Source organism: Mesorhizobium sp. M0816 (assembly GCF_040320005.1).
Classification (GTDB): Bacteria; Pseudomonadota; Alphaproteobacteria; order Rhizobiales; family Rhizobiaceae; genus Mesorhizobium.
In genome coordinates, this window is record NZ_JAMYOT010000019.1 from 1 (window position 1) to 56,646 (window position 56,646).

Sequence of the window (56,646 nt, forward strand, 5' to 3'; positions counted from 1 at the left end):
GCCAACTTCTGACGGGCGTCGAGGGCGGATTTCAGTACTCACGCAAATTCCATGATCACCGCGTCGACGGCAAGGCTGTCGCCGGGCTTGGCGTTGAGCTTCGAGACGATGAGATCGCGCTCGGCGCGCAGCACGTTTTCCATCTTCATCGCCTCGACCACGGCAAGCGTCTCGCCGGCCTTGACCTCCTGCCCCTCGGCAACGGCGATCGATACGACGAGGCCGGGCATCGGGCAAAGCAGCATCTTCGAGGTATCCGGCGCCACTTTTTCCGGCATCAGCCTTTCGAGCTCGGCGGTGCGCGGCAGCATGGCGCGGGCTGTCACCGACATGCCTTTCCAGGCGATGCGGAACCCGTTCAGCACCGGCCTGACTTGCGCCGCGACCTTGCGGCCGCCGACCGTGCCGCGCCAGATGAGATCGCCCGGCCGCCAGTCGGAGGTCACCGTCAGTGGCTCGCCGCCGTCGATCGACAGGTCAAGCTCGATCGGAATGGAAATCATGCCTTCGACGATGGCGACCGAAAGATAGTCCCGGCCGATCTTCACCACCCAATCGCGTTTCAAGGCACCCGAATGCGGCGCCAGCCGCCCGCCCAGCCGGTCGAGCCGGTCGCGGCGCAGCAGTTCCACCGCGGTGGCAATCGCGGCCAGCACCCCTTTCTCCTCGGCGTCTGGCACGATCGGCGCGAAGCCGTCGGGGTATTCTTCGGCGATGAAGCCGGTCGATATCAGACCTTCCCGCCAGCGCCGATGCTGCATCAGCGCCGCCAGGAACGGTATGTTGTGCTCGATGCCGTCGACGACAAAACTGTCCAGCGCTTCCGACATCGCGTCGATCGCCGCCAGCCGTGTCGGCGCCCAGGTGCACAGCTTGGCGACCATCGGGTCGTAGAACATCGAGATTTCCGAGCCTTCGGTAACGCCGGTATCGTTGCGGATGACGATTTCGCCGAATTTTCCCTCTTCCGGCGGCCGGTATTTCGTCAGCCTGCCGATCGACGGCAGAAAGTTGCGATACGGATCTTCGGCATAGAGGCGGCTTTCCACCGCCCAGCCGTTCAGCTTGACGTCGCTCTGCTTGATGGCGAGCTTTTCGCCGGCCGCCACGCGGATCATCTGCTCGACCAGGTCGATCCCGGTGACGAACTCCGTCACCGGATGCTCGACCTGCAGCCGCGTGTTCATTTCCAGGAAATAGAAGTTCTTGTCGCTGTCGACGATGAACTCGACCGTGCCGGCGCTCTGGTAGTCGACGGCCTTGGCCAGCGCCACCGACTGCTCGCCCATGGCTTTGCGGGTCTTGGCGTCGAGGAACGGCGACGGCGCCTCCTCCACGACCTTCTGGTTGCGGCGCTGGATCGAGCATTCGCGCTCGCCGAGATAGAGCGTGTTGCCATGCGCGTCGGCGAGCACCTGGATTTCGATATGGCGCGGATCGACGATGAATTTTTCGATGAAGACGCGGTCATCGCCGAACGAGCTTTTGGCCTCCGACCGCGCCCGGTCGAAGCCGTCGCGCACCTCTGCCTTGCTCCAGGCGATGCGCATGCCCTTGCCGCCGCCGCCGGCCGAAGCCTTGATCATCACGGGATAGCCGATTTCGCCGGCTATTCTTTCGGCATGGGCGGCGCTTTCGACGACGCCGAGCCAGCCGGGCACCGTCGACACCTTGGCCGCGTTGGCGAACTTCTTCGATTCGATCTTGTCGCCCATCGCCTTGATGGCCTTGGGCTTCGGGCCGATGAAGACGATGCCTTCCTGCTCCAGCGCTTCGCAGAAGGATGCCCGCTCGGACAGGAAACCGTAGCCGGGATGCACGGCCTCTGCTCCTGTCGCCTTGCAGGCGGCGATGATCTTTTCCGCGACCAGATAACTTTGCGCAGCCGGCGAAGGCCCGATATGCACCGCCTCGTCGGCCATTTCGACATGCACGGCGTCGCGGTCGGCGTGGGAATAGACCGCGACGGTGGCGATGCCCATCTTGCGCGCCGTCTTGATCACGCGGCAGGCGATCTCGCCACGGTTGGCGACCAGGATCTTTGTGAACATGCAGGCCTCGTCCCTCGGCTGCCCTTCTTTTACGGGCTTCCCGTTTTATGGGCTTCAGGGGGCCGGTCAAGGCAAAGTCGGAGCCTATCCCGCATGCAAATCGGCGGGCGCTGACGAAAATCCGGGGTCAGAACGTCGCTTCGTGCATAGCGCAGAGCTGAATGGTAAGTTAAATCTAACCTGGATTGCAGACTGCCTTGGGAGGATTGCCTGATGAAAACGCGCGCCGCTGTCGCCGTCGCCGCCGGAAAGCCGCTGCAGATCATGGAGGTCGACCTCGAAGGCCCTCGCGATGGCGAGGTGCTGGTCGAGATCAAGGCAACCGGCATCTGCCACACCGACGAGTTCACGCTGTCGGGCGCCGACCCGGAAGGCCTGTTTCCGGCGATCCTCGGCCATGAGGGCGCCGGCATCGTCGTCGACGTCGGCAAGGGCGTCACCTCGGTCAGGAAGGGTGACCATGTCATCCCGCTCTATACGCCGGAATGCCGGCAGTGCCCGTCCTGCCTGTCGCGCAAGACCAATCTGTGCACCGCCATCCGCGCCACGCAGGGACAGGGCTTGATGCCCGACGGCACCTCGCGCTTCTCGATCGGCAAGGACAAGCTGTTCCACTATATGGGCTGCTCGACCTTCTCCAACTTCACCGTGCTGCCCGAGATCGCGGTGGCCAAGGTCAATGCCGACGCCCCGTTCGACAAGATCTGCTACATCGGCTGCGGCGTCACCACCGGCATCGGCGCGGTGATCAACACGGCCAAGGTCGAGCAAGGCGCGACGGCGGTCGTGTTCGGCCTCGGCGGCATCGGCCTCAACGTCATCCAGGGCCTGCGCCTTGCCGGCGCCGACATAATCATCGGCGTCGACCTGAACAACGACAAGAAGGAATGGGGCGAGAAATTCGGCATGACGCATTTCGTCAATCCGAAGGAGATCGACGGCGATGTCGTGGCTCATCTCGTCAACATGACCAAGCGCGGCGCCGACCAGATCGGCGGCGCCGACTACACGTTCGACTGCACCGGCAACACCAAAGTCATGCGGCAGGCGCTAGAATCGTCGCATCGCGGCTGGGGCAAGTCGGTCATCATCGGCGTTGCCGGCGCCGGCCAGGAGATCTCGACGCGGCCGTTCCAACTGGTCACCGGCCGCACCTGGATGGGCACCGCCTTCGGCGGCGCGCGCGGCCGCACCGACGTGCCGAAGATCGTCGACTGGTACATGGCCGGCAAGATCGAGATCGATCCGATGATCACCCACACGCTGAAGCTCGAGGACATCAACAAGGGCTTTGACCTGATGCATGAAGGCAAGTCGATCAGGAGCGTGGTGGTTTACTGAGGAGGAGAAAGCCGCCGGCTAACCAGCCAGCGGCCGAAAAATGCAGATGTTCAACACGGGAGGAGACAAAAATGCCGGAAAAACTGCATCCTAAAATCGACAATGGACTGCCACGGGAAAAGGCCGACTTTGCCGGCGGCACGCTGGTCTGCGCCTGCACCAGCAACCCGGTCAAGGTGAAGGTCAAGGGCCAGATCGCCCATAACCATGCCTGCGGCTGCACCAAATGCTGGAAGCCGGAAGGCGCGCTGTTCTCGGTCGTGGCGGTTGCCGGTACAAACGACGTGACGGTGACCGAAAACGGCGACAAGCTGAAGATCGTCGATCCGGGCGCGCTGATCCTGCGCCATGCCTGCACCGGCTGCGGCGTCCACATGCACGGCCCGGTCGAGCGCGACCACGCTTTCAAGGGGCTGTCCTTCATCCATCCCGAACGCTTCCAGGAAGACGGCTGGGCGCCGCCGGGCTTCACCGCCTTTGTCTCTTCGATCATCGAGTCCGGTGTCGATCCAAGCCGTATGGACGGCATAAGGTCACAGCTGAAGTCGATCGGGCTCGAACCTTATGATTGCCTCAATCCCGGGCTGATGGACTATATCGCCACCTGGACGGCCAAGAGATCCGGCGCGTTGCCGGCCTAGTAGCCGCTCGACTATCATCGATCGAGCCGGGCGACGCCGCCCGGCTCTTTCACATTTGGAACAACGATGCCCGCACCTGCTATTCTCGTCGATGCCGACGCTTGCCCGGTGAAGGCCGAGGTCGAAAAAGTCGCCGAGCGGCACGGCATCGTCGTCACCTTCGTCTCCAATGGCGGCTTGCGTCCGTCGCGCGATCCGATGATCCGCAATGTCGTCGTCTCCAAGGGCGCCGATGCCGCCGACGACTGGATCGTCGAAAATGCCCGGTCCAACGATATCGTGGTGACCGCCGATATCCCGCTTGCCGCGCGCGCGGTGGCGCTTGGCGCCCACGTACTTGGTCCGACCGGACGCCCGTTTACGCCCGAAACGATCGGCATGGCGGTGGCAATGCGCGATCTCAAGCAGCATCTGCGCGAGACCGGCGAAAGCAAGGGCTACAATTCGAGCTTCGCGCCGCAGGATCGCTCGCGGTTCCTAGGCGAGCTTGACCGCATCCTACGGCGAGCGCTGAAATCCGCGTCAGCGGACTGAAGGCCATGGCGACTGGTACCCCGACCAAAATGCCCATGCGACGCCACACGCCGTTCGCGGTGTCGGCTTGCATCGGCGTGGCAGCCTTTGGCGCCGCGCTGGTCTGGCGTGCGCCGCTTGCCTATTCGATCGGCGCCAATGTGTTCTTTGCCGCCTATCTCGTTCTTGTCATCGCCCATATGCCGCGGCTTACCGGCAGCTATCTGCGCAAGAATGCAGGCGACACGGACCTGCCGGTACTGGCCATCTTCGCGGTCACGCTGATTGTCGTCGCTATTGCCATCATTTCGTTGTTTCAATTGATCAACAGGGAGAAGAGCGCGGACACCGTCGAGCTTACGGTGGCGCTGCTGTCTATCCCGCTTGGCTGGTTGACCATCCATGCGATGGCCGCACTTCACTACGCGCATATCTACTGGTTGGATGGCGATGCGATGGATGGCGACACAAAAAAGAAAATTCCGGTCGGCGGCCTCGACTTCCCGGGCGGCAAGCGGCCGGAAGGCTCGGATTTCCTCTATTTCGCCACGGTGATCGGCATGACGGCGCAAACCGCCGACACCAACATCACGACCTCGCAAATGCGCCGTGTCGTGCTTGTGCACTCGATCCTGTCGTTCTTCTTCAACACGGTCATCGTGGCAGCCGCGGTCAACCTCGCCGTCAGCCTCGGCAGTCCGTAATAAATCCGTGATCGGGTGAAACATCGCTTAGGCTGGCGACGTATTGGGAGGAGAAGAGATCTGACGAGGCCATGCGGAACCACTTGGCAGGGAGGCACGGAAAATATGGAATCAGTTGCCAAAGGCGAAGCCAGCACCGAGGCAGATAACGCTGCTTCGACGGATGCGACGCTGATCTATCGCCAGTCGCGCTGGACGCGGCTGACGCATTGGCTGTGGGCGATCGCGCTGTTCTTCATGCTGCTTTCCGGCCTGCAGATCTTCAACGCCCGCCCGCAGCTCTATATCGGCAAGGAGTCGGGTTTTGGCTACAACAACACCGTCTTCGCCATTGGCGCCGAGAATACGGCGACTGGCCCGCGCGGCTATACCGAAATCTTCGGCAAGCGTTTCGATACCACTGGCGTGCTCGGCTGGTCGGGTCCGGCCGGCCAGGAGACCTCACGTGCCTTCCCGTCCTGGGCGACGATCCCTTCCTATTACGATCTCGGCACCGCGCGCGTCGTTCATTTCTTCTTTGCCTGGGTGCTGACCACCACGCTGCTGGTCTGGCTGGTCGCCAGCCTGATCAACGGCCATTTGCGCCGCGATCTTGCCCCGCGCCTCGATGATTTCAGGCGCTTGCCGCGAGACATTGTCGAGCACGCCAAGCTCAGGTTCCATCACACGCGCGACTACAACACGCTGCAGAAGATGGCCTATGGCGGCGTGCTGTTCGTGCTGCTGCCGCTGATGATCATCACCGGCCTTGCCATGTCGCCGAGCATGGATTCGGTGCTGCCGTTCCTGAATGATCTGCTCGGCGGCCGGCAGACGGCGCGCACCATTCATTTCACGGTGATGCTGCTGCTCGTCGCCTTCTTCATTATCCACATCCTGATGATCCTGGCCGCCGGCCCGATTAACGAGCTGCGCTCCATCATCACCGGGTGGTACCGAACCGACCCGCCGGCGCATGGCGACAATGCGCCAGAGAGGAGTGCCTGACATGGCGAAATTCGAGATCAGCCCCAAGCTACAGATAAGCCGAAGAAAGTTCCTGACCTCGGCCAGCCTCGGCCTTTCCGGCATCATGCTGTCGGGCTGCGACGCCTTCGACAGCCAGCTTGGCGTCGGCGACAGCCTGCGCAGCTTCCTCGAAAGCGCCAATGGCCTGACCTGGCGGGCGCAGCGACTGCTTGCCGGCGCTGATGCGCTGGCGCCGGAGTTCGCCGAGGCCGACATTCGCCAGCCGCAGCGGCCGAACGGTGTCACCGCACCGGACGACGATTTCTACAAGGGCCTGCTCGCCAGCGATTTCGCCGACTGGCGGCTGGAGGTTTCAGGCCTCGTCGAAAAACCGCTGTCGCTGAGCCGCGAGCAGCTGATGAACATGCCGAGCCGCACCCAGATCACCCGCCACGACTGCGTCGAAGGCTGGAGCTGCATTGCCAAATGGACCGGCACGCCGCTGTCGCTGGTGCTCGACCAGGCAGTGGTCAAGCCGCAGGCGCGCTACGTCATGTTCCACTGCCTCGATACGATCGACCGCAGCCTGGCCGGCGACATCAAATATTACGGCTCGATCGACCTGGTCGATGCCCGTCATCCGCAGACGATCCTTGCCTATGGCCTCAACGGCAAGCCGTTGCCGGTCGAGAACGGCGCGCCGCTGCGCGTCCGCGTCGAGCGCCAGCTCGGCTACAAGATGCCGAAATACCTCTACAAGATCGAGCTGGTCGACGGCTTCGCCAATATCGGCGGCGGCAGAGGCGGCTATTGGGAGGACAATGGCTACGACTGGTACGGCGGCATCTGACCGAAACCTGACCTAAGCTTCATCTAACTGTCGTCGTCGCTGTCGTCGCCGTCGCTGCGCAGGGCCGGATTCAGGTCAGGATTGTCGTCAGGGGTGACAAGCTTGCCCAGCCCATGCGGTCCCTGGTAGTTGCCGTGGGTATCGAAGTTGGGGTTGCCCTGATTGTCGAATTGCGGCGTCGGATCGATCAATTGGTCGTAACGGCGCGGGCGCGGCTTCGGATAGTAATTATCGGAATGATGGCGATGCGAATTGCCGTTGTCGAGAATGGCGCCTACCACGCCGCCGACGATAATGGCTGCGGCGACGTCGCCAGCAGAGGGATTGCGGTTGGGGCCGGCGACTGCGAATTCGGCCGAGCAACCATTGTCGACCCAGATGCCGCCGCCGTCATAGCCCCAGCTTCTACCGTATACGCAACGCGCCTTCGACAGCCTGGAGGTCAACTGCACGCCGCGGCGCGTATCGACCCCGCAATAGGAATAGCGGTAATCGGCGCTGGAGCAGACCACGCGTTTTGCCCCCGCAGCCTGCGCTGCCGCCGGCAGCAGCGAAAGCTTCGCCGGATTGCCCAGGATGCAAACCAGGAACATCATCGAACCGGTAACCGTCATCCGTGTCGACATCGCAACTCTCCATCAGGGTCCGCTATCGACAGAATGGCACCTCTGTGTAAATCTGACAACCGGACGGGCTCAGCGAGGTTATATTAATGCGCGCTAAGATGATCGCCACAACTATACTTGCCCTTTCTGCCTGGTTGGCTTTGTCGCTGCTGCCAGCCCGGGCGGACGACAGCCTCAAGCGCATCATCGACCAGAAGACACTGACGATCGGCGTGGCGCTCAACCCGCCATGGATCCTCAAGAAGGCCGACGGGAAGTTCGCCGGCTATGATGTCGACCTGACCAGTGCGCTGGCGTCTGATCTCGGCGTCGACCTGAAGCTGGTCGAGGTGCCCTGGAACGACCTCAAGACAAGACTGCTCAAGGGTGATTTCGACATGATCGCGGCGGGCTACGCCAGCACGCCGGAACGCGCACGCGAGGTGGTGTTCTCCAACCAGACCGGTACCGCCGATATCCGTATGGTTGCGACGATCGCCAGCCTTGGGAAAAGGCCGGGAAAGGCAGTGGCGGCGCCGGGATACAAGATCGCCGTGCTGTCCAATTCCACCGATGAAGCCGCCGCGAAGGAAGCTTTTCCCAAGGCGACCATCCTGTCTTTCGACAATACCTCAGATGTTTTCGCCGCGATCATCGGCGGCGACGCACAGGCAATGGTCGCGACATCGCCGACGCCGCAGATGGCCGCCAGGCTCTATGACGCGAAGTTGACGATGGTGGGCGGCCCGCTGTTGCGGACGCCGGAAGCGTTTGCGATGCGCCCGGACGATGTCCGCCTCATCCAATACGTCAACAACTGGATCGGCGCGCGCACCGCCGACGGCACCATAGGCGGCGTGCGCCGCTACTGGTTCGGCAGCTTCAAATGGATGTTGCGCTTCGAGACAGCTAAGTCCGAGCCCGCCAAGCAATAGGGTCGCGACCTGTTATGCAACCTTGTCGATCAGCGGCTTCAGCGCCGGGTGGATTTCCGGCGAGGCGTGCTTGATCAGCGTCAGCAGCGCGCGCTCGTTCTCCTGCAGCGGCCGGTCGCCTATGTGTTCAGCGAGCCATTTGGCCTCGCCGGCATCGACCGTCTCGGCGCGGCGGGCCAGTGCCTCGGCTGCCTTGTTCCTCGATTCCCATTCGGCCTCGACGTCGCCCGGTGAGAGATAGGCCTCCATAATGCCGGACAGGCCACCCGACACCATGCGGCTGAAGAACCCGCCGATCTCCGGATCGGCCTGTTCGAAAAAAGCATCCCGGCGCAGCGCCACGTCGCGCACCGGCGGTTCGTAGCCGGCCGAACACATGACGAAATTGGCGATCGCCTTGACGAACAGATCGTTCCAGGACGGATCGTTGTCGCCCGCCGCTGTCCGCTCGTTGATCTCGAACAGCACCTCGGCCTCGGCGCGGCTGATGGCGATGTTGCCATCGCCGCCGTAGGCGTAAAGGATGCGGCGCAACAGCTCGACCTCAGCCTTGGCAATCGACCCAGGGATAAGCCTGCCGCCGGTCATCAGCGGCCCCTTGCCGTCCACAACCGCATGAGCGACCTGCTCCAGCGCATAGCTGGAAAGCTTGCTCGGCGATGATTTGGCAACTTCCAGCACATGCACCAGCAGCTCGAGTTCGGTCTGGCTGTCGACCATGCCGTCGCGCGAAATCGTCCGGATCAGCCAGTCGGCATTGTCCTGCGAAACATAGCCCGCCGGCTTTTCCTGGTGGACGATGAAATCGGTGACGGCCTCGACGAAAAACTCGAGCCATTCCGCGCATTTGTCCCTCGCCGTCGCGTCGAGCGCAAACAGCGCCTCGGCCTCGCCGCGCGTTACTACGCCGTCGCCGAACACTTCGCCGCGCAGCATGACCACGTCTTCCGCCGTGATCCGATTTTTCGAGGTCAGCCCGGCCACCGGCGCGCTCATGATCAATTCGCCCATTGTCTTCCCCGCCCGCTGCCGGTAATTGCCGGCCCTTATGCGGTATATCGACAAGGTCTTGAGAAACCGGCAAGCGGCGTGGTTAGCGAAGGCTTGCCTGTAAAGAAGGCCCGCGGAAGACTTGCCAGTAAAAATGTCGCCGGCAGGTGACAAGGTGTCGTCCACGGGCTATGGATGACGAGTCGAGGGCTCTTGACCGAGTCCTACCTGTTTGCGGGAGAGAGCAGCGAGAGCTGCCGCCGAAGGGGAAATCGCCCGAAATCTCTCAGGCAAAAGAACCGTAGACGGGAAAGACACTCTGGAAAGTCGGGGCTTGCCCCCGCGCCGAAGGTGTAAGCGCTGCCGACAGAGTTACGGGGCGCGAGTCTCTCAGGCTTCAGACAGAGGGGCACGGACTGGTCGCCATTCGCGGCCGCTTGCGTGCGACTCTGGAGATGACATGACGGGCGACGACACCAAACACCTTCCCCTCGAAGATCTGCACATGGCAGCCGGTGCGCGTTTCGGCGCCTTCGCCGGCTGGTCGATGCCGCTGACCTATCCGGCCGGCGTGATGAAGGAGCACCTGCACAGCCGCGAGCATGCCGGCCTGTTCGACATCTCGCACATGAAGCTGTTCGAAATCAGCGGCCTGGGCGCAGCACCGCTTCTGAACCGCGCCTGCCCGTTCGATGCCGGCGCGCTTGAGATTTCCCAGTCCAAATACACGTTCTTCCTCAATGAGGCGGCCGGCATTCTGGACGATCTGATCGTAACCAGGCTCGGCGCCGAGCGCTTCATGATGGTCGCCAATGCCGGCAACGCCGCCGCCGACGAAAAGCATCTGCGCGCACTGGCCAAAAATTTCGGTGCAGAGGGCGATTTCGATGTAAAAGTGGATGCGCTCGACCGCGTCTTCTTGGCCATACAGGGCCCCGAGGCGTGGGCTGCCCTTTCCCGCGCCGGCATCGAGACCGGTTCGCTGGTGTTCATGCACGGCATCGAACCGCGCGAAAAATGGTTCATGAGCCGGTCCGGCTATACCGGCGAAGACGGCTTCGAGATCGGCCTGCCGGAAGCGGATGCAAGAAACCTCGTCGCCAGGCTGCTCGAGGACGAGCGGGTGATGTGGGTCGGCCTTGCCGCCCGCGACAGCCTGCGGCTCGAAGCCGGACTGTGCCTGCACGGGCTGGACATCACGCCGGAGATCGATCCGGCCAGCGCCGGGCTGATGTGGGCCATCCCCAAGGAGGTTCGCGCCTCTGGCGCCTTCATCGGCGCCGATGCGCTGCGCGCCATCCTGGAGCGCGGTCCGGCGCAAAAACGTGTCGGCCTGAAGCCGGAAGGCCGCCAGCCGGTGCGCGCCGGTGCTGCCCTTTTCGATGCTGACGGCAACCCTGCCGGCCATGTCACCTCAGGCGGCTTCGGCCCCTCGGCCGGTCATCCGGTCGCCATGGGCTACGTCCAGACGCCGCTTGCCAAATCCGGCGCAAAACTGTTCGCCGATGTCCGCGGGACGAAAATCCCGGTCGACATCCACCTCTTGCCCTTCACGCCCCATCGCTATCGCAAAGGATGATTTCAATGGCAAAGACCTATTTCACCGAAGATCACGAATGGCTGCGCGTCGAGGGCGGCATCGCCACGGTCGGCATCACCGATTACGCGCAGCAGCAGCTCGGCGATCTCGTCTTCGTCGAACTGCCGGAGCCGGGGAGGAAGCTGGCCAAGGGCGACACCGCCGTGGTGGTCGAATCGGTCAAGGCCGCATCGGATGTCTACGCGCCCGTCGACGGCGAGATCACCGAGGCCAACACCTCGCTGTCATCGGATCCTTCACTCGTCAATTCGGCAGCAACCAGCGACGGGTGGTTGTGGAAGATGAAGCTGGCCAATGAAAGCCAGCTCGACGGACTCCTCGATGAAGCCGCTTACAAAGCCCATATTGGTTGATAGCAGGACCAGGAAGATGACCGCAGCACCCTACCCCTTCTCGGCTCGCCATATCGGCCCGGGCCTCCATGACGTCAGAGCCATGCTGGCGACGATCGGCGTTCCTTCGGTCGAGACCCTGATCAGTCAGGCAGTGCCGAAGTCGATCCGGCTCGACCGGCCGCTGGCCCTGCCCGCCCCCGCAAGCGAAGCGGAAGCGCTGACCGAGCTCGCGGCGACGATGGCAAAGAACACGGTGCTGAAGAGCTTCATCGGTGCCGGGTATCATGGCGTCCACGTGCCGCCGGTGATCCAGCGCAACCTGTTCGAGAACCCGGCCTGGTATACGGCTTACACGCCTTACCAAGCCGAGATCAGCCAGGGCCGGCTGGAAATGCTGTTCAACTTCCAGACGCTGGTGACAGAACTGACCGGCCTGCCGGTGGCGTCGGCCTCGCTGCTCGACGAGGCGACGGCGGTGGCCGAAGCTGTCGGCATTGCGCTGCGCCATCATCGCGACAAGCGCACCAAGGTGGCACTGGCCGGCACGCCGCACCCACAGACGCTGGACGTCGTGCGCACCCGCGCCGAGCCGCTCGGCATCGAGGTCGACGGCGAGGTGATCGACGACAACACCGCCGCCCTGCTGGTCTCCTGGCCCGATACATTCGGCGTCTACGGCGACCACAAGGTAGCGATCGACAGGGCCCGTGCTGCCGGCGCGCTGGTCGTCTTCATCGCCGACCCGCTTGGCCTGACGCTGACCGATGCGCCGGCCAGGCTTGGCGCCGACATCGCCGTCGGCCCGATGCAGCGTTTTGGCGTGCCGATGGGCTTTGGCGGGCCGCACGCCGCCTATTGCGCCGTCTCCGACAGGCTGACGCGGCTGATGCCCGGCCGGCTCGTTGGCCAGTCGACGGATAGCAAGGGCCGTCCCGGTTATCGCCTCGCTTTGCAGACACGCGAGCAGCATATCCGCCGCGACAAGGCGACGTCCAACATCTGCACCGCACAGGCGCTGCTCGCCAATATGGCGACGGCCTACGCGATCTGGCATGGCCCTGCCGGGCTGCAGGCGATTGCCGGCCGCGTCCACACGCTGGCCAACCGCCTGGCTGCCGGCCTCAAGGCAGCGGGCGTTTCGGTGCTCGGCGACAGCCGCTTCGACACTGTGACCGTGGAAGTGAAGGGCAGAGCCGGCGCGATTGCCGCCGCCGCAGAAAAGACCAGCCGACTGCTGCGCGTCATCGACGCCGACCATGTCGGCATCAGCTTCGACGAGACCTCCACCGAAGCCGATCTGGAGGCGATCGCAGCACTTTTCGGCGCCAAGGCCGGCGTTGCCGCCAGCAGTTCCATGCCAGGAAAACCGCGCGGCAACGAGTTTCTCACCCAGCCCGTCTTCCGCGAAAACCACTCGGAAACCGACATGATGCGCTTCCTGCGCCGGCTGTCCGACAAGGACCTGGCGCTTGACCGCGCCATGATCCCGCTCGGTTCCTGCACCATGAAGCTCAACGCCGCCGCCGAAATGATGCCGGTGAGCTGGCCTGATGTCGCCAACCTGCATCCCTTCGCCCCGGCTGACCATTCGACAGGCTATCGCGCCATGATCGACGAGCTGGAAGGCTGGCTGGCGGAGATCACCGGCTTCGACGCGGTGACCCTGCAGCCCAACGCCGGCAGCCAGGGCGAATATGCCGGCCTGCTCGCCATTCGCGGCTACCACCGCTCACGCGGCGAAGGCCATCGCACCGTCTGCCTGATTCCGTCCTCGGCGCATGGCACCAATCCGGCAAGCGCGGCCATGGCCGGCATGAGCGTTGTCGTCGTGCGCTGCACCGAGGACGGCAATATCGACATGGAAGACCTGCAGGCCAAGGCGGCCGAGCATGCGCACAATCTCGCGGCGCTGATGTTCACCTACCCTTCGACGCATGGCGTCTTCGAGGAAGGCGCGCGCGATCTCTGTGCGCTGGTCCACAGCCATGGCGGCCAGGTCTATTTCGACGGCGCCAACCTCAACGCGCTGGTCGGCCTCGCCCGTCCCGGCGATATCGGCGCCGATGTCTGCCACATGAACCTGCACAAGACCTTCTGCATCCCGCATGGCGGCGGCGGCCCCGGTGTCGGCCCGATCGGCGTCAAGGCGCACCTGAAGCCATATCTGCCCGGCCACATCACCGAAGGCTCGGCCCATGCCGTGGCGGCGGCACCGTTCGGCAGTGCCTCCATCCTGCCGATCACCTGGATGTATATCCGCATGATGGGCGCTTCCGGCCTGAAGCAGGCGACCGAGACGGCGATCATCTCCGCCAACTATGTGGCGACGCGGCTCGGCGAGCATTTCCCCCTGCTTTACAAAGGGCGCAACGGACGCGTTGCGCATGAATGCATCCTCGACACCCGCGTGCTCAAAGACAGCGCCGGCATCAGCGTCGACGATATCGCCAAGCGGCTGATCGACTATGGTTTCCATGCACCGACCATGTCGTTCCCGGTGGCCGGCACACTGATGGTGGAGCCGACCGAGTCCGAGCCCAAGCGCGAGCTGGATCGCTTCTGCGAGGCGATGATCGCCATAGCCGGCGAGGCAGCCAAGGTGGCGAAGGGCGAATGGCCGTTGGGCGACAATCCTCTAGTCAATGCGCCGCACACCGCCGCCGAGGCGTTGGCCGGCCAGTGGACCCATCCCTATTCGCGCCTGGAGGCGGCCTACCCCGCCGGCGATGCCGACACGGCGGCAAAATACTGGCCGCCGGTGTCACGCATCGACAATGTCGCCGGCGACCGCAACCTTGTCTGCTCCTGCCCGCCGCTGTCGGAATATCTGGGTGCGGCGGAATAGATCATGATCCCGAAAAGTGGAATCCGGTTTTCGGACAAGATCATGGGTCTAACAAGAAGATAGAAACCTCAATCAGGCAGAACGCAAGGCCGGCCCGTCGGCCTTGCTCGCCCGGTCCCGGACGACGACGCGATTTCGCCCGGCGCGCTTTGCCGCATAGAGTGCTGCGTCGGCTTCGGCCAGCACATCGTCGAGACCGGTGCCGTTTGTTCCGCCAAAGCCGATGCCGCCGCTGACTGTGCTTCGCAACGGACCGAGTTGGGTGGCCACGACTTCCGTGCCGAAGGCGACGCTGATCTTGCTCGCAATGTCATAGGCCTTCTCTTCCGTCATCCGCGACATGACGAGCACGAATTCCTCGCCGCCCAACCGGAAGGCGTCGACGCCGGTCCGGGCGTATTTCCTGATGACGGCGGCAAAGCGGCACAGAACCTGGTCGCCGACCGGGTGACCAAATACGTCGTTCGTCCTCTTGAAATGGTCAAGGTCGAACATGGCAACGGACATGAACGGACCGAAGACCCGCTCGCCGTAGAGTGCCGTCAACGCCCGCCGATTCATCAGCCCGGTCAATGGATCGGTCATCGTCTCGGCCTTCAATTCGATCTGCGCCTGCAAATGGTGCAGGGAGAGCGTCAATGCGCCGAGCCCGGTCATGCAGGCGACGGCCACGACGGAATTCACCCGCTCGGCCCAATTGTCGGGCGCAACACCCAGCACCCATTGGCCCGTGACCAGCAGGACCGCGCCGCAAAGTCCGAACGACAGCGCACAGACGCCGCTCAGGAACGAGACGACCAGCAATATCCGGCGATCGTGACCACCCTCAATCCAGAACATCGCTCCGATGAGCGAGAGCAGCGCCGTTACCGTTGCGTAGGTGACAATAAAGCCGACACCATCAAATCCGAGATACGTCGCGCCTGTGCAAACAGCCATCGCAACCAAGGTCGGCAAGATGGCGCGCCTGTAGTCGCCTATGCCGAGATATTGCATGGCCGACAGGCAGATAATCAGGAAACCGAGGCTGAGAAGCGCAAGCACGATCTGGCAAAGCCAGGGGCTTGGATCTCTTGCGTAATGCCAAAACAACACGACATGTGCGACGAGCACGAGAATGCCGCAGGCCACCGTCAGCACAAAGCGTGCCTGTGGCGCGCTGAACCAGATCGCAAACATGGTGATGCTAAGGCACGTGCCCGACAGCGCCGCCGCGAGCAGAAGCGAACTGTAATCCAACATGCTTAAGCGACAGCCTCTTGAGGGTTCCACTGCATTCTAGGTCAGCGACAGTTCGCGGATATCGTTTTTCAGCCAACCTTGCGGCGTAACCTTCGGACAAGGTTTACAAAGCGTCGATGCCCCAAGCTTCGACCCCATTTCCGCCGCTTGGCTGTCGAATGGTTTTGCAGTAAGAGGCTCTATCCTCGAACGTAACAGGAACCTCCGTCGCCTGCCCGCGAAAAGCGTGGCAGTATCGGGTGGTGATTCGCAGCATCGGAATCCAGGATCGGCATGGACGACAATAACGATCTTTTCGCCAAATTGGACAAGCAGCCGCAGCCGGCTCGCGCCGCCGCGCGACCGGCCGATCCGCTTGTGCAGGCGGCGAAGCGGCCGGCGCCCCGCGACGCCAGCGAGAGCTACAGTGCCGCCGATATCGAAGTGCTGGAGGGGCTGGAGCCGGTGCGCCGCCGCCCGGGCATGTACATTGGCGGCACCGACGACAAGGCGATGCACCATCTGTTTGCCGAGGTCATCGACAATTCGATGGACGAGGCGGTCGCCGGCCATGCGACCTTCATCGATGTCGAGCTTTCCGCAGACGGATACCTGTCCGTAACCGACAACGGCCGCGGCATTCCGGTCGATCCGCACCCGAAATTCAAGAAGCCGGCGCTTGAACTCATCATGACGACGCTGCATTCAGGCGGCAAGTTCGACAGCAAGGTTTACGAGACGTCCGGCGGCCTGCACGGTGTAGGCGTTTCCGTGGTCAACGCGCTGTCCGACCATCTCGAGGTCGAGGTCGCGATTGGGCGCAAGCTGTATCGCCAGCGCTTCTCGCGAGGCGTTCCGGTGACCGGCCTGGAGCAGCTCGGCGAGGTGCACAACCGCCGCGGCACGAAGATCCGCTTCCATCCAGACGAGCAGATTTTCGGCAAGGGTGCTGCTTTCGAGCCGGCGCGGCTCTACCGCATGGCGCGGTCAAAGGCCTATCTGTTCGGCGGTGTCGAAATCCGCTGGACCTGCGATCCGTCGCTGATCAAGGAAAAGGACACGACGCCGGCCAAGGCAGAATTCCATTTTCCGGGCGGCCTCAAGGATTATCTGAAAGCCTCGCTCGGCGACGAATTCCAGGTGACCCGTGAAATGTTTGCCGGCAAGAGCGAGAAGCAGGGCGGCCACGGTTCGCTCGAATGGGCGGTGACCTGGTTCGGCGGCGACGGTTTTATCAATTCCTATTGCAATACCATCCCGACCGCGGAGGGCGGCACGCATGAGGCCGGGTTCCGCAACGTGCTGACGCGCGGCTTGCGCGCCTACGCCGACCTGGTCGGCAACAAGCGCGCCTCGATCGTCACTTCCGAGGATGTGATGATCTCGGCGGCGGGCATGCTGTCGGTGTTCATCCGCGAACCGGAATTCGTCGGCCAGACCAAGGACAGGCTGGCGACGATCGAGGCGATCCGCATCGTCGAAAGCGCCATCCGCGACCCGTTCGACCACTGGCTGGCCGACAATCCGCAGGAAGCTTCGAAACTGCTCGAATGGGTGATCGCGCGCGCCGACGAGCGGGTGCGCCGCCGCCAGGAAAAGGAAGTGTCGCGCAAGAGCGCGGTGCGCAAGCTGCGCCTGCCCGGCAAGCTCGCCGACTGCACGCAGAATGCCGCCGCCGGTGCCGAGCTGTTCATCGTCGAGGGCGATTCGGCCGGCGGTTCGGCAAAGCAGGCGCGCGACCGCGCCAGCCAGGCGGTGCTGCCCCTGCGCGGCAAGATCCTCAACGTCGCCAGCGCCGGCAGCGACAAGCTTGCCGCCAACCAGCAGATATCCGACCTCATCCAGGCGCTTGGCTGCGGCACGCGCTCGAGATATCGCGACGAGGACCTGCGTTACGACCGGGTCATCATCATGACCGATGCCGACGTCGACGGCGCCCATATCGCCTCGCTGCTGATCACCTTTTTCTACCAGGAGATGCCAAGCCTGGTCCGCGGCGGCCATCTCTATCTGGCGGTGCCGCCGCTTTATTCGATTCGGCAAGGCGGCAAGGTCGCCTATGCCCGCAACGACGCGCACAAGGACGAACTCCTGCGCACCGAATTCACCGGGCGCGGCAAGGTCGAAATCGGCCGCTTCAAGGGGCTGGGCGAAATGATGGCCGCCCAGCTCAAGGAAACCACCATGGACCCGAAAAAGCGCACGCTGCTCAGGGTCGACGTTATCGATGCCGAGGCGGCGACCAAGGATGCGGTCGACGCATTGATGGGGACCAAGCCCGAGGCCCGTTTCCGGTTCATCCAGGAACGCGCGGAATTCGCCGAGACGGAAGTGCTGGATATCTGAGCTCCCGCCGCTAGCTTGGCCTTCTGAGCTGGAGACGAGCACTTGACCTGGGCGCGGCTGAAGGACGATATCGGCACGCGGATCGCTGGCCTGACGCGGCCGACGCGCTCGGACTGGATCTTTGCCCTGCGCACCGTTTCGGCCGGCCTCATCGCGATTTTGGCCGCCTATGCGCTGAAGCTCGACCACCCGCAATGGGCGATGATGACGGTGTTCATCGTCGCACAGCCGGTCGCCGGCATGGTGCTGGCGAAGGGGTTTTATCGTCTCCTCGGCACGCTTGCCGGCGCGCTGGCGGCGATCGGCATTACCACTGTTTTCGATGCCAACCCGTGGTTGCTGGTTGCAGTTCTTGCCGTCTGGATCGGCATCTGCTCGCTGGTCTCGTCGCTGCTACGCAATCCGGAAGCCTATGGCGCGGCGCTTGCCGGCTACACCGCGATGATCATCGGCCTGCCGGCTTTCGGCCAGCCGCACCTCGTCATCGATCTCGCCGTGGCGCGCTGCGCGGAAATCGTGCTTGGTATCGTCTGCGCTGCGCTGACCAGCCGGCTGATCCTGCCGAAACTGGCCGCCGACGCCATCATCTCAAGACTGAAACGCAGCATTCTCGACCTGGCGGCCTATGCGGACGGCGCTTTTTCCGGCGGCGATGCGGAAAAGCTTGCCGGGCTGCACCGCAAGCTGATCGGCGACGTCCAAACGCTCGGCGAGATGCGCACCTACGCAAGGCTGGAGGGGCCGAGCCTCGCCACCCGCGCCTATCCGGTCCGGCGTACCATCGGCCAGCTTCTGTCGGCCCTGTCAGCGGCGCGTGCGCTGCATGCCCACGCCGCGCCGAAGAATGCAGCCCTCATCCCCGTTCGCGCCGAGTTGCAGGCTGTTGTCGGCGAACTGGTAGCCAAGCCGGGCGCGCTGGACGATATGGCGCCCTGGGTGGTGCGGCTCGACGCAATCGCCGGCAAGGCGCGACAGATGCCTGACATCGCGGCCGGGCAAGACATTGACTGGGCTGGCACTGTCACCCGCCTAGCCATTGCCGCCGACTTCGCCGAGGCAATGCAGCAAGTGCTGCGCGGCCTGGATGCACTCCGCTCTCCCCCGTCTCGTGCCAGTCGCGAACGGCGGCAGCCGGCGCTGGTGGTGCACCGCGATTACCGTGCGGCATCGCGCAATGCCGTGCGCGCAGCTATCGCCACGCTCCTGGTCGCCGGCTTCTGGCTGGCGACGAAATGGTCGGACGCGACGGGCACGGTCATTCTGGTCGCCGTTGTCTCCAGCCTGTTCGCCGCGCGCGCCGATCCGATCCGGTCGGCATGGAACTTCTTCGAGGGCACGTTGCTCGCCCTGCCGTTCGCGTTTGTGGTCGGGCAGATAGCACTTCCAGCGCTGCCGGGCTTTGGCTGGTTCGCGGTTTTCGTCGTCCCGATCCTGGTGCCAGCGGCACTGGGCATGGCCAATCCGCGCTATGTCGGCGTGGCAACGGCCTTTGCGATCAATTTCCTCGCCTTCCTCAGCCCACATCAGGTCATGACCTACGATCCGGAGCCGTTCCTCGCCAATTCGGCAGCGGTCCTTGTCGGCATTCTTCTGGCGATCGGCGTCTTCGCCGTCGTGCTGCCCGCCGACCCCTGGGTTACAGTCAACCGCATCCTGCAAACAATGCGCGAAGATCTTGCACGCCTTTGCCTGCACGACCGCCTGCCGCGGCGATCGGCCTTCGAAAGCCTTGCCTACGACCGGATCAACCAGTTGATGCCACTGCTGCAGAACGCCGGCAAGAAAGGCGACGCGGTTCTCGGCGACGGCATAGCTGCGGTTACCGTCGGCCTCGAAATCCTGCGGCTGCGCAACGCGCAGCAAAGTTCCGCGATCCCGCCTGAAACAGCACTTTCCATCACCAATTTCCTGCGCGGGCTGGCACGCGAACTGCTGTTCAGGCGGCCCGGCGAGCCGCAGACGGCGACCGTCGCGGTCGCCAGGCAGTATGCAGCTGGCATCGCGGAGCGCAGCGTCGCAGCCGAAATGCTGCAGACCGCCGCCTCGCTGCGCATCATCGCCGCCGCGATTGAGGATTTTCCGGACTTTTTCGCGAAAGACCGGGTTTAGGCAGCAGCGATCGCCAGCGCGTGCCCGCGTGCGTTCTCGCGCAGCGCGTCGAGATGGATCGATTTGACCAGCCCGGCGAGATCGCCTTCCGCGGACTGTCCGCCCAATTCCTTCAGCATCAGCCAACTGACTTCCTGGACGCCGGCGAGGCGTTTGCCATTGGCGACCTCGCGCCAGACCTTCAGCGCGCGCAGGATGATGGCGTGGGTGGCGGCGGCAAGCCCGGCGCTGCGGAACAGTGCCTGCAACGCTATGTCATGCCCGCCGGCCAGCAGTGCTCTCACCCGTTGTTCGGACTGTTGGCTGAGCGCGACCAGCGCCGAACCAAAGAAGTCGACCTTGCCGTGCGCAATGGTGCGGACGACGAAGCTTGCGGTCAGGTCGCCGCGCAGGCGCAGATGTTCGACAAGTGCGGTATGTTCCTCTGTCCGCGTGCCTTCGATCAGCGTCAGCGAAGCCTTGATGCAAGCATCGCGCGTGACGCGCTCGGCCCTGGCGGCGCCCATCAGCGCCAGCACCAGCGGCGACCCCTTGAGCATCTCCCCGAGCTTGACCAGCAGCATATGCCGGCAGTCGGCGGGCAGCCGGGTGTCGGCGATCAGCGCCTCGCGCACCAGAGGCAGATGGCCGTGCCGCTCGGCCATGCGGCGAAAGCTGACGGATGCGATGTCGGCGCCGCTGTTGGCGAGCAGCGTGGTGCAAGCCTCCGGCTCACCGATCTCGGCGATCGCCGCCGCAACCGACATCGAGACACGCGGCCGGTCGGCGATCACCTTCTGCGTCGCTTTCTGGCCGCCGGCAACCCGATCGATCAGGTCGGCATCGGTGAGCAGCGGCGAGCGCGCCAGCACCAAGGCTGCGACTTCCGGCTGGTCCGAGGCCAGCGCGCTGACGATCTGCGGCGGCGCATGATGGCTCATGGAAAGCGCGTCGGCGATCGCCAGCCGCACCTTCGACGATACGTCATCGAGCAGCAACGTCAGCGCCGCCTCGGCAGCGCAGCGGTCCTCGAAAGGCAGCTCCGAGTCGACATAGGCGCGAGCCAGCGCGCTTGCCGCCGCAGCACGCTCCGACACCTTCGCCGTATGGATCCATTTCAGGAAATGCGAAACGACCATGTCGCCTGCTTACGCCCCTTGCCAGAACGCTTCTGACCCTGGTGGAGACCGTAGGCACAAATGGTTTACGAACGGTTCACCATGTTCGTTAACTGGCTTGCGAGCCCGGTATGCAACGCCTATCAACCCTTAAGCAGCGGAGGAGATCGACAATGGCCGGACTTTACCTTGAGGAGTTCGTTGTCGGCCATGTGTTCAAGCACACGCTGCGCAAGACCGTGACCGAAAGCGACAACATGCTGTTTTCGGTGATGACGCTGAACCCGCAACCGCTGCACATCGATTTCGACTTCGCGGCGAAGAGCGAATGGGGCAAACCGCTGGTCAATTCGCTGTTCACGCTGGGCTTGATGATCGGCATCTCGGTCAATGACATCACCGTCGGCACCACCATCGCCAATCTCGGCATGAAGGAGACAGTGTTTCCGCACCCCGTCTTCCATGGCGACACCATTCGCGTCGAGACCACGGTGGTTTCGGTGCGCGATTCCAGGTCGAAACCGGACCGCGGTATCGTCGAGTTCGAGCACCGCGCCTATAACCAGAACGACGTGCTGGTTGCCAAATGCACGAGGCAAGCCATGATGATGAAAAAGGCATAGCCGATGCGTTCTCTGCTCTTCGTTCCCGGCGATTCGGAAAAGAAGCTGGAGAAGGGCTTTGGCGTAGGCGCCGACGTGGTCATCATCGACCTCGAGGATTCGATTGCCGCGCAGAACAAAGGTCTGGCGCGCGACACAGCGGCGCGTTTTATCGCCGCGCACAGGCACCGGACCAGCTCCGCGATCTATGTTCGCGTCAACGATCTTTCGACCGGACTGACCGACGACGATCTGGCGGCGCTCGTGCCGGTGAAACCAGACGGCATCATGCTGCCTAAGTCGAACAGCGGACTGGATGTCCAGCATCTCTCGGCCAAGCTCAGGGTGCACGAAGCCGAAGGCGGCCTGCCGGATGGCGCGATAAGGATCCTGCCGATCATCACCGAAACCGCAGCCGGCGTAATGGCCGCTGCAACCTACGCCAAGGCAAGCGCGCGGCTTGCCGGCCTCACTTGGGGCGCGGAAGATCTGTCGGCGGCAATCGGCGCACGCGCGACGCGCGACGGGAACGGCCGCTACACGGATGTGTTCCGCTTCGCCCGCACCATGACCATGCTTGCCGCAAGTGCCGCGGAAGTCGCGGCAATCGACACCGTCTTTCCGGATTTTCGCGACATGGCCGGCTTCGAGGCCGAATGCGCCGAGGCCGAGCGCGACGGTTTCACCGGCAAGATGGCGATCCATCCGGCGCAGGTGCCGGTCATCAACGCCGCCTTCACGCCTTCGGCGCAAGCGGTGAAAAGCGCCCTGGCGATCGTCGAGGCGTTCGAGGCGGCAGGAAATCCCGGCGTCGTTGGCATGGATGGCAAGATGTACGACCGGCCGCATCTCAAGCTCGCAGAGCGGCTCCTGGCGCGAGCCAAGGCATCGGAGCTTGATCCTTAGGGGTCTGTTCCGCGCCGAAATTATCCCACCCACGGCCCTGAATAGTCGGCATAGAGCTTTGCCGGATCGGGCCGCGGTCGTTCCGGTGCTGGCCCCTGGTAGGAGCCGATATGGACGAAGCCGACGACCCGCTCATGCGGCGCCAGGCCGAGGATCGCCCTGCCCTCGGGCACGTCGGAATACCAGTTGCTGATCATGTTGGTGCCGTAGCCCAGCGCATTGGCGGCAAGCATCAGGTTCATCGCCGCCATGCCGCCGGACAGGAACATCTCCCATTGCGGGATCTTTGGATTTTCCCTGGGGATAGAAATCACGCCGATGACCAGCGGTGCCCGCGAAAAGCGCGCCAATTCCTGGTTGCGCCGGCCTTCCGGCAGCGGCCCTTCGCGCTGTTCGGCAAGTTCTGCCAGCTTCTTGCCGATCTCGATGCGGGCCTCGCCGCGATAAAGGATGAAACGCCAAGGCTCCAGCCGGCCATGGTCCGGCACCCGCGAGGCGGCGGCGATCATCGTCGCGATCTCCGCATCGCCCGGTGCCGGTTCCTTCAAATCCGGGATCGGCGCGGAATTTCGGGTCAGCAGAAGATCGATGATCGGCGACGCCATGGGCGCAAGTCTCCTGGAATTTGAGCTGAAGCGCACCATCGGGACATCGGGCGGCTTGGGCATTGGCGCGGCGCGCCGGACAAAGAGCCCTGTAGCAGAAGCCGACCGGACTCTTAAGCCTTGAAATTGCCACCGCCTTGGGCTTCAACGCAAGGCATGTTTGAGGGGACATTGCGTCTTTTCCTGATATGGCTCGCTGCCGCACTGTTGATGGTGCCGGTTTCGCTTGCCGTCGCCCAGGATGTGGACGGCCTCGGCGAGCTGAAGCTTCCCGGAATTTCGGGCTATGCGCCTCCGAAAAGCGAGACATCGCTGGCATTGGGCAGCAGCGGGGCGATCACGCTGTCGGCGCAATTGACCGACAAGGGCGCCGACATCACGCGCGGCATAGTCTGGCGCGTCTTCAAGCCCGAATCGGCCAGCGACGGCAAGCTGCCGATGGTCGCCTCCGCTCATGGCGGCACCGCCATATTCCAGCTCGAGCCGGGTTCGTATCTGGTCCACGCCTCCTACGGGCGGGCCGGCGCCACCAAGCGCATCACCGTCGGCAAGGAAGCCAAGCGCGAGAGCCTCGTGCTCGATGCCGGTGGCCTCAAGCTCGATGCCGTGCTGTCCGGCGGGGTACGCATACCGCCGAAGAAGCTGCGCTTCTCGATCTATGAGAGCCACGCCGCGGCCGATGGCGATCGCGCCCTGATCATACCCGATGTCGAGCCGAACAGCGTCGTGCGGCTCAATGCCGGCACCTACCACGTCGTGTCGACCTATGGCGCGGTGAACGCGGTCATCCGCTCCGACATCCGCGTCGAGGCCGGCAAGCTGACCGAAGCGACCGTCGAGCACCGTGCCGCCGAGATGACCATGAAGCTGGTGCGCGAACCAGGCGGCGAGGCGATCGCCGACACCTCCTGGTCCCTGCTCAACGAATCCGGCGATCCGATCAAGGAAACCGTCGGCGCCTTTGCCTCGATGGTGCTGGCCGAGGGCGACTACACCATCATCGCCAAGAACCGCGACCGCATCTACCAGAAGGATTTTACGGTGGTGGCTGGGCACAACCAGGACATCGAGGTTCTGGCCACCGAGGCTTCGGCCATCGATTCCGAGGAAGGCGCCGACTGAGGCGCGCCCCTCTAGGCTGCTTTGCGCATGCGTCGCGCCAGCGCATCGCCGACGCGCACGTCGATCGATTTGCCAGATAGGCGCGCGGCGTGACAGGCATATGAAAATGGCGGTGGATCGCTCCACCGCCATTCGTTGCTGGTCGGCTGGTTCAGGCCGCGCGGCGCTTGCGGTCGGGTGTCACCGCCTCATCGGCAAGCAGCTTCACGGCGGCTGCGAGGCCGAGTGATTCCTGGTCGCGCGACCCGAGACGACGGATATTGACCGTTTCTTCCTCGGCCTCGCGCTTGCCGCAGACGAGGATGACCGGGACCTTGGCCAGCGAATGCTCGCGGACCTTGTAGTTGATCTTCTCGTTGCGCAGATCGGCTTCGGCGATCAGCCCCGCCGCCTTCAGCTGCGCAACGACCTTTTGGGCGTAATCGTCGGCATCGGAAGTGATCGTCGCCACCACCACCTGCAGCGGCGCGAACCAGAGCGGGAAATGGCCGGAATAATTCTCGATCAGGATGCCGAGAAAACGCTCCATCGAGCCGCAGATGGCGCGATGCACCATCACCGGCTGCTTCTTTTCCGAATCCGAGCCGATGTAGAAGGCGCCGAACCGTTCCGGCAGGTTGAAATCAACCTGCGTGGTGCCGCATTGCCAGTCGCGGCCGATGGCGTCCTTCAGCACATATTCGAACTTCGGCCCGTAGAACGTGCCCTCACCCGGATTGACGCCCGTCTTGATCCGGTTGCCCGACCGCGCCGCGATCTTGTCGAGCACGTCCTGCAGCACGCCCTCAGCATGATCCCACATCGCGTCGGTGCCGACCCGTTTTTCGGGGCGGGTCGCCAGCTTGACGGTGATTTCGTCGAAGCCGAAATCGGCATAGGTCGAGAGGATCAGATCGTTGATCTTGATGCACTCGTCGGCGAGCTGTTCCTCGGTGCAGAAGATGTGCGCATCGTCCTGGGTAAAGCCGCGCACGCGCATCAGCCCGTGCAGCGCGCCGGACGGCTCATAGCGATGCACATTGCCGAATTCCGCAAGTTTTACCGGCAGATCGCGGTAGGATTTCAGCCCGTGCTTGAAGATTTGGACGTGACCGGGGCAGTTCATCGGCTTCAGCGCAAACACCCGGTCGTCGTCGGTGTCGTCGCCAGCAACCGTCACCTTGAACATGTTGTCCCGGTACCAGCCCCAGTGGCCTGACGTCTCCCACAGGCTCTTGTCGAGCACCTGCGGCGCGTTGACCTCCTGATAGCCCTGTTCGTCGAGGCGGCGACGCATATAATTGACCAGGTTCTGGAACATCCTCCAGCCCTTGGCGTGCCAGAACACGACCCCGGGGCCCTCCTCCTGGAAGTGGAACAGGTCCATCTCACGGCCGAGCTTCCTGTGGTCGCGCTTCTCGGCCTCCTCCAGCATCGTCTGATACGCTTCGAGCTGCGCCTGGTCGGCCCAGGCCGTGCCGTAGATGCGGGTCAGCATCGGGTTGTTGCTGTCGCCGCGCCAATAGGCGCCGGCGACCTTCATCAGCTTGAAGGCGTTGCCGATCTGGCCAGTCGCGGCCATATGCGGGCCGCGGCAAAGATCGAACCAGTCGCCCTGTGCATAGATCTTGAGATCCTGATCCTCGGAGATGGCGTCGATCAGCTCGAGCTTGTAGCGCTCGCCCTTGTCGGCGAAGATCCTTTTCGCCTTCTCACGCGACCACACCTCTTTGGTGAACGGCTTGTTGCGCGCGATGATCTCGCGCATCTTCTTCTCGATCACCGGGAAATCGTCGGGCGTGAACGGCTCGTTGCGGGCAAAATCGTAGTAGAATCCGTTTTCGATCACCGGCCCGATGGTCACCTGCGTTCCCGGCCAAAGTTCCTGCACGGCTTCGGCCAGCACATGGGCTGCATCGTGGCGGATGAGCTCCAGCGCACGCGGGTCCTCGCGGGTGATGATCTCGACTTTGCCCGATCTGCCGATCGGGTCGGAAAGATCGCGCACTGTGCCGTCGATCGAATAGGCAACGGCCTTCTTGGCCAGCGACTTCGAGATCGATTCCGCCAGGCCGGCGCCGGTCATCGCCGCGTCGTAATCGCGAACGGAACCATCGGGAAATGTCAGGGAAACGGAATTCAGCATAAGATTCTCCTATCCAGTCCCGCAAACGAGCGCGGGTGGTGAAAATGCATGTCGCCCAAAAGTGCGCAGCGGTTTTGGGGTAACGACATGCATCAGGCAAAAGCCGGATGCGTCCGGCGGCGAGCGGTCTTTTATGGGCAGTTTTCGGCGCCGTAAAGCCGGATATAGGGTCACCTGACGAGATTCGGCAGTTCTTTCAGGAACATCGCCCGCGTCTTGAGCCCCTTTGGCGTGTCGGAACGTTTCGTATCGATTACCAGGCGGACAAAGACGATCTTGCGACCATCGTTCTGCCCCCAACCGACAAACCAGCCAAGCGAGCGCTTGTCGGCGCTGTCGCCGAGCCTGGTCGTTCCGGTCTTGCCCTGCACCGTCCAGCCGCCTGCCCGGAAGGTCGGGACAATCGCGGTGGTCATCGCATGGGCCTTGTCCGAGACCGGCAGTTTCCGCGCCAGCAGCTTGCGCAGGAAATCGACCTGCTCGACCGGCGATATCTTGAGCGAAGAATTCACCCAGGAATGGGTGAGGCCGTCATTCTTGCCGGCAGTGCCGGAGACTTCGATGTTACCATAGTCCAATCTGGACACATAGCCGGCAAACTGTTTGCTGCCGAGCCGGCGCGTAATCTCGCGTGAGAACCAAAGGACCGAATCCCTTTCCCAGATCGTCGGGTCGACGGTCTTGCGGTCCCGTTTCGGGGCATTGAACTCTGCCTTGTACTCCCAGCTTGGCGTATGCTCGTCGCTCAGGATTCCAGCATCATAGCCGATCAGCGCCAGCGGAACCTTGAATGTCGAGGCGGGGCTGAAGCGCTGATCGCAGGTCCCTTGGCGATACAGCGTCTCGCCGCTTGCGGCGTCGACGATCAGCGTGCATTCGACGTCCCCGAGCGGCGCCGATTGCGCACGGATCGGAAAACCCATCAGCCACGCCAGGACATAGAGAACCACGGCGAAAACGAAGGGAAGACGATCTATCCGGCGCATTTGGTAATCTCTCCTGAAGGGTGTCAGGAGCGGCTTAGCGAGGTGTCTTGTCTCGATTTTGTCTCAAATGCGCTATGTCAGCGCAAGCTGCGGTTAACCCTACCAGATCGTAAAAAGCGATCCCTTTGTGCACCGCACAGTTGCGGTCAACTGTCCAGCTCGCCACGTTTTTTTTTCCCGATCCGCCAGTACCGCCATGGCGTGAACCAGAGGTAGCGATCAGCCAGTGCCTCAGGCACCCGGTCGATGCCGTGCGTGCCGAACGGTCCGCAGCGCAGCACCCGGAAAAACCCCATCCAGCCGCCGGCCCACAGCCCGTGGCGGGCGATCGCTTCGTGCGCGTATTCGGAACAGGTCGGCAGATGCCGGCAGGAATTGCCGACGAAGCCGGACAGCGTCAGCTGGTAGAGTCGGACAAGCGACGTGCCGAAGACGCGGCCCGGCGTCTTGCGCCACGGGCCGGGCCAATTGCGTCCTTGTCGAATCGGTCTGGCGCCGTGCGCTTGCCGATGTTGGCCGACCACCGCAGTCTCCACATCGCGTTTCCCTACGCGATAGATGTGCGCATCGGGCCAGGAACGCAATGCCGTTCCGGCAATCCCGTCATGGCCTGGTACGGCGAACCGTGTAGCGGTCGGGCGTCGGCCTTCGACATACGGCGTCGCTGGTCGGCGGCCTCTCCTCGCACCAATCCCTATGCGGTTTCTCGTCGTACCACTGAAACGTCGCGATCCGCACGACATCGCCCAGAATGTTGAGAAACTGGATCATGGCGGCACTCCTTGAGCACCGATTAGAGCGCCGCTGGCCTTGCTCTTCAAACGAGTATAACGTCCACGTCAGATAACTCTGAGTTATGCGAATGAAGCGCGGACACCTCCCCCTTACGGCTCTCAGAAGCTTCGAAGCAGCCGGTCGTCACCTGAGCTTCAGCCGTGCGGCCGAGGAGCTTTATGTTTCGCAGGCGGCGATCAGCCGACAGATCCGCGAGCTCGAAACCTTCCTGCGCCAACCTTTGTTCTTCCGCCATCATCGCCGCGTCGAGTTGACCGACACCGGCCGGCGGCTGCTCGACCAGTTGGTCAGAAGTTTCGAGGGCATCGACAGGCTGCTTTCGGAATTGACGGCGGCCCCGACGCAGTCCGTGGTACGTGTCAGCGTCGAGCCATCGCTCGCATCCGTATGGCTGGTGCCGCGGCTCAACCGGTTTCGCGAGGTGCGACCCGACATCGACGTTTCCCTTGAGGTCGACCCGAGGTTGATAGAGTTTCGCAGCGATCAGCCCGAACTTGCCCTACGTTTCAGTGCGCACGCCACCTCATGGCCACGCAGCGAAGCCGAACAGCTTGCCGCGGTCGTCGATTCCCCAGTTCTGTCGCCGGCACTTCTTGCATCCGGCCCAACTCTGGAAAAGCCGATCGACCTTGGTCGCTATACATTGCTGCACGAAGAAAACCGTCAGGCTTGGGCGCGCTGGTTCGAAGCGGCGGGCGTGACGGCTGATGCCGTGCCTGCGCGCGGCCCGATGCTGGCCGATGCTTCGCTTTCGAAGCAGGCAGCCTTGCTTGGACATGGTGTCGCGCTGGGCGATCTTTTGCAGATCGGCGAAGAACTTGCGTCCGGCGCGCTGATCAAGCCTTTCGACATCGACGTCGCGTCGGGCGCCTATTGGCTAGTGCCAGAAGGCTGAATGACCTTTCCGAGCCGGCCAGGGCTTTTGCCGACTGGGTCCGGGCGGAATTCGCCGAAAGCCGGCGTTTTCTCGCCAAGGTTTAAGCCGCCTCTTCCGCCCGCTTCTTTTCGATCTGGCCGATCGCGTCGACCACTGCGTCGAAGGTCAGCATGGTCGAGGCGTGGCGCGCCTTATAGTCGCGCACCGGCTCCAGGTATTTCAGGTCGGCGAAGCGGCCTTCGGGCGGCGGGCCATTTTCCTTCAGCATCTTCAGCATCGTCTCGCGCACGCTGCGCAATTCTTCTGCACTGGCGCCGACGACGTGCTGCGCCATGATCGAAGACGACGCCTGGCCAAGCGCACAGGCTTTCACGTCATGCGCGAAATCGCTGACGACGCCGTCATCCATCTTCAGATCGACGGTCACCGTCGAGCCACACAGTTTGGAATGTGCTCGTGCGGTTGCGTCGGGCCGGTCGAGCCGGCCGATCCGTGCGATGTTTCCGGCAAAACCCAGAATTTTCGCATTGTAGACATCGTCGATCATATTTTTCCAATCCGTCGCCGCCCAGCGAACAGCGATTGCCGCTCTGGCGTCTTCCTTTCGCTCGGCACGAACATATATAATGGCGGTAGTCGGGTATCGACAAGGCGACCACAAACCTCGTTATGCCCAATTCTGTTCACGCCACTTACGGGCTGGAAACCGGGCGAGTTTCTGACACCCGAAAGGTCGTGGTCCGTTCAACTCGTTCCTCCTGAGAGAGGAACTACGGGAGACGCCTTTATGGACGCCGTTATCAAGAAACTCATGCCGCAGTCGGCCTATATGGAAAAGCCGGTCACCGACCGGCCAAGCGAGGCCGAAGTCGAAGCCGCGGTGCGCACCTTGCTGCGCTGGACCGGCGACAACCCTGACCGCGAGGGTCTGATCGACACACCGAAGCGCGTCACCAAGGCGTTCCGCGAAATGTTCAACGGTTATGATATGTGCCCAGCCGAGGAACTCGGCCGCACCTTCGAGGAAGTCGCCGGCTATGACGACCTCGTGATCGTCAAGGACATCACGTTCCACTCGCATTGCGAGCACCACATGGTGCCGATCATCGGCAAGGCGCATGTCGGCTATCTGCCGGACGGCAAGGTCGTCGGCCTGTCCAAGATCGCCCGCGTCGTCGACATCTTCGCCCACCGCCTGCAGACCCAGGAAGCGATGACGGCGCAGATTGCCGGGGTCATCCAGGACGTGCTCAATCCGCGCGGCGTCGCCGTCATGCTCGAGGCCGAGCATATGTGCATGGCCATGCGCGGTATTCGCAAGCAGGGCTCCACCACGCTGACCTCGACCTTCACCGGCGTCTTCAAGGATACACCCGAAGAGCAGGTCCGCTTCGTCACCATGGTGCGCGGCGGCGAAACTGATCAGACCCGCCCCACCTTAGTTAAATAAGGACCGGCGAATGTCGGCATTGGAATTCCCGAAAGCTCCAACAGACAAGAAGGCACTCGAGGAAGGCGCGGTCCTTTCACCGCGCTTCGATGCTGCCGGCCTCGTCACTGTCGTGGTCACCGATGCCGAAGACGGCGTGCTGCTGATGGTCGCGCACATGAATGCCGAGGCGCTGGCGCTGACGCTCGAGACCGGCATCGCGCACTACTGGTCGCGTTCGCGCAACGCGCTGTGGAAGAAGGGCGAAACCTCGGGCAATGTCCAGCAGGTTGTCGAGATGCTCACGGATTGTGACCAGGACGCGATATGGTTGCGCGTCAAAGTGCTGGGTCACCAAGCAACTTGTCACACCGGCCGACGTTCATGCTTTTATCGGACGGTGGGGCTGAGCGATGGCAAAGGGACGCTTGCCAGCGACGGCAGCAAGCCGCTGTTCGATGCGGAAAAAACGTATCGAAAGCCCAATACACCATCAATATGAACCATTCGCAGCACTTCAGCCACGTATATTCATGATTTCGATACGGCCCGCCTATAGGATGACCGTGGGACAAGGGAGATTGTGATGCTCGACTGGGCGTCATTGCGCAACAGACCTGACGTTCGGGAGGCCAATGGCCTCTCCTCGGCCGCGGGCGCATCCGAAACCAAATCTCCGGGCAAAACTGGGATTTCGCTGGCATTGGGTGGCGGCTGTGCGCGCGGCTGGGCGCATATCGGCGTGCTGCGCGCGCTTGACGAAGCCGGCATCGAAGTGTCGATGATCGCCGGAACATCGATCGGCGCGCTGGTCGGCGGCTGCTATGTTGCCGGCAAACTCGACGAGTTGGAAGAATTCGCGCGCAGCCTGACCAGGCGGCGCATTTTTGGCCTTCTCGACCTCAATCTACGCGGCAGCGGCCTGTTCGGTGGCATGAAGCTCGATGCGCGGCTGCGCGAGCACATAGCCGGCATCCGCTTCGAGGACCTGCCAAAACCATTCGTCTGCGTCGCTTCGGAAATCCGCACCGGCCATGAGATCTGGCTGTCGAGCGGCTCGTTGAGCACCGCAATGCGCGCCTCCTACGCGCTGCCCGGCGTGTTCGAGCCGGTCGCCTGCAATGGGCGTGTGCTGGTTGACGGCGCACTGGTCAATCCGGTGCCGGTCTCGGTCTGCCGTGCCTACGAGCAGCCGCTCGTAGTTGCGGTGAACCTTCACTACGATCTGTTCGGCCGCGCCGCGGTGATCAAGCACAATGCCGGCGAGCTGGTCATCGAGAAAGACGCGCCGAGGGCCGGCCACGCCGATCCCGAACGCCAGTCGCGCGAGACGCGGCTCGGCATTACCGGCGTCATGGTCGAGGCCTTCAACATCATCCAGGACCGCATTTCGCGCGCCAGGCTGGCCGGCGACCCGCCGGACATATCGCTGCAGCCGAAGCTCAGCCATATCGGCCTGACCGAATTCCACCGCGCCGACGAAGCGATCCGTATCGGCTACCAGGCAACGATGGCGCAGATCGGCGACCTGACCCGGCTGCAGACCGTCCTCGCTTAGGCAGGGCGGCAGCGAGCTCTCAGGCAAGCGCCGCGTCGACGATACGAAATTGCACCGTGCGGTTGCCGTTCCAGTGGTTGCCCGACAGCGAGCCGGCGACATGCACCGGCTTACCCCTGTTCTTGAACAGGAATTCGCCAAGAGCCGTGTCGACGGCGCGAAAGGCGATCGCCTGGATGCGGCCGCCGCTTTCCGACTGCAGGTCGGCGCGGATGTGGTTGCTGCCGACCGCCCGCGCATCGACAAGCCGGTGGCGCGGCAGCGCGAACACCGGCGCAACATGCCCGGCGCCGAACGGCCCTGCCCTCTCAAGCGCATCGAGCAGCGCAAGCGTCGCGCCCTCGGCGGCAAGCGCGCCGTCGATCGCCAGGCTCTCCTCGCCTTGCAGGCGGAACACATCCACCGCCGCGCGCTCTTCGAAGAAAGCCCTGAGTTCGCCGAGCTTCGCCCGCTCGACAGTGATGCCGGCCGCCATTCCGTGGCCGCCGCCCTTGACGATCAGTCCGGCATCGGCAGCCTCGCGCACCAACCGGCCGAGGTCGAAGCCAGACACTGAACGGCCTGAACCGGTACCGACACCATTGGCGTTGAAGGCGATGGCAAAGGCCGGCCGTCTTGCATGGTCCTTGAGCCGCGAGGCAAGCAGGCCGACAATGCCCGGGTGCCAGTTGCTGCTGGCTGTGACCACGATGGCCGGACCATTGCCGCCGGCAAGCTCGGCGTCGGCCTCTGAGCGCGCCGCGGCCAGCATCTCCTGCTCCATCGACTGCCGCTCCTGGTTGAGCCGATCCAGCGTCTCGGCGATGGTGCGGGCTTCGACCGGGTCGTCGGTTGCAAGCAGGCGGCTGCCAAGTGCTGCGTCGCCGATGCGCCCGCCGGCGTTGATACGCGGACCGATCAGAAAGGCCAGATGGAAAGTGTTGATCGGCTCGCCGATACGCGAGACCCGCGCCAGTGCCGCCAGCCCTTCGTTCCTCTGCTGCCGCGCAACCTGCAGCCCCTTGACAACGAAGGCGCGGTTGATGCCGGTGAGCGGCACCACGTCGCAGACGGTGCCAAGCGCCACCAGATCGAGCAGGCCAAGCAGGTCCGGCGGTGCGGCATCCGGCAGGCGGCCGCGCAGGATCTTCGCGGTCTGCACCAGGCAAAGGAAGACGACACCGGCCGCACAAAGATGGCCTTGTCCGGAAAGGTCGTCCTCGCGATTGGGGTTGACGACCGCAGCCGCCGCCGGCAACGGCCCGCCGACCTGATGGTGATCGAGCACCGCGACGTCGGCGCCGGCGGCCTTCGCCGCGTCGATGGAAGCAGCACTATTGGTGCCGCAATCGACGGTGACGATCAGCGTCGCGCCGCGCGAAACGAGTTCGCGCATCGCTTCCGGATTGGGGCCGTAACCCTCGAAGATGCGGTCCGGTATGTAGATCTCCGACGGCACCGAGAAATGTGCGAGAAAGCGCTTGAGCAGCGCCGATGAGGCGGCGCCGTCGACATCGTAGTCGCCAAAGATCGCCACCTTTTCCCTGGCCATCACCGCCTGGGCGATGCGAGAGGCGGCCTTGTCCATGTCGGTCAGCGATGCCGGGTCAGGCAGCAGGTTGCGGATGGTCGGATCCAGAAACCGCTCGGTCTGCTCGGCGGTGACGCCACGCCCGGCCAGCACGCGTGCCACGATGTCAGGCACGCCATACCCTTGCGCGATGGCGAGCGCGGCCATGTCCTGCCGCTCGGTCAGCCGGTGTTCCCAGGAAACGCCGGTGGCCGACTGCCTGACATCGAGGAAAAAGCGTCTTTCCCCCGTCACGTGACGCGCCGTCTGCAATTTGTCATTGCGCACAGTATGCAACGGCTAACTGAGTCGAAATCAAAACTTTTCCAGATCCTGGTGCCTGGCCTTGATTTCGCGCACGGTCCGCGATGACGATCGCAGGACGATCGTGTGCGTGGTGATGAAATTGCGGCCGAACTTGACGCCGGCCAGCATATTCCCGTCGGTGACGCCGGTCGCGGCAAACAGCACGTCGCCGCGTGCCATGTCTTGCGTGTGGTAGATCCGTTTAGGGTCGGAGATGCCCATCTTGGCGGCGCGCGCCAGCTTTTCCGGCGTATCGAGGATCAACTTGCCCTGCATCTGGCCACCGGTGCAGCGCAAGGCGGCAGCTGCGAGCACGCCTTCCGGCGCGCCGCCGGTGCCGAGATAGATGTCGATGCCGGTCTCGTCCGGGTCGGTGGTATGGATGACCCCGGCGACATCACCGTCGCCGATCAGACGGATTGCGGCTCCGGTCGCCCGCACGGCTTCGATCAACGCGCCATGGCGTGGCCGGTCGAGAATACAGGCGGTGATCTCCGCCACCGGCACACCCTTGGCCTTGGCCAGGCTGGCGATGTTTTCGGCCGGCGAGGCATCGATGTCGATGATGCCGTCGGCATAGCCCGGGCCGATCGCGATCTTGTCCATATAGACGTCCGGCGCGAACAAAAGGCTGCCTTTTTCGGCAATGGCGATAACGGCCAATGCGTTGGGCAAGTTCTTGGCGCAGATCGTCGTGCCTTCGAGCGGATCGAGCGCGATGTCGACAGCCGGGCCTTTGCCGGTACCGACCTCCTCGCCGATATAGAGCATCGGCGCCTCGTCGCGCTCGCCTTCGCCGATCACCACCGTGCCGTTGATGGCGAGACGGTTAAGCTCCTGCCGCATGGCGTCGACCGCGACCTGGTCGGCCGCCTTCTCGTCGCCGCGCCCGCGCAATCTGGCGGCCGCGACCGCGGCGCGTTCGGTGACGCGCACCAATTCCATGGTCAGTATCCGGTCGAGGCCGGCGACAATGTTCTGGGCCACATTCATCGATGGACAATCCTCGTTGCACTCAGCCTCCCGCCAGAGACGCGCTTCTTGTGTCAAAGCCCCGTGACAACAGCAAGACCTGCGCTGGACCTTTTTGAAAGCACAGCAATATCAATCGATTAACCGCAGAATGTGAGACTGCTATCCGGCCCGCTCGATGCGGATGACTTGCGGCTTGTCGGTCAGAAGGCTGTCCCTGGTGATGCCGTCGACCGCCTTGCGCACCGCCGCCTCGGTCGTCTCGTGGGTCACCAGGATGACGGTCTTCTGTGCCTCGGTTTCCGGCCCGGCGGCATGCTGGACGATCGATTCCAGCGAAATGTCGTTGTCGGCCATGCGCTTGGCTATTGCCGCGAAGACGCCGAGGCGGTCGTGTACGGTCAGCCGGATGAAATAACCGCCGGCATGGCTGCGCATCTGCGCTTTCTTGTAAGGCTTCAATTCCTTCGCCGGCCGGCCGAAGACCGGACCATGCTGGAAGCCAGGCCGGCTCTTGGCGATGTCGGCAATGTCGCCGATCACCGCCGACGCGGTGGCGTTGCCGCCGGCGCCAGGGCCGGAAAGCAGCAATTCGCCGAGGATGTCGGTTTCGATCGCCACCGCATTGGTGACGCCGTGCACCTGCGCGATGACCGAGGCCGTCGGCACCATGGTCGGGTGCACGCGCTGCTCGATGCCGCTTTCGGTGCGTTGGGCGACGCCAAGCAGCTTGATCCGGTAGCCGAGATCGCCGGCCGCGCGGATGTCGGCCTGGCTGATGTTGGAGATGCCTTCCATGTAGATATCGTTGGCGGCGATCCTCGTGCCGAAGGCAAGGCTGGTCAGGATCGACAGCTTGTGCGCGGTGTCGTGACCCTCGATGTCGAAGGTCGGGTCGGCTTCGGCATAGCCCAGCCGTTGCGCATCCTTCAGGCAGGCATCGAAAGACAGGCCCTCGGCTTCCATGCGCGTCAGAATGTAGTTGCAGGTACCGTTGAGGATGCCGAAAACGCGGGTCACCGAATTGCCGGCCATCGCCTCGCGCATTGTCTTGATAACCGGAATGCCGCCGGCCACCGCCGCCTCGTAATTGAGCAGCACGCCTTTCCTCTCGGCGATCTCGGCCAATGCCACCCCGTGTTTGGCAAGCAACGCCTTGTTTGCGGTGACGACATGTCGGCCGGCCTCGAGCGCCGCTTTGACGGACGAGCGTGATGGGCCTTCGTCGCCGCCGATCAGCTCGACGAAGACGTCGATCTCGGCGGTCTGCGCCATCTTGACGGCGTCGTCGAACCACTGTGCTGTGCCAAGATCAACGCCGCGGTCGCGTTTGGGATCGCGGGCCGAAACCGCCGACACGACGATGTCGCGCCCGCACTGCCGCGTCAGTTCGGCCGCCTTGTCGCGTAGCACGCGGGCCACCGACGCACCGACGGTGCCGAGCCCGGCAATTCCAACACGCAACGCTTCAGCCATGTCCGGCGACGCCCCATTCAGTCGGTTCATGTGTAGAAAATCAGCGATGCGCGGCGAGCGGCACGACGTTATTCGGCTGCTTGGCGCTGGATGCGAGGAAGCGCTTGATGTTGCGCGCCGCTTGCCGGATCCGGTGCTCGTTTTCGACCAGCGCGATGCGCACGTGATCGTCGCCATGCTCGCCGAAGCCGACGCCCGGCGCCACCGCGACGTCGGCGTGCTCGATCAGGAGCTTGGAGAATTCAAGCGAGCCCAGGTGCTTGAACGGCTCCGGGATCGGCGCCCAGGCGAACATCGATGCCGCCGGTGCGGGAATGGTCCAGCCGGCGCGACTGAAGGCATCGACCATGACATCGCGGCGTTTGCGGTAGACGTCGCGCACTTCGGCGATGTCGGCGCCGTCGCCGTTGAGTGCATGCGCCGCCGCCACCTGGATCGGCGTGAAGGCGCCGTAGTCGAGATAGGATTTCACTCGCGTCAGCGCCGAGATCAGCCGTTCATTGCCGACCGCAAAACCCATGCGCCAGCCCGGCATCGAAAAGGTCTTCGACATCGAGGTGAACTCGACGGCGACGTCTATGGCGCCCGGCACCTGCAGCACCGAAGGCGGCGGATTGCCGTCGAAATAGATCTCCGAATAGGCAAGATCCGACAGGATGATGATGTCGTTCTTCCTGGCGAAGGCCACCACCTCCTTGTAGAAATCGAGCGAAGCGACCAGTGCCGTCGGGTTGGATGGATAATTGAGGATCAGTGCCAGCGGCTTCGGGATCGAATGGCGGATGCCGCGCTCCAACGCCGGGATGAAGCCGTCGTCCGGCTCGACCTGCAGCGAGCGGATGACGCCGCCTGACATAATGAAGCCGAAGGCGTGGATCGGATAGGTCGGGTTGGGGCACAGGATCACATCGCCGGGGGCGGTGATCGCCTGCGCCATATTGGCAAAGCCCTCCTTCGAGCCGAGCGTCGCCACCACCTGGCTGTCCGGGTCGAGCTTCACACCGAAGCGGCGGGCATAGTAGTTGGCCTGGGCACGACGCAGGCCCGGAATGCCGCGCGACGACGAATAGCGGTGCGTGCGCGGATCGCGCACCACCTCGCAGAGTTTGTCGACGATGGCCTTGGGCGTCGGCAGGTCCGGATTGCCCATGCCAAGGTCGATGATGTCGGCGCCGCGCGAACGCGCGCTGGCCTTCAGCCGGTTGACCTGTTCGAAGACATAGGGCGGAAGCCGGCGGACCTTGTGAAATTCTTCCATGGCAGTTCCAGACAGTGAGGTTGCGGTCGCGCGTATAAGCTTATTTGCAACTAGGGTCGAGAGCGGGGTCGCATTTGCCTTCGATCTGCTTCAGCGCCTCGGCGCCGTGTTTTTTTGCCAGCTGGTCCAGCGCTGCCTGGTCCGCAACCTTGACGCCGCCGCCCTTGGCGGCCTGGCTCTGCTCCTCGGCCTTCAGTTGGGCGAGCTTGGCGTTCTTTTCCTCGTCGGTGAATTGCTCGGCCGCCACCTGCGGCCGGATGTTCAGGTTCGGATAGGAACCGGTGTCCTTCGCGCCGACAAGGCCGGTGGCGGGCGCTGCACCTTCTATGTTGCTGCTCGTGCAACCGGCCATCGCCAACAGGACGAGCGCCATGCGGCAAAAACGACCAGTGCCGGAAAAAACGTTCTTGCCAATATTAATCGTCATATTGTTTTCCTGGCGGCCGGGTTAGAGCACATTGGACCCTGTTCGATATCCCATGGTAATATGTCAACAAAACGCTTCGGGAGGAACCCCGCGAACCATGTCCAAAACACCCGATTCGGGCAAAGCGGAAGATGACCAACCTTCGACCGTCGAGCAATATCTGGTGAAGGACCCGGAACGCTTCGCCCTGAACATGGCCCGCATGATTGAGCAGGCCGGCAAGGCCGCCTCGGCATGGGCCGAGCCGCGGGAAAAGGGCGAGGTGCGCGATCACGTCGCCGAGCCGGTCGTCGACATGGTGAAGACGTTCTCCAAGCTCACCGAATACTGGCTCTCCGACCCGCAGCGCGCGCTGGAGGCGCAAACGCGGCTGTTTTCCGGCTACATGACCGTCTGGGCCAACGCCGTCCAGCGCATCGGCGCCGGCGCCGAGGACGCCGAGGACGCGGTCAAGCCCGAGCGCGGCGACAAGCGTTTCCAGGACCCGGAATGGGGCCGCAACGCCTTCTTCGATTTCCTCAAACAGGCGTATCTGGTCACCTCGCGCTGGGCGGCCGAACTGGTCGAGCACGCCGACGGCCTGGACGAGCACACCCGCCACAAGGCCGGCTTTTATGTCAAGCAGGTGTCCAATGCCATCTCGCCGTCGAATTTCATCCTGACCAATCCGGAATTGTTTCGCGAGACTGTCGCCTCCAACGGCGAAAACCTGGTGCGCGGCATGAAGATGCTGGCCGAGGACATTGCCGCCGGCAAGGGCGACCTGAAGCTGCGGCAGGCCGATTATTCGCCTTTCGAGATCGGCAAGAATCTCGCCACCACGCCGGGCAAGGTGGTCGGCCGCAGCGACGTCGCCGAAATCCTGCAATACGAACCGACTACCGACACCGTGCTCAAGCGGCCGCTGCTGATCTGCCCGCCATGGATCAACAAATACTACATCCTCGACCTCAACCCGCAAAAATCCTTCATTCGCTGGGCGGTCGAGCAAGGCCACACCGTCTTCGTCATCTCCTGGATCAACCCGGATGAGCGGCACGGCGCCAAGAGCTGGGAGGCCTATATCAGGGAGGGCCTGCAATACGGCCTCGACACGATCGAGAAGGCCACCGGCGAAAGGCAAGTCAACGCCATCGGCTATTGCGTCGGCGGCACGCTGTTGGCGGCAGCGCTGGCCTTGATGGCGCAGGAAGGCGACCACCGCATCAAATCGGCGACCTTCTTCACCACCCAGGTCGATTTCACCTATGCCGGCGATCTAAAAGTGTTCGTCGACGAGGAACAGGTCGCGGCCGTCGAAAAGGCGATGAACGAAAAAGGCTATCTCGACGGCACCAAGATGGCGACTGCATTCAACATGCTGCGCTCGGGCGACCTGATCTGGCCCTATGTCGTCAACAACTACATGCGCGGCAAGGATCCCCTGCCCTTCGACCTGCTCTACTGGAATGCCGATTCGACCCGCATGGGCGCTGCCAACCATTCCTTCTATTTGCGCAATTGCTATCTCGAGAACAGGCTTTCGCAAGGCATGATGGAACTGGCGGGCCGCACGGTTTCGCTGAAGGACGTTACCATGCCGGTCTACAACCTCGCCTCTAAGGAGGACCATATCGCGCCGGCGCTGTCGGTATTCCTCGGCTCGAAATATTTCGGCGGCGAGGTCGATTACGTCATGGCCGGCTCCGGCCACATCGCCGGGGTCGTCAATCCGCCGGCGGCGCAGAAATATCACTACTCGACCGGCGGCAAGCCGGCCGGCGACTTCGACCAGTGGCTCGCCGGGGCCACCGACCATCCCGGTTCCTGGTGGCCGCACTGGCAACGCTGGATCGAAGCCAGGGACAATACCCGCGTACCGGCCCGCAAACCGGGCGAGCATATGCAAGTTCTAGGCGAAGCCCCCGGCACCTATGTCAAGGTGCGCGTGTAACCATCTGTAATGTGTGGTGAGTTGACGCGCCGCCAAAAGCGGGCGAAATGGTGCCGTCAACCCTGAGCAGCCTTGATTCATCCTCTAGCCGCCAAATTACTTTGAGGCTTGCAGATTTGACACAGGTCTCGTTTCCGGTTCGGGGAACAAGGGTCATTTCGACGAGACGTTTCGACGCCGCGCCAATGACGAACCGGTCGGATATCGAGGGGGAATTTTGTTTTGAGATCAGCAGGATCGCGCCTCGCGAAGGGAGAAAGCCGCGCCATTGTGGCGGCGCTTTTCTCGGTGCTCCTGGCGTCCTGCACCTCGGCCGGCGACCCGACCATGTCGGTCGGCATGCCAGGCTATAATACCTCGGCTACCGAAATCAGCACGGCCGCCGGTGCGCCCCAGGCCAGCACGGCCGCATCATCGTCGCAGATGACGACCGCACAAATGACGATGAATGCCGACGGTGACGCCAACCTTCCCGAGCAGGTGGCCTATGTGCCAGTGGCCAAGCCAGGGGCCAAGCCCGATGCCGGCTTCCCGATCGCCGTTCCCACGGCAGCCGAGACGATCGCGGGACACACGCCGCAGCCGCTGCAACCAAACGCCCAGACGGCCGATCAGGCCGTGGCACAGAACAGTGCTGATGCATCGAAGCCCGACGCCAAGGCCGCAGCGCCGGCGATGAACAACCCGGTCTATGTGACCGCCGGCGAGATGCCGCAGCCACAGGCCTACGCACCGAAGAAAAATTTCCTGGCCTCGCTGTTCAGCGCCACCCCCGCTTCGGCAGCATCGCCGGCCAACAGCAGATCGGGCGGGCAGCCAACGGTCGTGCAGGCCAAGGCGACGCCTGCGGCAAAACCCACCGTTACCCTGGCCTCGGCCAATCCGGCTGAAAAGCCGGTGCAGCTGGTGTCGACGGGCGATACCAGCCACTTCACGGCCGATGCGCTGCCCGGCGTGCGCCAGACGGCGCTGTTCGAGATCAAGCGCAAATCCGGCCTCGACGATGAGAGTGACGTCGATCTCAACGAAGACGAAGGTTCGGGTGGCGCCTACCAGGTCGCCTCCGCCGCTGGCCTCGCACGGCTGGCACCCAACGGCCTTCTGAAACAGAACGAAAGCGTCGATGTCGCCTGCTTGAAGCCGTCGCTGGTTCGCGTGCTGAAGACGATCGAAGGCCATTACGGCCGCAAGATGACGGTCACCTCCGGCTATCGCGACCCAGCCCGCAACCGCCGCGCCAACGGCGCCAAGAATTCGCTGCACATGTACTGCGCCGCCGCCGACATCCAGGTCCCCGGCGTCTCGAAGTGGGAACTGGCGAGCTACATCCGCACCATGCCGGGCCGCGGCGGCGTCGGCACCTACTGCCACACCGAATCCGTTCACGTCGATGTCGGACCGGAGCGCGACTGGAACTGGCGTTGCCGCAGGCGCGGCTAGGGCGAGGATCTTCCGTCACCGCGAAGGCCCTTCGGCGGCGTTGCATCATGCCGCAAAAACCAGCTTGGCTGTCGGAAAGACGCGGTTTGGAGCCAAAGGAAAAAAGTTGTCGCAGCCGGCGGCAGACGGGTTGCCGGTTTGTCGCGACGCAACTATAAGCGCTCACATCTGAGCGCGCCCATCGTCTAGCGGTCAGGACACCGCCCTTTCACGGCGGTAACAGGGGTTCGATTCCCCTTGGGCGTACCAGAAAATCCACAAGAAATCAGGTACTTACCGGATGCATCGCGGTCCCTCTCGCCTTCGCAGGCTGATTCTAGGGTAATATGGGCGGCAGTGTGGATGGCGCGGGGGGATTCGCGTCAGGTACGCTGAGGGGCGGAGTTGCGGGAAATTTTATGGTGGCTCTCGGCGGAACAAGGCTCTTCATTTTATCGATCTTGGCATCGAGGTGCGAATTAAGCGCCGGCCTGACGAATGCCTCGTGGAGAAAGTGCTCCAACACGTCCATCATCGTGTTCAAGTCATGACCACTTGGCTTCCAGCCTCGATGCGCTGAAGCGTTGCCCGCCTCGACAAGCGCGAGGAGGCGCTTCTCGTCGATAACGCCGATGTGGCCTTTATGGGCCAACTCACCCAGTTTCTCTTTGAATGTCATATTCTGACTGACCCCTAGTCGGCCCGAAGCCACATCGAATGTCGTTCGCATTCCGATGGCCGCCAGAGTGTTGAGGTCGTTGTCGAGCGCGCCGTAGAGCTCGGTCAGAGCTTCACTCAAGTCCCCGCCTATCAGCAACACGTTCGCAAACCAGTCAGGTCGATTTCTCTTCAGCTGTGCGGGCCACGTGTCGTTGTAGACATTGTGATCCAAGATCTCTTCGCCGTTCGGCAGATATACGACCTCGAAGTCTTCGCTGCTGGAGAACGATGTCTGCGCAAATACATGTTCGCAACCACGGCACTCGAGGATGTACCACTTCTTTGACCAGTGGCGGTAATCATCGTCGCCGCGCTGATCGTGATATCCGCGGACCTCGCAGTTGCGCTCCCCGCCGCAGCTCGAACAGTTCGCCTTGATGACGGTCGGAGGAGTCTCCGTGGACATGCAGCCGTTCTCTCATTCGATGCCGACCCTCGGCATTAGACCCGACGAGAGACGAAATCAACGCTAGGGCCGCCCGGCCGCGAGGCGGGCGGCCCTAGCCGCGCTGCCGGGGAAGGAGCGATGGGAGTCAGCTGTTGATGGCCCCGGAGACGGCCCGCTGGGCGGCTTCGGCCTTCGCCACGATCTCGGTGCTGCTGAGCTGGGCGGTGTACTTGACCACCAGCTGGCCGCCGCGCTCGGTGTCCACCACCGCCTTGGAGATGCGCTCGATCCTGTCGAGCTCCGCCCAATGGCGGCTGCGGCGCCAGCGCAGCCTCAGCATCTCTCCTCCGGGGCTCCCAGGGCTCGGCACTCAGGTCACGGAGCTTGCCGCTGTTATTTCACGGCGTCTGGAAGATGGGAGACTTCAGCGCGAACGTGAGCTTCCGCTCGGAGTAGGTGAGACGGCACTAAAGCGCAGCAAATAACTACGCATAGCTACGATTGACTACTATTTTTAACTCTGCCATAAAGCCCCTACTCGAACAGGGAGAGCGCTGGTGGATTACGTTTCGATTCCCTTCCCGCAGGATCTATACAACCGCATTATCCTTCGATCCGGGGGCAAGCTTGACCCGGTCAGCCTAGCCGTCGATCAGGTGGAACAGTTCATCGAGCGAACGCGGGACGAGCCGCTTGTGTGGACCAGGGAGGGCGTTGCCCAGTTCGCAGCAGAGCAGGCCGTTGCTGGAGCTGAGTTCGGCGACCCCGATCGCGGCCATCAGTGGAGCTTTGTGTTCCTGCCCAACGGAACCGAGCTTCGCATGAAGTACCTGGGTAAGACACACTACGCGACCATCAAGTCCGAGAATGTGGTAAGCGATGCGACCACATTTTCTTCGGTGTCTCAATGGGTCAGGAACGTGGCGCGCGGCACGTCTCGGAACGCATGGCACGATGTCTGGATTCGCTTTCCGAAGGAATCGGAGTTCCGATACAGCGACACCGTCAGAGACGCGAAACGCAAGGAGCTTGTCAGAAAGCTGTAGGCCTTCGGTCCGGACCGCCAGCGCTCGCCGGTTACGGCCCGCCATAGCCGCGCAAGCCGGTGCGAAGCCGTCATCTCCTGTAGACACCCTTCCCACCCGGCAAGCAAAGGCCGCCAAATGTCAACGATCGCGGGTATGATCGAGCTTCGCATGGAGCGCTTCGTCAACTTCCAGATGGAACGCCGGCAGAAATCGAACCGGCTCCCTACGCCCGCAGTCCCCTCGCCTCGCCGCCGCGCTTGCGCGGAACCATCATGTCCCTGGCAAGCAGGCCGCTCACCCGGCAAAAGGCCATGAAGGCCCGCCATGCGTCTTCGGTCTCGACGATGTCTACCGTGGCGCCAAAACAGGCATTGAACGCGGCCTGGTAGGTTGGTCCCTTCCGGCGAACCGGCCACGTTTGCAGGAAATCGAGCGCCTGCTCGACACTGTAGATTTCCTCGACCGGCTGGCCGGGCACAGGCGCGATCCGCACCGGCACCTCGAATTGCAGTCTGTCCATTCGATCTCTCCCGAACCGACCCCCGCAGCAGCGCCGTTCGTCGCAAAAAGTTGCCGTGGCGGCTAACGCTTGGGCCGACTTCTCGCCTAGAAATGTGTCGTCACTACGGTGGTCAATGAACCCGGCGAAGCATGGGCCGCTAGAGGCAAGGAGAATGCTCCCAGGCGTGAATATCGCCGGTCTTCGGCCGTCGCCGGCAGTTCGTCCTTGAACCTTGCGCTTTCCAGTGCCAAATCTGGGAAGGTTTCTCTCGCGGAGGCTCATCCAGCCCCGCATCCTGCAAGACGGATAAAAATGGTCACCTATCTCGACGCCGCCACGGCACCGCTCAGAAACACCGGCCAGATCCGTCTTTACGACGAGGAAGGTTTTGTCGGCATGCGCAAGGCTTGCGATCTCACCGCGCGCTGCCTCGACGAACTGGTACCGATTGTGGCGCCCGGCGTCACCACCGAAGCGATTGATCGCTTCGTCTTCGAGTTCGGGATGGACCATGGCGCGCTTCCGGCGACGCTCAACTACCGTGGCTACACGAAATCATCCTGCACCTCGATCAACCACGTCGTCTGTCACGGCATACCCGACAGCAAGCCATTGAAGGATGGCGACATCGTCAATATCGACGTCACCTATATCCTCGACGGCTGGCATGGCGACTCCTCGCGCATGTATCCGGTGGGTACGATCAAGCGTGCCGCGGAGCGGCTGCTCGAAGTCACGTATGAGTGCCTGATGCGCGGCATCGCGGCAATCAAGCCGGGCGCCCGAACCGGCGCCATCGGCGCCGCCATCCAGACCTATGCCGAAGCCGAGCGTTGCTCGGTGGTGCGCGATTTCTGCGGCCACGGGGTTGGCCGGCTGTTTCACGACGCGCCGAATATCCTGCATTACGGCAGCGCCAGCGAAGGCGTCGAGATGCGGCCGGGCATGATCTTCACCGTCGAGCCGATGATCAATCTCGGCCGGCCGCATGTGAAAGTGCTGTCGGACGGCTGGACCGCGGTGACGCGCGACCGTTCGCTGTCGGCGCAGTACGAGCACACGATCGGCGTCACCGAGACCGGCTGCGAGATCTTCACGCTGTCGCCAAAAAACCTCGACCGCCCCGGCCTGCGGGCCTAGTGTCTGGCAGATCGGGCGTTACCTTGCCCGGCAAATGCTGGGTGGGGCAGCCATGAACGGTGACGATGACGAGCGGGCCTTCTTTCCCGAAAGGCCAGTGCGATCGCCCGCGAAGGCGGTGGCCGCCGACAAGCCGCATTATCTCGGCCATCGCGACCGCCTGCGCGAGCGCTTCGCCGCCGGTACCAACACCCTCCCCGACTACGAACTGCTCGAGCTTTTATTGTTTCGGCTGATCCCGCGCGCCGACACCAAGCCGGTCGCCAAGGCATTGCTGGCACGCTTCGGTACATTGGCCGAGGTCCTCGGTGCGCCCGTCGAGCGCCTGCAGGAGGTGAAGGGCATCGGCCCGGCGGTGGCGCTCGACCTCAAGGTGGTTGCGGCAACGGCGCAGCGCATGGCGCGCGGCGAGATCGTCGGCCGCGAGCTGTTGTCGACCTGGACGCAGGTTCTCGAATACTGCCGGTCGGTGATGGCCTTCGAGGAGCGCGAGCAGTTCCGCATCCTGTTCCTCGACAAGAAAAACGCGCTGATCGCCGACGAAGTCCAGCAGGTCGGCACAGTCGACCACACACCGGTCTATCCGCGCGAGGTGGTCAGGCGCGCCTTGGAGCTCTCCGCCACGGCGATCATTCTGGCGCATAACCATCCGTCGGGAGACCCGACGCCGTCGCGCGCCGACATCGAGATGACCAAGCTGATCATAGAAACGGCCAAACCGCTTGGCATTGCCGTTCACGACCACATCATCATCGGCAGGAAAGGCCACTCCAGCATGAAGGGCCTGCTGCTGATCTGAGGTTTGGCGTTGTTTTCAGCTTTGTCCGCTGTGCGCCTCTGTACCGCAACGTCAAGGCGGTCGGCTCGATAAATTCTGGCGCCGAGGCTCAGCTGGCCGTGCGCAGGCGTCGCGATCGGACAAAGGTCTTAAGTCCCTCGGAATCGAATGCGTGGCCGAAGGCATAACCCTGCAATATGTCGCAGCCCAGGCCCTTGAGTAGCCGTGCATGCTGCATCGTCTCGACGCCTTCCGCCACGACCTCGATACCCAGCGACTTGCCGATTTCAATGATCGACGAGACAACCTGCCTTCTCTGCGGAGATTTGACGATTGGGGTGACCAGCTGCCGATCTATCTTCAGCCGGCGCGGCTGCAACTTCAGCAAACTGACCATCGAAGCGTAGCCGGTACCAAAATCGTCTATTTCGACGTCAATCCCCAGCTCTTTTATCTGCTCGATATTCCAGGTGACAAGGTCGTCGTTCTCGTCCAGGAAAATCGACTCAACAAGCTCGAACGAAACTGTTCCTTTCTTGATATTTTGTTCTCGCAGGCTCTTGATGAGCTCCTCGTCTTGAAGGCGCCTGGCCGAGACATTGACCGACACCCGCGGAATGTGAAGTTTTGCAGCGGACCACTCTTCGAAATCCGAAAGCGATTGCTTCAATATGGCTTGGTCGATAATCGAGACGACGTTCAGTTCTTCTGCAATCCTCAGGAAGATGTCGGGCGCCAAAATACCCTTTATTGGATGTTTCCACCTCGCCAGCGCCTCAACCCCAACGATTTCGAGCGTCTTTGCGTCAAATTGGGGCTGGTAGAAGGGGATGAACTCGTTGCGCTCGAGGCCGCCGAGAATTTCGTCGGCAATCCGCTTAGTATCGACGATTTCGCTTTGCATCGCGTCGGTGAAGAATTCGTATCGATTGCGGCCCCGCCCCTTTGCTCGGTAAAGCGCGATATCGGCGTTCACCAGCAGGTGTTTGGCTTCGACATCTTTTGCGTTATCGACAGCGATTCCCACGCTGACACCAAAACGGCATCGATGACCCTGATAGTAGACGGGTTCGCGCATCTGGCTGATGATGCGGTCGGCGAGCAGCGCCAGTTGCTTGGTATCGTCGCGCACCACGCACAGAACGATGAATTCGTCTCCCCCGATACGGGCGACGAATCCCTCGTCGCCGACCTTCGACCTGAGCACGGTTGACGCGTGAACCAGCATCGCGTCACCGGCGGCGTGGCCCAGCGTATCGTTGATGTGCTTGAACCGATCCAGATCTATGTGAAGCAGTGCCGCGTGCCCGCCTGAGCGCCTGGCGTTTGCCGCGTAATGTTCCAGTACCTGGTCGAGGTAACGCCGGTTGGGCAAGCCGGTCAGCGAATCATGAAGCGCGATGTGCTCTATGCGCGCTTTGGCCGACTCGAGTTCTGCATTTTTCGACTCGGACAGCTGTTTTGCACGAACCAGATCCTTGTTCAGCAGGACGTCGGCAGTCACGTCCCATTCCGCGCCGATCATTTTTGGGGTGTCGTTTGCGACCCGGTAGAGGATCGCCTTGGACCGGACATGACGGATCTCGCCATCCTGACGCACAATCCGGTACTCCGACAAATATGGTCGTCCGCTGGCCACCGCCCTGTCGAAGTCCGCGTTGGCGCCAGCCAAATCATCTGGGTGGATTGCTCCCGCCCAGTCTGGGTAGCCCCGGTGCTCGCCGGTTGGTTTGCCATATATTTCGTTGACGCGATCATCCCACGTAAGCTCGTTGGTCGCGAGATCGTGTTCCCAAACCCCAATAGCCGAAGCTTCCAGAGCGAGTTCCAAGCGTCGTGACAATCGACGCAATTCCGCATAATTGCGCTGTCTTTCGCCAATCAGGCGGCCTGTGACCAGGAAAGGGAACACAACCAAGGCTCCGGCCGTCGCCATGATCGCGCGCAACAACCATGCGTTGCTTGGCGTCGAAGGCCAGCCGTTTTTGGGAATGGCCGCGAGCTGCCACGAGCCGGAAGGAAGCAAAACGTCAGCCGTCACCGGATCGCTTTTGCTGATCTCCTCATTGCCGTAGAATTGACCACCTCGGTGACCGAGGGCGTCCCTGCCGATCAGCGCTACGTCGATCCCGAGATCGTCGTCAAGCAAGCCGCTCGCTCTGTAAAGGCGCTGCACGTCGACAACGGCGGAAATGATACCCCAGAACCTTTCCGTATTGCCAGCGCTCGGCACGAAGACCGGAAAGCGGCCGATGAAGCCTTGTCCTCCCTGTTTCAGGTCGACGGGACCGGCAAGCACCAGCTTGCGTTCGTCTCGCGCCCTTAGCGCAGCCGCACGCTGCCGCTCGTTCTTGCGGTAGTCCAGACCCATCGCCTGCTCGTTACCCTCCATCGGATACATAAGGGAAACGACCAGATCAGGCGCGCCGGCAATATCGTTCAATTGCGAGTCGGCGCCAAACAGATTGCTCGCGAGCGAGGCGAAGCGTTGCTGTCCCATATAGGGCTCGGTCACGACCGCGGCGACCAGTCCACGCACGAGTTGAAGGTTTCCGTTGATATTGCCTTCGAGCTTGGCGCGGATGAGATTGACCTTGGTCAGCACGTCCGCACGGACGGCCTGGTCCGAGACGATTTTGTTCTGGTGCTCCGCGAACGCTGCGCTGACAAGGATGACGACAAACGCGATCGCCGCCGGAATATTTGCCGACGAAAAGACGGCCTCCTTGATGCCGTTGAACCTAGCGCGGAAAAAAGCCAATAGGCGATTCCTCAAGTGCCATTTTCAGGTTCTCGGGGTCGACCCGATGAGGAACATTAGCTTTCAATGTTTAATTTGACCTTCATACTCCTGAGAAATTTCATTTTCCGACGGCTGACGCCGGCTGCGATACCGACAGCGATGCTGAAGGCGGGCTGCACGATGCGGACCAACATGAAACGCCAGCTAGATCAGCCTTGCTCGGAAGATCGAGGCGCACGAGCGCCATTGCACATTTCGACGCTCCGACCCGAGTACTCTGGAGCGTTGACCTTGGACTAGTGCCCCTCAATCGCCTTGGGAGACACAAGGTATGGTATCTTGCCGACGCTGCGCTTCGTCGCGCCAATGGAATAGGCCATCGGTATCTTGGGAGAGTTCTCGGGTAGGCCGTACATATCCTTGCCGGCGCGCACGGCAAATGAAAAGTGCTGCCACGAAACCGTATCATGCTCATTGAGAAAATCGAGCGTCAGACCAGCTGAAATCAGCGCATTCACCACGTCACTGATCGGGTGGATCCATTCATAATAGCGAGGATGCTTCAAGATGCGATCATCGCCGGTGTAGGTCAGTTCCTCGTTCCAGGCGAGCGGCCGAGCTATCGGCGTTCGCCAGTCGTGCTTCAATTCCAGGGCCGCGGCCTTTCGATCGCACTGAAACATCAATGGATGGCCCTCGGCCATGTAGAGGCGGCCGCCGGGTCGCAGAAGATCGGCAACCACCCGCGCCCAACGGAACACGTCGTCCAGCCAGTTTACCGAGCCCCAAGTAACGTAAGCGATGTCAAAGGTCCGGCCGAGCGCTTCCACCGCCTCGAACAGTGGCGCTTCCACGAAGCGCACGTCGGTGCCTGCCTTCGCAGCAAAATCCCGCGCCGCCACGATCGCCGTCGGTGAAAAGTCGAGCCCGGTCACGCTGCCTGCGCCGAGATTCTTCAGGCTGATCGTGTCAAGACCGATGTGACACTGCAGGTGGACGATATCCTTGCCGGCGATATCGCCGAGCTCGCGTGTTTCCAGCTCATAGAGATTGGATCCGCCGGCCAGCACATTCTCGATGTGGTAGCTGCCCGTTGTGTCGGTCGAGTGCAGTTCGGCCCGATCATCCCAATTAAGGCGGTTCGCGCCCAGAAAGCGTTCCAAATTCCCCCCACCCCTGACTGACGCATGGTAAACAAGTCGTTAAAGCACCTTTGCAGCGAAAGTAGCGCGCGTCAATCCGGACCGGGCGGCAGTGCGCCGCCGCTCGCGAAAGCATCAGCCCCGGGAAGGCTTGCTGCTGATCAAAGGCTTCTGGCGCGATCGCCGCGCCCGGCGACAGGACCCCGCAGGCGCTCCCGGACTCCGCCGTCGTGGTCTGTATGTGGATTAGTCGGTTCCTCAGCCCGGCACAGCCACCATCGCGATATTTCTGGAGAGCTCGTTTGTGGGGGCAACTGCGTCTGCCGTGCCGCTCGTGAGTGCTCGGTAGAGTGCCACATAATCGCTGCACATGCGCTCGACCGTGAACCGCTTCTCGAACGTCTGCCGCACTCGTGCGCGATCGAGGCTGTCTATGCGCCGGAGCGCGCCCACGGCTTCCTCCACCGTATCCACGATCCATCCGGACACACCGTCATCGATGATCTCCGGGACGGCGCCACGCCGGAACGCAACCACCGGCGTACCGCAGGCCATTGCTTCGATCGTTACGAGCCCGAAGGGTTCCGGCCAGTCGATCGGAAACAAAAGCGCTATCGCATTGCCCAGAAAATCCGCCTTTTGCCGCTCATCGATCTCGCCAATGAACTCCACGTTCGAATGCCGCAGCACTTGCGGCTCGACCCTTTCCTTCCAGAACGACTGGTCCACCTTGTCGATCTTGGCGGCGATCTTCAGGGGAAACCCGGCCCGCGCTGCTATTTCTATGGCCGCTTCCGGCCCCTTTTCCGGCGAGATGCGACCGAGAAACGCAAGATAGCCAGAGGTGTTCGGGTGGAATGGCAGAAGATCGCGGGGCAGGCCGTGATGCACGGTTCCAACCCAATTGACGGGCGGCATGGGCCGGCGCTGGTCGAAGGAGATCGAGACCAGGGGAACGTCGTCGAACATCGCATAAAGCTGCGCCAGATCGGGCAGGTCGAGCCTGCCGTGAAGCGTGGTAACCGTTCGTCTGGCAAAATCCCGAATTATGGGGAAGTGCAGGACATCGACGTGGAAATGTAAAACGTCGAATTCATCGGCTCGCCGGCGCACCCGTTCAAGCATCATAACATGGTGCGGACCACCGTCCTGGACCCTGGGGTTCAGGCGCAGCGCGACGTCGCAACACCGCACCAGCTCGGCTGAGGTACGAGAATCGGCGCTGGCGAACAGCGTCACCTCGTGGCCCTGTCGGACAAGTTCTTCGGTCAGATACGAAACAATTCGCTCCGTTCCACCGTAGGTTCGGGGCGGCACGGATTCGGTTAGCGGTGCGATCTGGGCTATTTTCATTTAGAAATCTTTTCGGCGGCGACCGCCGTCTTTCAAACAAGCTTCGGCGGCAACCAAGACAAGCGAGAGCTTCCAGTTGCGAAGTATTCTATGCAGAGCGTATTTATAGTTGTGCCGTCCGTGCTCCTCCCGTGCAATCAGGTTGCCCTTATTCAACTCCTCTGCATCCAAGAACTGCGATCCATGAGAAATGTTTCACCGGCTCGATAAAAAGACAGAATGAGCTACGCGCCGCCGCCCCGCCGCCCCCTGACAGGCAGCTTTGGATCGCTCGATCACCACCAAGTGATCCAGGCGTGCCGGTGCCGAATGGAACATAAAGCCCGGAATTCAGTTAGATAGCCGGATTTGGCTGGAGTACCGCCAGATGCGGAATTCCAGCCGGGCAGGGCACTACCGTGACACGGAGTGAGCGGCTTCGGGCGCATCTCGCCGAACTCAGGCACCACCTTGCCGAACTCGGGAGCCATAAACGCTCCCTATGGAGGATGCCATGAACCAGTGGACAAACGCCAGGCTCTGTGACGTAGCCAACCTGATCCTTGGGGCAATTCTGTTCTTCTCCCCCTGGATCTTCACCTTTGCGGCAGGCCCGCAGACGCAGAACGCCCTCGGCAGCGGAATCTTGATTGTCGTGCTTTCGGTTGCCGCCCTCGCAGCATTTGCCGTGTGGGAAGAGTGGGTGAACCTGGTCGTCGGACTGTGGGTTCTCGCATCGCCCTGGGTGCTTGGATTCCAGGCGACCACGGCGATGACCGTGCATGTCGTGATCGGCATTCTGGTCGCCGTGCTGGCGGCGATCGAGCTCTGGATGATGTATCAGAACCCGCCGACCCAGTCCGCCGCCTAACAGGCGCAGCCAGCCAGCGCCCTTTTTTGGGCCTGACGGATCTATCGGTCGTCTGCCGGTCTCTCGGCAACAGCCGCCGGAGGCCGGGCAGGCGGCGTTTGTTTGGACGAGAATAGGAAGGATGGCGCATTATGGTCGGTGACAATCCGCGTTCGACGGCCAGGATTGCGGGACATCCTATTCATCCGATGCTCGTGCCATTTCCGATCGCCTGCTTCGTCGGCACCCTGCTGACGGATCTAGCCTATTGGCGAACAGCGGAGATGATGTGGGCTGACTTCTCCGCTTGGCTGGTTACCGTCGGCGTGATCATGGGCTGCCTAGCAGCGATCGCGGGGCTGATCGATTTCCTGGCCAATCCGCTGATAAGGGCACAGCCCCCCGCCTGGCCGCACGTGCTCGGCAATCTTCTGGCGCTGGCGTTATCCATCATCAACATGCTCGTGCACTCCCGCGATGCATGGACCTCCATCGTTCCTACCGGCTTGATCCTCTCGGCGGTTGTCGTGCTCATCCTCATCTTCACTGGTTGGCTGGGCTGGTCCATGGTGTACCGGCATCACGTCGGAGTGGCGGATTGATGCGCATAGCAAGCTCCATCGGTCAGACCAGGCGCATCGCGGTGTCCGTCCTCGTTTGCACTGCGGCGATCACTCTTGCAGCGTGCAGCGGCAACGACCCGGATCCCAGCAGTCAGATAGGGCCGAATCCAAACCTGCCGGAGCCGATCCAATATTTCTTCCCGCCCATGCACCTCGCTTCCGTGGTCGGATGGAAGAACGACGAAAAGCCGACCGTCGCGCAGGGGCTGCAGATCCAGGCTTATGCCCACGGCTTGCAGCATCCGCGGTCGCTTTACGTGCTGCCCAATGGCGACGTCCTGGTGGTCGAGTCCAAGGCGCCGGGTGGCGGACCGATCAAACGGCCCAAGGATTTGGTGATGGGCTGGATCGAATCCTGGGTTACCTCGGGCGGCGACAGCGGCCCAAGCAACCGCATTACGCTGCTGCGCGACACCGATGGCGATGGCAAGCCGGAGCTGACCAGCGTATTCCTCGACCACCTGAGCTCCCCCTTTGGCGTGGCGCTGGTGGGAAGCGATCTCTACGTCGCCAATACCGAATCCATCGTCCGCTATCCCTACAACACCGGTGACACAAAGATCACCGCGCCCGGGACGCCGCTAACCGCCCTGCCCGGCGGCCCGATCGACCACCATTGGACGAAGAGCCTGGTGGCAAGCCCCGACGGCTCGCTGCTCTATGTCGGCATCGGCTCGAACAGCAACGTCGCCGAAAACGGCATCGAGGCGGAGAAGAACCGCGCCGCCATCTGGCAGGTAGACAGGGCCACCGGCCGGTCGCGCATTTTCGCCAGCGGTTTGCGCAATCCAAACGGCCTGAGCTGGGAGCCGCAGACCGGGGCGCTCTGGGCAGTGATCAATGAGCGCGACGAGCTCGGCCCCAATCTCGTGCCGGATTATCTGACCTCGGTAAAGGATGGCGGCTTCTACGGATGGCCATACAGCTATTACGGCCAGCATCTCGATCCCCGCGTCATGCCCCAACGTCCGGACCTGGTCGCAAAAGCGATCGTTCCGGATTATGCACTGAGTTCCCACGTCGCCCCTCTGGGACTGGCCTTCTATACGGCAACCAGCCTTCCCGAGGCATATCGCGGCGGCGCCTTCGTTGGCGAGCATGGCAGCTGGAACCGCACGCGTTTTAATGGTTACAAGGTAGTGTTCGTACCATTCAGCGGCGGCCGTCCGAGCGGCGTCGCTACCGACGTGGTGACTGACTTCCTGGACAAGGACAACAAGGCGCGCGGCCGGCCTGTCGGCCTGGCTGTCGACAAAACCGGGGCCCTGCTCATCGCCGACGACGTCGGCAACACAGTTTGGCGGGTGACATCTGCCGGCCAATAAACTGGCTCCACTCTCTTCGTCGAGCGTCGAGCAGGTGAACGGACACTGCTCGAAGCAATCGTGCTGACGTTCTTCGTCATGCTGCTGTTCCTGCAGAACCTGCGCGCGACGATCCCCGACGATCGCCGTTCCGGTGACTCTGCCGGGCACATTCGGCGTGCCCGCCCTTGCCGGTTACTCGACGCTGACGATGTTTGCCACGCGCTGCCGCTGATCATCGCCGAACCGAAGGACCGCCAGCGCCGAAATGGTATTTTTGCCCTTCCCACAGCCGGCTCTAGAATTTTCATCGCAAATCAAGTTATGATGCACTTGGTATTTCCCGGGGACGGCTTGCGCCGCTTGGAATACCGGGAGGAACCGGGACATGGCCGTTGCGCTTGTACTCGTTCTGATAGTCGTGGGCTCGGTGTTGCTCCACTTCCTGAGCCCATGGTGGTGGACGCCGATTGCCTCGAACTGGGACTATATCGACAACACCATCATCATAACTTTCTGGATCACCGGTGTCGTCTTCGCCGCCGTGGTTCTTTTCATGGCCTATTGCGTCTTCCGCTTCCGTCATCGGGAAGGCAATCAGGCGGCATATGAACCTGAGAACAGGCGGCTCGAATCCTGGCTGACGGTCGTCACCGCGGTTGGGGTCACCGCTTTGCTCGTTCCAGGCCTGTTCGTCTGGAGCCGGTTCGTTAACGTTCCAAGTGACGCAACCGAGGTCGAAGTCGTCGGCCAGCAGTGGCAATGGAGTTTCCGCCTCCCCGGCAAGGACGGCAAGCTCGGCACATCCGACACTCGCGACGTCAACGCTGAAAATCCACTCGGCGTCATCGCCACCGATGCCAACGGCCAGGACGATGTCGTAGTGGAAGCGGCCGACCTGCACCTCCCGGTAGGCAAACCGGTCAAGATGCTGCTCCGCTCGATCGATGTGCTGCACGATTTCTACGTGCCGGAATTCCGCGCCAAGATGGACATGATCCCGGGCTCGGTCACCTATTTCTGGTTCACTCCGACCAAGACCGGAACCTTCCAGGTCCTGTGTGCCGAACTCTGCGGCCAGGGACATCCGATGATGCATGGCGTGGTCATGGTCGATACTCAGGAAGACTATCTGGCGTGGCTTGGCCAGCAGCAGACTTTTGCGCAGCTGTCCGCCCCCCAGCAGATGGGCTCGGCAGAGTAGGAAACCGGAACGACGGCGCGCCGTCGGGATTGAAATTAGTGTGGCAAGCCCGAACTGTCGGGCTGGCCGAAAAGGGCACGGAGGTGTTCCTATGGTCGATATCACACCTGCAGATGCGGTACCGCCGGCCGAAGTCGCGGAAATGGAACTCTACCATCCGCACAGCTGGTGGACGAAATACGTTTTCTCGCAGGACGCCAAGGTCATCGCCATCCAGTATTCGGCGACGGCGACAGCGATCGGCATGGTCGCGCTGGTGCTATCCTGGCTGATGCGGCTGCAACTCGGCTTCCCCGGCACATTCGACTTCATCACCCCGGAAGCCTACTACCAGTTCATCACCATGCACGGCATGATCATGGTGATCTACCTGCTCACGGCACTCTTCCTGGGCGGCTTCGGCAACTATCTGATCCCGTTGATGGTTGGTGCTCGCGACATGGTCTTTCCCTATGTCAACATGCTGAGCTACTGGATCTATCTGCTCGCCGTGCTGGTCCTGGTGTCGAGCTTCTTTGCGCCCGGCGGACCGACGGGTGCCGGCTGGACGCTCTATCCGCCGCAGGCGATCATGACCGGTACGCCAGGCGGCCAGGACTGGGGCATCATCCTGATGCTTGTCTCGCTGATCCTGTTCATCGTCGGCTTTACCATGGGCGGCTTGAACTATGTCGTGACGGTGCTGCAGGGGCGCACGCGCGGCATGACGCTGATGCGCCTTCCGCTTACTGTCTGGGGTATTTTCACCGCCACCATCATGGCGCTGCTCGCCTTCCCGGCGCTGTTCGTCGCCTGCGTGATGATGCTGCTCGACCGGGCGCTCGGCACCAGCTTCTTCATGCCGGCGATCGTCGAGATGGGCGAACAGTTGCAGCACGGCGGCGGCAGCCCGATCCTGTTCCAGCATCTGTTCTGGTTCTTCGGCCATCCGGAGGTCTACATCGTGGCGCTTCCGGCCTTCGGCATCGTATCCGACCTGATCAGCACCCACGCGCGCAAGAACATCTTCGGCTACCGCATGATGGTCTGGGCCATCGTCGGCATCGGCGCGCTGAGCTTCGTGGTCTGGGCGCACCACATGTATGTCAGTGGCATGCATCCCTATTTCGGCTTTTTCTTCGCCACAACGACATTGATCATCGCCGTCCCAACAGCCATCAAGGTCTACAATTGGGTGCTGACGCTGTGGCGCGGCGACATCCACCTCACCATCCCGATGCTTTTTGCCTTGGCCTTCATCGTCACCTTCGTCAATGGCGGGTTGACTGGGCTATTTCTTGGCAATGTCGTCGTCGACGTTCCGCTGTCGGACACGATGTTCGTCGTCGCCCATTTCCATATGGTCATGGGGGTTGCCCCGATCATCGTAATCTTCGGCGCGATCTATCACTGGTATCCGAAGGTCACCGGCCGGAT

The 56,646-nt window shown here is 62.5% G+C and carries 50 protein-coding genes, 1 tRNA gene, 2 pseudogenes and 1 riboswitch (1 of these 54 only partly in view); of the genes and pseudogenes, 31 read left to right on the forward strand and 22 right to left on the reverse strand.

Features of this window, described 5'->3' with window-relative positions:
- Positions 1 to 38 precede the first annotated feature (38 nt).
- The gene (locus NKI17_RS25190) at positions 39 to 2,051 is read right to left on the reverse strand and encodes an acetyl-CoA carboxylase biotin carboxylase subunit (protein ID WP_352906946.1); all 2,013 of its coding nucleotides are present in this window, start codon (positions 2,049 to 2,051) and stop codon (positions 39 to 41) included.
- Positions 2,052 to 2,264: 213 nt separating this feature from the next.
- On the opposite strand from NKI17_RS25190, the gene NKI17_RS25195 reads away from it, so the two are divergent.
- The 6 genes from NKI17_RS25195 to NKI17_RS25220 all read left to right on the forward strand — a co-directional run bounded on the left by NKI17_RS25195 (position 2,265) and on the right by NKI17_RS25220 (position 7,048).
- Positions 2,265 to 3,392 carry an S-(hydroxymethyl)glutathione dehydrogenase/class III alcohol dehydrogenase gene (locus NKI17_RS25195; RefSeq protein ID WP_352906947.1) on the forward strand — a complete coding sequence of 376 codons (1,128 nt, stop codon included), beginning with the start codon at positions 2,265 to 2,267 and terminating at the stop codon, positions 3,390 to 3,392.
- A gap of 71 nt (positions 3,393 to 3,463) precedes the next feature.
- The gene (gene gfa / locus NKI17_RS25200; protein WP_352697755.1) at positions 3,464 to 4,033 is read left to right on the forward strand and encodes an S-(hydroxymethyl)glutathione synthase; all 570 of its coding nucleotides are present in this window, start codon (positions 3,464 to 3,466) and stop codon (positions 4,031 to 4,033) included.
- A gap of 66 nt (positions 4,034 to 4,099) precedes the next feature.
- The gene (locus NKI17_RS25205) at positions 4,100 to 4,567 is read left to right on the forward strand and encodes a YaiI/YqxD family protein (protein ID WP_352454435.1); all 468 of its coding nucleotides are present in this window, start codon (positions 4,100 to 4,102) and stop codon (positions 4,565 to 4,567) included.
- A gap of 5 nt (positions 4,568 to 4,572) precedes the next feature.
- Entirely contained in the window at positions 4,573 to 5,250 is a 678-nt protein-coding gene (locus tag NKI17_RS25210; protein WP_352620539.1) for a DUF1345 domain-containing protein, read from the forward strand.
- 105 nt (positions 5,251 to 5,355) lie between these two features.
- Positions 5,356 to 6,237: a cytochrome b/b6 domain-containing protein gene (locus NKI17_RS25215; protein WP_352795400.1), complete on the forward strand. Its 882-nt coding sequence runs from the start codon at positions 5,356 to 5,358 to the stop codon at positions 6,235 to 6,237.
- 1 nt (position 6,238) lies between these two features.
- Complete coding sequence (locus NKI17_RS25220) at positions 6,239 to 7,048, forward strand: molybdopterin-binding protein (RefSeq protein ID WP_352795399.1); 810 nt, start codon at positions 6,239 to 6,241, stop codon at positions 7,046 to 7,048.
- A 23-nt stretch (positions 7,049 to 7,071) separates the two neighbouring features.
- Here NKI17_RS25220 and NKI17_RS25225 read toward each other — a convergent pair whose 3' ends face one another.
- The gene (locus tag NKI17_RS25225; protein WP_352635443.1) at positions 7,072 to 7,674 is read right to left on the reverse strand and encodes a DUF3011 domain-containing protein; all 603 of its coding nucleotides are present in this window, start codon (positions 7,672 to 7,674) and stop codon (positions 7,072 to 7,074) included.
- A gap of 86 nt (positions 7,675 to 7,760) precedes the next feature.
- On the opposite strand from NKI17_RS25225, the gene NKI17_RS25230 reads away from it, so the two are divergent.
- Positions 7,761 to 8,588, forward strand: a complete 828-nt coding sequence (locus NKI17_RS25230) for a transporter substrate-binding domain-containing protein (protein WP_352795397.1) — start codon at positions 7,761 to 7,763, stop codon at positions 8,586 to 8,588.
- A gap of 12 nt (positions 8,589 to 8,600) precedes the next feature.
- Here the strand turns inward: NKI17_RS25230 and NKI17_RS25235 are convergent, their stop codons facing one another.
- Entirely contained in the window at positions 8,601 to 9,599 is a 999-nt protein-coding gene (locus tag NKI17_RS25235) for a hypothetical protein (RefSeq protein WP_352568820.1), read from the reverse strand.
- Positions 9,600 to 9,803: 204 nt separating this feature from the next.
- Positions 9,804 to 9,890, forward strand: a riboswitch (glycine riboswitch).
- A 148-nt stretch (positions 9,891 to 10,038) separates the two neighbouring features.
- On the opposite strand from NKI17_RS25235, the gene gcvT reads away from it, so the two are divergent.
- Genes gcvT through gcvP form a run of 3 tightly spaced genes read left to right on the forward strand, consistent with a single transcriptional unit; the run spans position 10,039 to position 14,358 of the window.
- A complete protein-coding gene (gene gcvT, locus NKI17_RS25240; RefSeq protein ID WP_352568821.1) occupies positions 10,039 to 11,157 on the forward strand; it encodes a glycine cleavage system aminomethyltransferase GcvT in 1,119 nt (372 codons plus the stop codon).
- 5 nt (positions 11,158 to 11,162) lie between these two features.
- Positions 11,163 to 11,531: a glycine cleavage system protein GcvH gene (gene gcvH / locus NKI17_RS25245; protein ID WP_352568822.1), complete on the forward strand. Its 369-nt coding sequence runs from the start codon at positions 11,163 to 11,165 to the stop codon at positions 11,529 to 11,531.
- Between the two features lie 16 nt (positions 11,532 to 11,547).
- Positions 11,548 to 14,358, forward strand: coding sequence for an aminomethyl-transferring glycine dehydrogenase (gene gcvP / locus NKI17_RS25250; protein ID WP_352568823.1), 2,811 nt, complete (start codon positions 11,548 to 11,550; stop codon positions 14,356 to 14,358).
- Between the two features lie 72 nt (positions 14,359 to 14,430).
- On the opposite strand, the gene NKI17_RS25255 is transcribed toward gcvP, so the two are convergent.
- Positions 14,431 to 15,600: a GGDEF domain-containing protein gene (locus NKI17_RS25255; RefSeq protein ID WP_352568824.1), complete on the reverse strand. Its 1,170-nt coding sequence runs from the start codon at positions 15,598 to 15,600 to the stop codon at positions 14,431 to 14,433.
- A 273-nt stretch (positions 15,601 to 15,873) separates the two neighbouring features.
- On the opposite strand from NKI17_RS25255, the gene parE reads away from it, so the two are divergent.
- Together parE and NKI17_RS25265 are read left to right on the forward strand one after the other, a co-directional pair.
- Positions 15,874 to 17,925 carry a DNA topoisomerase IV subunit B gene (gene parE, locus NKI17_RS25260; RefSeq protein ID WP_352795394.1) on the forward strand — a complete coding sequence of 684 codons (2,052 nt, stop codon included), beginning with the start codon at positions 15,874 to 15,876 and terminating at the stop codon, positions 17,923 to 17,925.
- 42 nt (positions 17,926 to 17,967) lie between these two features.
- A complete protein-coding gene (locus NKI17_RS25265; protein WP_352906948.1) occupies positions 17,968 to 20,034 on the forward strand; it encodes an FUSC family protein in 2,067 nt (688 codons plus the stop codon).
- On the opposite strand, the gene NKI17_RS25270 is transcribed toward NKI17_RS25265, so the two are convergent.
- Positions 20,031 to 21,152 (reverse strand): DUF2336 domain-containing protein, encoded by a 1,122-nt coding sequence (locus tag NKI17_RS25270; protein WP_352795390.1) that lies wholly within the window; start codon positions 21,150 to 21,152, stop codon positions 20,031 to 20,033. The genes NKI17_RS25265 and NKI17_RS25270 overlap by 4 nt on opposite strands.
- A 110-nt stretch (positions 21,153 to 21,262) precedes the next feature.
- Here NKI17_RS25270 and NKI17_RS25275 point away from each other — a divergent pair, with 110 nt between their 5' ends.
- Together NKI17_RS25275 and NKI17_RS25280 are read left to right on the forward strand one after the other, a co-directional pair.
- Positions 21,263 to 21,754: a MaoC family dehydratase gene (locus NKI17_RS25275; RefSeq protein ID WP_502894602.1), complete on the forward strand. Its 492-nt coding sequence runs from the start codon at positions 21,263 to 21,265 to the stop codon at positions 21,752 to 21,754.
- A gap of 3 nt (positions 21,755 to 21,757) precedes the next feature.
- A complete protein-coding gene (locus tag NKI17_RS25280; protein ID WP_352906949.1) occupies positions 21,758 to 22,639 on the forward strand; it encodes an HpcH/HpaI aldolase/citrate lyase family protein in 882 nt (293 codons plus the stop codon).
- Positions 22,640 to 22,659: 20 nt separating this feature from the next.
- On the opposite strand, the gene NKI17_RS25285 is transcribed toward NKI17_RS25280, so the two are convergent.
- Positions 22,660 to 23,244 carry a nitroreductase family protein gene (locus NKI17_RS25285; RefSeq protein WP_352568828.1) on the reverse strand — a complete coding sequence of 195 codons (585 nt, stop codon included), beginning with the start codon at positions 23,242 to 23,244 and terminating at the stop codon, positions 22,660 to 22,662.
- A 156-nt stretch (positions 23,245 to 23,400) separates the two neighbouring features.
- On the opposite strand from NKI17_RS25285, the gene NKI17_RS25290 reads away from it, so the two are divergent.
- Positions 23,401 to 24,366, forward strand: a complete 966-nt coding sequence (locus tag NKI17_RS25290) for an RgsD C-terminal domain-containing protein (RefSeq protein ID WP_023678874.1) — start codon at positions 23,401 to 23,403, stop codon at positions 24,364 to 24,366.
- 151 nt (positions 24,367 to 24,517) lie between these two features.
- Here NKI17_RS25290 and thrS read toward each other — a convergent pair whose 3' ends face one another.
- From thrS to NKI17_RS25310, 4 genes are all read right to left on the reverse strand, one after another.
- Entirely contained in the window at positions 24,518 to 26,491 is a 1,974-nt protein-coding gene (gene thrS, locus NKI17_RS25295) for a threonine--tRNA ligase (protein ID WP_352827157.1), read from the reverse strand.
- A 170-nt stretch (positions 26,492 to 26,661) separates the two neighbouring features.
- On the reverse strand, positions 26,662 to 27,477 hold the full coding sequence (gene blaOXA, locus NKI17_RS25300) for a class D beta-lactamase (RefSeq protein WP_352827159.1): 816 nt from the start codon (positions 27,475 to 27,477) through the stop codon (positions 26,662 to 26,664).
- 146 nt (positions 27,478 to 27,623) lie between these two features.
- Positions 27,624 to 28,001: a membrane protein insertion efficiency factor YidD gene (gene yidD, locus NKI17_RS25305; protein ID WP_352827288.1), complete on the reverse strand. Its 378-nt coding sequence runs from the start codon at positions 27,999 to 28,001 to the stop codon at positions 27,624 to 27,626.
- Positions 28,002 to 28,080: 79 nt separating this feature from the next.
- Positions 28,081 to 28,248: a hypothetical protein gene (locus tag NKI17_RS25310; protein WP_352906950.1), complete on the reverse strand. Its 168-nt coding sequence runs from the start codon at positions 28,246 to 28,248 to the stop codon at positions 28,081 to 28,083.
- A gap of 91 nt (positions 28,249 to 28,339) precedes the next feature.
- On the opposite strand from NKI17_RS25310, the pseudogene NKI17_RS25315 reads away from it, so the two are divergent.
- A pseudogene (locus NKI17_RS25315) lies at positions 28,340 to 29,253 on the forward strand (LysR substrate-binding domain-containing protein).
- On the opposite strand, the gene NKI17_RS25320 reads toward NKI17_RS25315, so the two are convergent.
- Positions 29,250 to 29,696, reverse strand: coding sequence for an iron-sulfur cluster assembly scaffold protein (locus NKI17_RS25320; RefSeq protein ID WP_023678879.1), 447 nt, complete (start codon positions 29,694 to 29,696; stop codon positions 29,250 to 29,252). The pseudogene NKI17_RS25315 and the gene NKI17_RS25320 sit on opposite strands and share 4 nt — an antisense overlap.
- A gap of 240 nt (positions 29,697 to 29,936) precedes the next feature.
- Here NKI17_RS25320 and folE point away from each other — a divergent pair, with 240 nt between their 5' ends.
- From folE to NKI17_RS25335, 3 genes are all read left to right on the forward strand, one after another.
- Positions 29,937 to 30,599, forward strand: a complete 663-nt coding sequence (gene folE, locus NKI17_RS25325) for a GTP cyclohydrolase I FolE (protein ID WP_352451356.1) — start codon at positions 29,937 to 29,939, stop codon at positions 30,597 to 30,599.
- A 10-nt stretch (positions 30,600 to 30,609) separates the two neighbouring features.
- Positions 30,610 to 31,080, forward strand: coding sequence for a phosphoribosyl-AMP cyclohydrolase (hisI, locus tag NKI17_RS25330; RefSeq protein WP_352451357.1), 471 nt, complete (start codon positions 30,610 to 30,612; stop codon positions 31,078 to 31,080).
- Positions 31,081 to 31,164: 84 nt separating this feature from the next.
- Positions 31,165 to 32,136, forward strand: a complete 972-nt coding sequence (locus NKI17_RS25335) for a patatin family protein (protein ID WP_023678882.1) — start codon at positions 31,165 to 31,167, stop codon at positions 32,134 to 32,136.
- Positions 32,137 to 32,155: 19 nt separating this feature from the next.
- Here NKI17_RS25335 and recJ read toward each other — a convergent pair whose 3' ends face one another.
- The 5 genes from recJ to NKI17_RS25360 all read right to left on the reverse strand — a co-directional run bounded on the left by recJ (position 32,156) and on the right by NKI17_RS25360 (position 38,070).
- Entirely contained in the window at positions 32,156 to 33,940 is a 1,785-nt protein-coding gene (gene recJ / locus NKI17_RS25340) for a single-stranded-DNA-specific exonuclease RecJ (RefSeq protein WP_352906951.1), read from the reverse strand.
- A gap of 60 nt (positions 33,941 to 34,000) precedes the next feature.
- Positions 34,001 to 34,984: a class II fructose-bisphosphatase gene (glpX, locus tag NKI17_RS25345; protein WP_352906952.1), complete on the reverse strand. Its 984-nt coding sequence runs from the start codon at positions 34,982 to 34,984 to the stop codon at positions 34,001 to 34,003.
- A gap of 141 nt (positions 34,985 to 35,125) precedes the next feature.
- Positions 35,126 to 36,439 (reverse strand): homoserine dehydrogenase, encoded by a 1,314-nt coding sequence (locus tag NKI17_RS25350; RefSeq protein ID WP_352500850.1) that lies wholly within the window; start codon positions 36,437 to 36,439, stop codon positions 35,126 to 35,128.
- 40 nt (positions 36,440 to 36,479) lie between these two features.
- Positions 36,480 to 37,697, reverse strand: coding sequence for an LL-diaminopimelate aminotransferase (locus NKI17_RS25355; RefSeq protein ID WP_023678886.1), 1,218 nt, complete (start codon positions 37,695 to 37,697; stop codon positions 36,480 to 36,482).
- 40 nt (positions 37,698 to 37,737) lie between these two features.
- On the reverse strand, positions 37,738 to 38,070 hold the full coding sequence (locus NKI17_RS25360; RefSeq protein ID WP_348625939.1) for a hypothetical protein: 333 nt from the start codon (positions 38,068 to 38,070) through the stop codon (positions 37,738 to 37,740).
- Between the two features lie 151 nt (positions 38,071 to 38,221).
- On the opposite strand from NKI17_RS25360, the gene phaC reads away from it, so the two are divergent.
- From phaC to NKI17_RS25375, 3 genes are all read left to right on the forward strand, one after another.
- Entirely contained in the window at positions 38,222 to 40,057 is a 1,836-nt protein-coding gene (gene phaC, locus NKI17_RS25365) for a class I poly(R)-hydroxyalkanoic acid synthase (RefSeq protein WP_352568837.1), read from the forward strand.
- 327 nt (positions 40,058 to 40,384) lie between these two features.
- Positions 40,385 to 41,497 (forward strand): YcbK family protein, encoded by a 1,113-nt coding sequence (locus NKI17_RS25370; protein ID WP_352568992.1) that lies wholly within the window; start codon positions 40,385 to 40,387, stop codon positions 41,495 to 41,497.
- A 174-nt stretch (positions 41,498 to 41,671) separates the two neighbouring features.
- Positions 41,672 to 41,746, forward strand: a tRNA-Glu gene (locus NKI17_RS25375).
- Between the two features lie 67 nt (positions 41,747 to 41,813).
- On the opposite strand, the gene NKI17_RS25380 is transcribed toward NKI17_RS25375, so the two are convergent.
- Positions 41,814 to 42,602, reverse strand: coding sequence for a DUF4145 domain-containing protein (locus NKI17_RS25380; RefSeq protein ID WP_352635474.1), 789 nt, complete (start codon positions 42,600 to 42,602; stop codon positions 41,814 to 41,816).
- 127 nt (positions 42,603 to 42,729) lie between these two features.
- The gene (locus NKI17_RS25385; protein WP_352568839.1) at positions 42,730 to 42,924 is read right to left on the reverse strand and encodes a hypothetical protein; all 195 of its coding nucleotides are present in this window, start codon (positions 42,922 to 42,924) and stop codon (positions 42,730 to 42,732) included.
- A gap of 217 nt (positions 42,925 to 43,141) precedes the next feature.
- Between NKI17_RS25385 and NKI17_RS25390 the strand changes: the two genes are divergently transcribed.
- Positions 43,142 to 43,630 carry a hypothetical protein gene (locus NKI17_RS25390; RefSeq protein ID WP_352568840.1) on the forward strand — a complete coding sequence of 163 codons (489 nt, stop codon included), beginning with the start codon at positions 43,142 to 43,144 and terminating at the stop codon, positions 43,628 to 43,630.
- A 205-nt stretch (positions 43,631 to 43,835) separates the two neighbouring features.
- On the opposite strand, the gene NKI17_RS25395 is transcribed toward NKI17_RS25390, so the two are convergent.
- Positions 43,836 to 44,132, reverse strand: a complete 297-nt coding sequence (locus NKI17_RS25395; protein ID WP_023678889.1) for a DUF982 domain-containing protein — start codon at positions 44,130 to 44,132, stop codon at positions 43,836 to 43,838.
- A gap of 294 nt (positions 44,133 to 44,426) precedes the next feature.
- On the opposite strand from NKI17_RS25395, the gene map reads away from it, so the two are divergent.
- Entirely contained in the window at positions 44,427 to 45,254 is an 828-nt protein-coding gene (map, locus tag NKI17_RS25400; protein WP_352454462.1) for a type I methionyl aminopeptidase, read from the forward strand.
- Between the two features lie 52 nt (positions 45,255 to 45,306).
- A complete protein-coding gene (gene radC, locus NKI17_RS25405; RefSeq protein WP_352568841.1) occupies positions 45,307 to 46,053 on the forward strand; it encodes a RadC family protein in 747 nt (248 codons plus the stop codon).
- 88 nt (positions 46,054 to 46,141) lie between these two features.
- Here the strand turns inward: radC and NKI17_RS25410 are convergent, their stop codons facing one another.
- The 3 genes from NKI17_RS25410 to NKI17_RS25420 all read right to left on the reverse strand — a co-directional run bounded on the left by NKI17_RS25410 (position 46,142) and on the right by NKI17_RS25420 (position 51,270).
- Positions 46,142 to 48,721 carry a bifunctional diguanylate cyclase/phosphodiesterase gene (locus tag NKI17_RS25410; RefSeq protein WP_036239064.1) on the reverse strand — a complete coding sequence of 860 codons (2,580 nt, stop codon included), beginning with the start codon at positions 48,719 to 48,721 and terminating at the stop codon, positions 46,142 to 46,144.
- Positions 48,722 to 49,071: 350 nt separating this feature from the next.
- The gene (locus tag NKI17_RS25415; protein ID WP_023678894.1) at positions 49,072 to 49,938 is read right to left on the reverse strand and encodes a class I SAM-dependent methyltransferase; all 867 of its coding nucleotides are present in this window, start codon (positions 49,936 to 49,938) and stop codon (positions 49,072 to 49,074) included.
- Positions 49,939 to 50,175: 237 nt separating this feature from the next.
- Positions 50,176 to 51,270 carry a glycosyltransferase family 4 protein gene (locus tag NKI17_RS25420; RefSeq protein ID WP_352451365.1) on the reverse strand — a complete coding sequence of 365 codons (1,095 nt, stop codon included), beginning with the start codon at positions 51,268 to 51,270 and terminating at the stop codon, positions 50,176 to 50,178.
- 493 nt (positions 51,271 to 51,763) lie between these two features.
- On the opposite strand from NKI17_RS25420, the gene NKI17_RS25425 reads away from it, so the two are divergent.
- The 6 genes and pseudogenes from NKI17_RS25425 to ctaD form a co-directional block, all read left to right on the forward strand.
- Positions 51,764 to 52,120 carry an SPW repeat protein gene (locus tag NKI17_RS25425; protein ID WP_352451366.1) on the forward strand — a complete coding sequence of 119 codons (357 nt, stop codon included), beginning with the start codon at positions 51,764 to 51,766 and terminating at the stop codon, positions 52,118 to 52,120.
- A gap of 131 nt (positions 52,121 to 52,251) precedes the next feature.
- Positions 52,252 to 52,701 (forward strand): DUF2231 domain-containing protein, encoded by a 450-nt coding sequence (locus NKI17_RS25430; protein WP_352568843.1) that lies wholly within the window; start codon positions 52,252 to 52,254, stop codon positions 52,699 to 52,701.
- Complete coding sequence (locus tag NKI17_RS25435) at positions 52,701 to 54,047, forward strand: PQQ-dependent sugar dehydrogenase (RefSeq protein ID WP_352906953.1); 1,347 nt, start codon at positions 52,701 to 52,703, stop codon at positions 54,045 to 54,047. The genes NKI17_RS25430 and NKI17_RS25435 overlap by 1 nt, the downstream gene beginning before the upstream one ends.
- A gap of 42 nt (positions 54,048 to 54,089) precedes the next feature.
- Positions 54,090 to 54,246: pseudogene (locus NKI17_RS25440) on the forward strand (efflux RND transporter permease subunit); the annotation flags it as partial.
- Positions 54,247 to 54,414: 168 nt separating this feature from the next.
- Positions 54,415 to 55,230: a cytochrome c oxidase subunit II gene (gene coxB / locus NKI17_RS25445; protein ID WP_352906954.1), complete on the forward strand. Its 816-nt coding sequence runs from the start codon at positions 54,415 to 54,417 to the stop codon at positions 55,228 to 55,230.
- A gap of 91 nt (positions 55,231 to 55,321) precedes the next feature.
- A protein-coding gene (gene ctaD, locus NKI17_RS25450) for a cytochrome c oxidase subunit I (protein ID WP_023678901.1) crosses the window boundary here: on the forward strand, positions 55,322 to 56,646 show its 5' portion. It continues 445 nt past the right edge of the window; the window shows 1,325 of its 1,770 coding nt (coding positions 1–1,325); it begins with the start codon at positions 55,322 to 55,324; its stop codon lies beyond the right edge, outside the window.

Coding starts and splice junctions, on each gene's coding strand:
- NKI17_RS25435 (WP_352906953.1), top strand. CDS start 52,701: ATGCGCATAGCAAGCTCCATCGGTCAGACCAGGCGCATCGCGGTGTCC.
- NKI17_RS25420 (WP_352451365.1), bottom strand. CDS start 51,270: ATGAAAATAGCCCAGATCGCACCGCTAACCGAATCCGTGCCGCCCCGA.
- NKI17_RS25255 (WP_352568824.1), bottom strand. CDS start 15,600: ATGTTGGATTACAGTTCGCTTCTGCTCGCGGCGGCGCTGTCGGGCACG.
- NKI17_RS25205 (WP_352454435.1), top strand. CDS start 4,100: ATGCCCGCACCTGCTATTCTCGTCGATGCCGACGCTTGCCCGGTGAAG.
- NKI17_RS25210 (WP_352620539.1), top strand. CDS start 4,573: ATGGCGACTGGTACCCCGACCAAAATGCCCATGCGACGCCACACGCCG.
- parE (WP_352795394.1), top strand. CDS start 15,874: ATGGACGACAATAACGATCTTTTCGCCAAATTGGACAAGCAGCCGCAG.
- radC (WP_352568841.1), top strand. CDS start 45,307: ATGAACGGTGACGATGACGAGCGGGCCTTCTTTCCCGAAAGGCCAGTG.
- NKI17_RS25275 (WP_502894602.1), top strand. CDS start 21,263: ATGCAACGCCTATCAACCCTTAAGCAGCGGAGGAGATCGACAATGGCC.
- NKI17_RS25225 (WP_352635443.1), bottom strand. CDS start 7,674: ATGTCGACACGGATGACGGTTACCGGTTCGATGATGTTCCTGGTTTGC.
- NKI17_RS25290 (WP_023678874.1), top strand. CDS start 23,401: ATGTTTGAGGGGACATTGCGTCTTTTCCTGATATGGCTCGCTGCCGCA.
- NKI17_RS25425 (WP_352451366.1), top strand. CDS start 51,764: ATGAACCAGTGGACAAACGCCAGGCTCTGTGACGTAGCCAACCTGATC.
- NKI17_RS25310 (WP_352906950.1), bottom strand. CDS start 28,248: ATGATCCAGTTTCTCAACATTCTGGGCGATGTCGTGCGGATCGCGACG.
- glpX (WP_352906952.1), bottom strand. CDS start 34,984: ATGAATGTGGCCCAGAACATTGTCGCCGGCCTCGACCGGATACTGACC.
- blaOXA (WP_352827159.1), bottom strand. CDS start 27,477: ATGCGCCGGATAGATCGTCTTCCCTTCGTTTTCGCCGTGGTTCTCTAT.
- NKI17_RS25395 (WP_023678889.1), bottom strand. CDS start 44,132: ATGGACAGACTGCAATTCGAGGTGCCGGTGCGGATCGCGCCTGTGCCC.
- NKI17_RS25285 (WP_352568828.1), bottom strand. CDS start 23,244: ATGGCGTCGCCGATCATCGATCTTCTGCTGACCCGAAATTCCGCGCCG.
- NKI17_RS25220 (WP_352795399.1), top strand. CDS start 6,239: ATGGCGAAATTCGAGATCAGCCCCAAGCTACAGATAAGCCGAAGAAAG.
- NKI17_RS25270 (WP_352795390.1), bottom strand. CDS start 21,152: ATGGTCGTTTCGCATTTCCTGAAATGGATCCATACGGCGAAGGTGTCG.
- hisI (WP_352451357.1), top strand. CDS start 30,610: ATGTCGGCATTGGAATTCCCGAAAGCTCCAACAGACAAGAAGGCACTC.
- NKI17_RS25230 (WP_352795397.1), top strand. CDS start 7,761: ATGCGCGCTAAGATGATCGCCACAACTATACTTGCCCTTTCTGCCTGG.
- NKI17_RS25380 (WP_352635474.1), bottom strand. CDS start 42,602: ATGTCCACGGAGACTCCTCCGACCGTCATCAAGGCGAACTGTTCGAGC.
- NKI17_RS25335 (WP_023678882.1), top strand. CDS start 31,165: ATGCTCGACTGGGCGTCATTGCGCAACAGACCTGACGTTCGGGAGGCC.
- NKI17_RS25430 (WP_352568843.1), top strand. CDS start 52,252: ATGGTCGGTGACAATCCGCGTTCGACGGCCAGGATTGCGGGACATCCT.
- NKI17_RS25280 (WP_352906949.1), top strand. CDS start 21,758: ATGCGTTCTCTGCTCTTCGTTCCCGGCGATTCGGAAAAGAAGCTGGAG.
- NKI17_RS25320 (WP_023678879.1), bottom strand. CDS start 29,696: ATGATCGACGATGTCTACAATGCGAAAATTCTGGGTTTTGCCGGAAAC.
- NKI17_RS25370 (WP_352568992.1), top strand. CDS start 40,385: ATGTCGGTCGGCATGCCAGGCTATAATACCTCGGCTACCGAAATCAGC.
- NKI17_RS25360 (WP_348625939.1), bottom strand. CDS start 38,070: ATGGCGCTCGTCCTGTTGGCGATGGCCGGTTGCACGAGCAGCAACATA.
- NKI17_RS25190 (WP_352906946.1), bottom strand. CDS start 2,051: ATGTTCACAAAGATCCTGGTCGCCAACCGTGGCGAGATCGCCTGCCGC.
- NKI17_RS25355 (WP_023678886.1), bottom strand. CDS start 37,697: ATGGAAGAATTTCACAAGGTCCGCCGGCTTCCGCCCTATGTCTTCGAA.
- NKI17_RS25350 (WP_352500850.1), bottom strand. CDS start 36,439: ATGGCTGAAGCGTTGCGTGTTGGAATTGCCGGGCTCGGCACCGTCGGT.
- phaC (WP_352568837.1), top strand. CDS start 38,222: ATGTCCAAAACACCCGATTCGGGCAAAGCGGAAGATGACCAACCTTCG.
- gcvP (WP_352568823.1), top strand. CDS start 11,548: ATGACCGCAGCACCCTACCCCTTCTCGGCTCGCCATATCGGCCCGGGC.
- thrS (WP_352827157.1), bottom strand. CDS start 26,491: ATGCTGAATTCCGTTTCCCTGACATTTCCCGATGGTTCCGTTCGCGAT.
- NKI17_RS25235 (WP_352568820.1), bottom strand. CDS start 9,599: ATGGGCGAATTGATCATGAGCGCGCCGGTGGCCGGGCTGACCTCGAAA.
- gcvH (WP_352568822.1), top strand. CDS start 11,163: ATGGCAAAGACCTATTTCACCGAAGATCACGAATGGCTGCGCGTCGAG.
- gfa (WP_352697755.1), top strand. CDS start 3,464: ATGCCGGAAAAACTGCATCCTAAAATCGACAATGGACTGCCACGGGAA.
- NKI17_RS25385 (WP_352568839.1), bottom strand. CDS start 42,924: ATGCTGAGGCTGCGCTGGCGCCGCAGCCGCCATTGGGCGGAGCTCGAC.
- coxB (WP_352906954.1), top strand. CDS start 54,415: ATGGCCGTTGCGCTTGTACTCGTTCTGATAGTCGTGGGCTCGGTGTTG.
- NKI17_RS25195 (WP_352906947.1), top strand. CDS start 2,265: ATGAAAACGCGCGCCGCTGTCGCCGTCGCCGCCGGAAAGCCGCTGCAG.
- folE (WP_352451356.1), top strand. CDS start 29,937: ATGGACGCCGTTATCAAGAAACTCATGCCGCAGTCGGCCTATATGGAA.
- map (WP_352454462.1), top strand. CDS start 44,427: ATGGTCACCTATCTCGACGCCGCCACGGCACCGCTCAGAAACACCGGC.
- gcvT (WP_352568821.1), top strand. CDS start 10,039: ATGACGGGCGACGACACCAAACACCTTCCCCTCGAAGATCTGCACATG.
- NKI17_RS25215 (WP_352795400.1), top strand. CDS start 5,356: ATGGAATCAGTTGCCAAAGGCGAAGCCAGCACCGAGGCAGATAACGCT.